The organism is Flavobacterium sp. DG2-3 (assembly GCF_030730925.1).
Taxonomy (GTDB): domain Bacteria; phylum Bacteroidota; class Bacteroidia; order Flavobacteriales; family Flavobacteriaceae; genus Flavobacterium.
The window spans coordinates 1-57,671 of sequence record NZ_JAVAMB010000008.1; the positions used below are offsets into that span (position 1 = coordinate 1).

Annotated in this window: 47 protein-coding genes; 15 read left to right on the forward strand and 32 right to left on the reverse strand. The window is 34.3% G+C overall.

All coding sequences use genetic code 11. The features are described 5' to 3' along the window. Nucleotides 1-130: 130 nt before the first annotated feature. Nucleotides 131-643 (reverse strand): GNAT family N-acetyltransferase, encoded by a 513-nt coding sequence (locus tag Q9Q97_RS12440; RefSeq protein WP_306157454.1) that lies wholly within the window; start codon nucleotides 641-643, stop codon nucleotides 131-133. A 21-nt stretch (nucleotides 644-664) separates the two neighbouring features. Continuing rightward, nucleotides 665-1,252, reverse strand: coding sequence for a hypothetical protein (locus Q9Q97_RS12445; protein WP_306157456.1), 588 nt, complete (start codon nucleotides 1,250-1,252; stop codon nucleotides 665-667). Between the two features lie 122 nt (nucleotides 1,253-1,374). Here Q9Q97_RS12445 and Q9Q97_RS12450 point away from each other — a divergent pair, with 122 nt between their 5' ends. After that, nucleotides 1,375-2,151 (forward strand): hypothetical protein, encoded by a 777-nt coding sequence (locus Q9Q97_RS12450; protein WP_306157458.1) that lies wholly within the window; start codon nucleotides 1,375-1,377, stop codon nucleotides 2,149-2,151. Nucleotides 2,152-2,507: 356 nt separating this feature from the next. Here Q9Q97_RS12450 and Q9Q97_RS12455 read toward each other — a convergent pair whose 3' ends face one another. The 5 genes from Q9Q97_RS12455 to thrA all read right to left on the reverse strand — a co-directional run bounded on the left by Q9Q97_RS12455 (nucleotide 2,508) and on the right by thrA (nucleotide 10,097). Beyond that, complete coding sequence (locus Q9Q97_RS12455) at nucleotides 2,508-3,491, reverse strand: YaaC family protein (RefSeq protein WP_306157460.1); 984 nt, start codon at nucleotides 3,489-3,491, stop codon at nucleotides 2,508-2,510. Between the two features lie 170 nt (nucleotides 3,492-3,661). Then, entirely contained in the window at nucleotides 3,662-4,663 is a 1,002-nt protein-coding gene (locus tag Q9Q97_RS12460) for a hypothetical protein (RefSeq protein ID WP_306157462.1), read from the reverse strand. Between the two features lie 257 nt (nucleotides 4,664-4,920). Continuing rightward, on the reverse strand, nucleotides 4,921-6,210 hold the full coding sequence (thrC, locus tag Q9Q97_RS12465) for a threonine synthase (RefSeq protein WP_306157464.1): 1,290 nt from the start codon (nucleotides 6,208-6,210) through the stop codon (nucleotides 4,921-4,923). A 343-nt stretch (nucleotides 6,211-6,553) separates the two neighbouring features. After that, nucleotides 6,554-7,477: a homoserine kinase gene (locus tag Q9Q97_RS12470; protein WP_306157466.1), complete on the reverse strand. Its 924-nt coding sequence runs from the start codon at nucleotides 7,475-7,477 to the stop codon at nucleotides 6,554-6,556. Nucleotides 7,478-7,649: 172 nt separating this feature from the next. After that, on the reverse strand, nucleotides 7,650-10,097 hold the full coding sequence (gene thrA, locus Q9Q97_RS12475) for a bifunctional aspartate kinase/homoserine dehydrogenase I (protein ID WP_306157468.1): 2,448 nt from the start codon (nucleotides 10,095-10,097) through the stop codon (nucleotides 7,650-7,652). 566 nt (nucleotides 10,098-10,663) lie between these two features. Between thrA and hutH the strand changes: the two genes are divergently transcribed. From hutH to Q9Q97_RS12500, 5 genes are all read left to right on the forward strand, one after another. Beyond that, nucleotides 10,664-12,178 (forward strand): histidine ammonia-lyase, encoded by a 1,515-nt coding sequence (gene hutH, locus Q9Q97_RS12480; RefSeq protein ID WP_306157470.1) that lies wholly within the window; start codon nucleotides 10,664-10,666, stop codon nucleotides 12,176-12,178. Between the two features lie 49 nt (nucleotides 12,179-12,227). Then, on the forward strand, nucleotides 12,228-12,872 hold the full coding sequence (locus Q9Q97_RS12485; protein ID WP_125719613.1) for a DUF47 domain-containing protein: 645 nt from the start codon (nucleotides 12,228-12,230) through the stop codon (nucleotides 12,870-12,872). 30 nt (nucleotides 12,873-12,902) lie between these two features. Further along, nucleotides 12,903-14,243 carry an inorganic phosphate transporter gene (locus Q9Q97_RS12490; protein ID WP_306157472.1) on the forward strand — a complete coding sequence of 447 codons (1,341 nt, stop codon included), beginning with the start codon at nucleotides 12,903-12,905 and terminating at the stop codon, nucleotides 14,241-14,243. A gap of 174 nt (nucleotides 14,244-14,417) precedes the next feature. After that, a complete protein-coding gene (locus tag Q9Q97_RS12495; protein ID WP_306157474.1) occupies nucleotides 14,418-15,413 on the forward strand; it encodes a WG repeat-containing protein in 996 nt (331 codons plus the stop codon). 8 nt (nucleotides 15,414-15,421) lie between these two features. Next, nucleotides 15,422-16,828 (forward strand): SMI1/KNR4 family protein, encoded by a 1,407-nt coding sequence (locus tag Q9Q97_RS12500; RefSeq protein ID WP_306157476.1) that lies wholly within the window; start codon nucleotides 15,422-15,424, stop codon nucleotides 16,826-16,828. Nucleotides 16,829-16,836: 8 nt separating this feature from the next. Here the strand turns inward: Q9Q97_RS12500 and Q9Q97_RS12505 are convergent, their stop codons facing one another. The 3 genes from Q9Q97_RS12505 to Q9Q97_RS12515 all read right to left on the reverse strand — a co-directional run bounded on the left by Q9Q97_RS12505 (nucleotide 16,837) and on the right by Q9Q97_RS12515 (nucleotide 21,512). Beyond that, entirely contained in the window at nucleotides 16,837-17,355 is a 519-nt protein-coding gene (locus Q9Q97_RS12505; protein WP_306157478.1) for a DUF421 domain-containing protein, read from the reverse strand. A gap of 101 nt (nucleotides 17,356-17,456) precedes the next feature. Then, entirely contained in the window at nucleotides 17,457-18,824 is a 1,368-nt protein-coding gene (gene rimK, locus Q9Q97_RS12510; protein WP_125719621.1) for a 30S ribosomal protein S6--L-glutamate ligase, read from the reverse strand. A 141-nt stretch (nucleotides 18,825-18,965) separates the two neighbouring features. Beyond that, nucleotides 18,966-21,512, reverse strand: a complete 2,547-nt coding sequence (locus tag Q9Q97_RS12515) for an ATP-dependent Clp protease ATP-binding subunit (protein WP_306157480.1) — start codon at nucleotides 21,510-21,512, stop codon at nucleotides 18,966-18,968. A gap of 258 nt (nucleotides 21,513-21,770) precedes the next feature. Between Q9Q97_RS12515 and gyrA the strand changes: the two genes are divergently transcribed. Together gyrA and Q9Q97_RS12525 are read left to right on the forward strand one after the other, a co-directional pair. Beyond that, nucleotides 21,771-24,416 (forward strand): DNA gyrase subunit A, encoded by a 2,646-nt coding sequence (gene gyrA, locus Q9Q97_RS12520; RefSeq protein ID WP_306157482.1) that lies wholly within the window; start codon nucleotides 21,771-21,773, stop codon nucleotides 24,414-24,416. Nucleotides 24,417-24,452: 36 nt separating this feature from the next. Beyond that, the gene (locus Q9Q97_RS12525) at nucleotides 24,453-25,721 is read left to right on the forward strand and encodes a tetratricopeptide repeat protein (RefSeq protein ID WP_306157484.1); all 1,269 of its coding nucleotides are present in this window, start codon (nucleotides 24,453-24,455) and stop codon (nucleotides 25,719-25,721) included. Nucleotides 25,722-25,784: 63 nt separating this feature from the next. On the opposite strand, the gene Q9Q97_RS12530 is transcribed toward Q9Q97_RS12525, so the two are convergent. The 7 genes from Q9Q97_RS12530 to Q9Q97_RS12560 form a co-directional block, all read right to left on the reverse strand. Continuing rightward, nucleotides 25,785-26,204, reverse strand: a complete 420-nt coding sequence (locus Q9Q97_RS12530) for an OsmC family protein (RefSeq protein WP_306157486.1) — start codon at nucleotides 26,202-26,204, stop codon at nucleotides 25,785-25,787. 260 nt (nucleotides 26,205-26,464) lie between these two features. Then, the gene (locus tag Q9Q97_RS12535) at nucleotides 26,465-28,444 is read right to left on the reverse strand and encodes a DUF349 domain-containing protein (protein WP_306157488.1); all 1,980 of its coding nucleotides are present in this window, start codon (nucleotides 28,442-28,444) and stop codon (nucleotides 26,465-26,467) included. Nucleotides 28,445-28,693: 249 nt separating this feature from the next. Beyond that, nucleotides 28,694-29,440 (reverse strand): lipid A phosphoethanolamine transferase, encoded by a 747-nt coding sequence (locus Q9Q97_RS12540; protein WP_306157490.1) that lies wholly within the window; start codon nucleotides 29,438-29,440, stop codon nucleotides 28,694-28,696. A 68-nt stretch (nucleotides 29,441-29,508) separates the two neighbouring features. Further along, nucleotides 29,509-30,261, reverse strand: a complete 753-nt coding sequence (locus Q9Q97_RS12545; RefSeq protein WP_306157492.1) for a shikimate dehydrogenase — start codon at nucleotides 30,259-30,261, stop codon at nucleotides 29,509-29,511. Between the two features lie 2 nt (nucleotides 30,262-30,263). Further along, a complete protein-coding gene (locus tag Q9Q97_RS12550; protein ID WP_306157494.1) occupies nucleotides 30,264-31,658 on the reverse strand; it encodes a tetratricopeptide repeat protein in 1,395 nt (464 codons plus the stop codon). A 273-nt stretch (nucleotides 31,659-31,931) separates the two neighbouring features. After that, the gene (locus Q9Q97_RS12555) at nucleotides 31,932-33,125 is read right to left on the reverse strand and encodes an aspartate aminotransferase family protein (protein ID WP_306157496.1); all 1,194 of its coding nucleotides are present in this window, start codon (nucleotides 33,123-33,125) and stop codon (nucleotides 31,932-31,934) included. Between the two features lie 187 nt (nucleotides 33,126-33,312). Beyond that, on the reverse strand, nucleotides 33,313-34,974 hold the full coding sequence (locus Q9Q97_RS12560) for an OstA-like protein (protein ID WP_306157498.1): 1,662 nt from the start codon (nucleotides 34,972-34,974) through the stop codon (nucleotides 33,313-33,315). Between the two features lie 284 nt (nucleotides 34,975-35,258). Between Q9Q97_RS12560 and Q9Q97_RS12565 the strand changes: the two genes are divergently transcribed. Beyond that, nucleotides 35,259-37,127: an alpha-amylase family protein gene (locus Q9Q97_RS12565; protein WP_306157500.1), complete on the forward strand. Its 1,869-nt coding sequence runs from the start codon at nucleotides 35,259-35,261 to the stop codon at nucleotides 37,125-37,127. A gap of 148 nt (nucleotides 37,128-37,275) precedes the next feature. Here Q9Q97_RS12565 and Q9Q97_RS12570 read toward each other — a convergent pair whose 3' ends face one another. From Q9Q97_RS12570 to rsfS, 8 genes are all read right to left on the reverse strand, one after another. Next, the gene (locus Q9Q97_RS12570; RefSeq protein ID WP_306157502.1) at nucleotides 37,276-38,334 is read right to left on the reverse strand and encodes a glycoside hydrolase family 130 protein; all 1,059 of its coding nucleotides are present in this window, start codon (nucleotides 38,332-38,334) and stop codon (nucleotides 37,276-37,278) included. Between the two features lie 77 nt (nucleotides 38,335-38,411). Then, nucleotides 38,412-39,191, reverse strand: coding sequence for a superoxide dismutase (locus Q9Q97_RS12575; protein ID WP_306157504.1), 780 nt, complete (start codon nucleotides 39,189-39,191; stop codon nucleotides 38,412-38,414). 7 nt (nucleotides 39,192-39,198) lie between these two features. Next, on the reverse strand, nucleotides 39,199-39,468 hold the full coding sequence (locus Q9Q97_RS12580) for an acyl-CoA-binding protein (protein WP_306157506.1): 270 nt from the start codon (nucleotides 39,466-39,468) through the stop codon (nucleotides 39,199-39,201). After that, nucleotides 39,469-40,122, reverse strand: a complete 654-nt coding sequence (locus Q9Q97_RS12585) for a phosphatidylserine decarboxylase family protein (RefSeq protein WP_306157507.1) — start codon at nucleotides 40,120-40,122, stop codon at nucleotides 39,469-39,471. Beyond that, nucleotides 40,112-41,002 carry a phosphatidate cytidylyltransferase gene (locus Q9Q97_RS12590; RefSeq protein ID WP_306157509.1) on the reverse strand — a complete coding sequence of 297 codons (891 nt, stop codon included), beginning with the start codon at nucleotides 41,000-41,002 and terminating at the stop codon, nucleotides 40,112-40,114. The genes Q9Q97_RS12585 and Q9Q97_RS12590 overlap by 11 nt, the downstream gene beginning before the upstream one ends. 1 nt (nucleotide 41,003) lies before the next feature. Continuing rightward, nucleotides 41,004-41,612 carry a lactate utilization protein B/C gene (locus Q9Q97_RS12595; protein ID WP_306157510.1) on the reverse strand — a complete coding sequence of 203 codons (609 nt, stop codon included), beginning with the start codon at nucleotides 41,610-41,612 and terminating at the stop codon, nucleotides 41,004-41,006. A gap of 118 nt (nucleotides 41,613-41,730) precedes the next feature. After that, nucleotides 41,731-43,656, reverse strand: a complete 1,926-nt coding sequence (gene ftsH / locus Q9Q97_RS12600) for an ATP-dependent zinc metalloprotease FtsH (RefSeq protein WP_306157512.1) — start codon at nucleotides 43,654-43,656, stop codon at nucleotides 41,731-41,733. Between the two features lie 15 nt (nucleotides 43,657-43,671). Next, on the reverse strand, nucleotides 43,672-44,043 hold the full coding sequence (gene rsfS, locus Q9Q97_RS12605; protein ID WP_017496527.1) for a ribosome silencing factor: 372 nt from the start codon (nucleotides 44,041-44,043) through the stop codon (nucleotides 43,672-43,674). Nucleotides 44,044-44,135: 92 nt separating this feature from the next. On the opposite strand from rsfS, the gene Q9Q97_RS12610 reads away from it, so the two are divergent. Next, nucleotides 44,136-44,864, forward strand: coding sequence for a biotin--[acetyl-CoA-carboxylase] ligase (locus tag Q9Q97_RS12610; protein WP_306157517.1), 729 nt, complete (start codon nucleotides 44,136-44,138; stop codon nucleotides 44,862-44,864). 290 nt (nucleotides 44,865-45,154) lie between these two features. Here Q9Q97_RS12610 and Q9Q97_RS12615 read toward each other — a convergent pair whose 3' ends face one another. Continuing rightward, nucleotides 45,155-45,547, reverse strand: coding sequence for an SRPBCC family protein (locus Q9Q97_RS12615; RefSeq protein ID WP_184164771.1), 393 nt, complete (start codon nucleotides 45,545-45,547; stop codon nucleotides 45,155-45,157). A 230-nt stretch (nucleotides 45,548-45,777) separates the two neighbouring features. Next, complete coding sequence (gene pyrE, locus Q9Q97_RS12620; RefSeq protein ID WP_306157519.1) at nucleotides 45,778-46,425, reverse strand: orotate phosphoribosyltransferase; 648 nt, start codon at nucleotides 46,423-46,425, stop codon at nucleotides 45,778-45,780. A gap of 7 nt (nucleotides 46,426-46,432) precedes the next feature. On the opposite strand from pyrE, the gene Q9Q97_RS12625 reads away from it, so the two are divergent. The 3 genes from Q9Q97_RS12625 to Q9Q97_RS12635 all read left to right on the forward strand — a co-directional run bounded on the left by Q9Q97_RS12625 (nucleotide 46,433) and on the right by Q9Q97_RS12635 (nucleotide 49,270). Further along, complete coding sequence (locus Q9Q97_RS12625; RefSeq protein ID WP_306157521.1) at nucleotides 46,433-47,083, forward strand: NUDIX hydrolase; 651 nt, start codon at nucleotides 46,433-46,435, stop codon at nucleotides 47,081-47,083. Nucleotides 47,084-47,452: 369 nt separating this feature from the next. Next, nucleotides 47,453-48,805 (forward strand): hypothetical protein, encoded by a 1,353-nt coding sequence (locus Q9Q97_RS12630; protein ID WP_306157523.1) that lies wholly within the window; start codon nucleotides 47,453-47,455, stop codon nucleotides 48,803-48,805. 69 nt (nucleotides 48,806-48,874) lie between these two features. Beyond that, entirely contained in the window at nucleotides 48,875-49,270 is a 396-nt protein-coding gene (locus Q9Q97_RS12635; protein WP_306157525.1) for a hypothetical protein, read from the forward strand. Nucleotides 49,271-49,516: 246 nt separating this feature from the next. Here the strand turns inward: Q9Q97_RS12635 and Q9Q97_RS12640 are convergent, their stop codons facing one another. Then, complete coding sequence (locus Q9Q97_RS12640) at nucleotides 49,517-51,244, reverse strand: M14 family metallopeptidase (protein ID WP_306157527.1); 1,728 nt, start codon at nucleotides 51,242-51,244, stop codon at nucleotides 49,517-49,519. Nucleotides 51,245-51,604: 360 nt separating this feature from the next. Between Q9Q97_RS12640 and Q9Q97_RS12645 the strand changes: the two genes are divergently transcribed. Further along, nucleotides 51,605-52,969, forward strand: a complete 1,365-nt coding sequence (locus Q9Q97_RS12645) for a DEAD/DEAH box helicase (RefSeq protein ID WP_306157529.1) — start codon at nucleotides 51,605-51,607, stop codon at nucleotides 52,967-52,969. Between the two features lie 376 nt (nucleotides 52,970-53,345). Then, nucleotides 53,346-53,789, forward strand: a complete 444-nt coding sequence (locus Q9Q97_RS12650) for a hypothetical protein (RefSeq protein ID WP_306157531.1) — start codon at nucleotides 53,346-53,348, stop codon at nucleotides 53,787-53,789. Nucleotides 53,790-54,075: 286 nt separating this feature from the next. Here Q9Q97_RS12650 and Q9Q97_RS12655 read toward each other — a convergent pair whose 3' ends face one another. The 4 genes from Q9Q97_RS12655 to Q9Q97_RS12670 all read right to left on the reverse strand — a co-directional run bounded on the left by Q9Q97_RS12655 (nucleotide 54,076) and on the right by Q9Q97_RS12670 (nucleotide 57,267). Then, nucleotides 54,076-54,654: an alkylphosphonate utilization protein gene (locus Q9Q97_RS12655; RefSeq protein ID WP_111283621.1), complete on the reverse strand. Its 579-nt coding sequence runs from the start codon at nucleotides 54,652-54,654 to the stop codon at nucleotides 54,076-54,078. Between the two features lie 122 nt (nucleotides 54,655-54,776). Continuing rightward, entirely contained in the window at nucleotides 54,777-55,235 is a 459-nt protein-coding gene (coaD, locus tag Q9Q97_RS12660) for a pantetheine-phosphate adenylyltransferase (protein ID WP_306157533.1), read from the reverse strand. A 185-nt stretch (nucleotides 55,236-55,420) separates the two neighbouring features. Further along, nucleotides 55,421-56,113 carry a DUF421 domain-containing protein gene (locus Q9Q97_RS12665; RefSeq protein ID WP_306157535.1) on the reverse strand — a complete coding sequence of 231 codons (693 nt, stop codon included), beginning with the start codon at nucleotides 56,111-56,113 and terminating at the stop codon, nucleotides 55,421-55,423. A 182-nt stretch (nucleotides 56,114-56,295) separates the two neighbouring features. After that, a complete protein-coding gene (locus Q9Q97_RS12670) occupies nucleotides 56,296-57,267 on the reverse strand; it encodes a D-alanine--D-alanine ligase (protein WP_306157537.1) in 972 nt (323 codons plus the stop codon). Between the last annotated feature and the right edge of the window lie 404 nt (nucleotides 57,268-57,671).

A 57,671-nucleotide genomic window follows, 5' to 3' on the forward strand; every position in this document is an offset into this window, starting at 1 on the left:
ATCTCTGCTATTATGTCTCATCGTAACAAAATTTATTAAAGTTAAATTTTGTTACCGAATTATCTAACCTTTACAGGGATGACAAACTATACGCATAGAAAATTATCTAATTGACAATTTTTCTAATTATCTAATTCAAGAAATTCTTCTCCAAATAAATAAATTCCAAAGGTTCTTCTGAAACCGTAACATGAATTCCACTTTCAGGAAAAGCTTCTCTTTCGCCCGTATCCACATAACCGCGACGTTTGTACCAATCGATAAGTTCTGTACGAACCGAAATCACCGTCATAATAATAGAAGACAAACCCAAAGATTGAGCATGATTTTCAGCTTCGACTAAAAGTTTTTTCCCGATTCCGCTGTTTTGAAGTTCTGGAGAAACCGTTAGCATCCCTAAATACAATTGATGCTCTTTCTCGACCAATAAAACCGAACCGATAATTTTATTGTTTTCAGTAAATTTCAGAATCGTATTTTTCGGATCAAGGAAAATTTCGGTCATTTCGGGTTCGTCAGTTCTTTTTCCTTCTAGTAAATGGGCTTCGGTTGTCCAGCCTTTTTTAGACGTTTCGCCTCTATACGCCGAGTTTATTAAAGTTACTAATGCGGGAATGTCTTCGAGTAATGCTTTTGTAATCATGTGTTATAATATGTTGTCCAATTAATATTTTGGAGTATTTTGTTTTACTTTTTCAAGTAATTGATTTTCTTTTTCAATCACTTTTTCAAAAGGAGATTTTTCTGGAAGATGCTCTCTTTGATATTGTTCTATAAGAGGAAGAGTTAAAATAATTTTTAAAGCCGTATGATAATTAGTTATTTCAGTTCTTTTCTCGTCAATTGTCGACATCAGACTTTCTAATTCAGCTTTTTGAGAGCCATATTGGTCTGAACTTTTATCTATTAAACTTTTAATTTTCTTTTTTAGTATACTGTCTCTAATACCTTCCATTTGACCTTTGGCAGAACCATAATAATTATAAGATTTATTATCATAATTGTGAAAAATAGAAGTAGTGTCTCTAGGATTTAACCCGTTCAATTCATCTTCTAAAGCTTTTAGTTTGGGAGATTTATCTACAAGTTCCTGATATAAATTATCTACTAAATTATCTCTGCTTTTAAATCTTCCTAAGCCAATGCCTTCTTCCTGCAATGATTTTGGTTCTTCATTAGTTTTTATATCAGAGGTTTTATCTTGACAAGATATTAAGAGAATTATGGATAAAAATAAATAGAGTTTTTTCATATTTTTATTATTGTTTGATGAAAAACGAAGCTACAAAAAAAGGATTCATTTCTAATTTATATTTTTAAGGAAATATCTGAAAAAAAATATTGAAATTTGTATTAAACCGAAAATCAAAAAGTATGAGCAGAATACATTTATTCGAGTTTGAAGACCAACAATGGCTTCCAGAATTCATTAGAAATTACATGACCGACTTTTTGCAGTTTCTTTCTAATAAAACTGCGATGTACAAAGGAATTGTTCCCGTAATTGAAAAAGCATTAAAAGAAAGCCAAACCAATCAGATTATCGATCTTGCTTCGGGCGGGGGCGGCGGACTGATTTGGCTGAACAATGAACTGCGAAAAAACAATCCCGATTTAAAAATTCTGCTGACAGATTATTACCCAAACATTCCTGCTTTTGAACACACGCAAAAACAAGCCGATAATTTTGATTTTATAATAACTTCTGTTGATGCCAAAAACGTTCCCGAAAACCTCAACGGACTCCGAACGCAATTTTTATCACTGCATCATTTTAAACCCAAAGATGCACAGCAGATTCTGCAAAATGCAATTGACAGCAACAGTTCGATTGCGATTTTTGAAGGGCAGGAGAGAAGCGTTCCGAGTATTGTAGCGATGATTCTTTCGCCAATTAGTGTTTTATTGACAACTCCTTTTATCAGACCGTTTAAAATAGGCAGAATCATTTTTACGTATCTCATTCCCATTGTACCGCTTTTAGTTTTGTGGGATGGCGTGGTTTCGTCTTTAAGAACTTATTCTGTTGAAGAAATGAACGAATTGATTTCTAAACTCAACAACAAAGAAAGTTTTAATTGGGAAGTTGGAAAAGTAAAATCTGGGCCTGCGAAGATTTTGTATTTGGTGGGGACGAAGAAAGTCGCATAAATAGAACGCGGATGAAACGGATTTGCTTTCGCAAACCGCTAATTTAAACTGATTTCTTTATTCTAATGCTGTGCGAAGTCTCCCGACTTCGTACCCGCAACGATATTCCATTCTAATTGTTTGTAGTTTTCTTTGTAGATAATTGGAACGGGTAAGAAGTCGGAGACCTCGCACAGCGATCGAAACACTTCGTAGAGCGGGGATCTTATTTAAATCTCTTTTTCTTTATGTTGAATTGCTAGCGCTAGCGGGAAAGAGTTTTTTATCATTAGACATAAATTTTTTAAGTACAAAACCATCTTTAATTTAGTCAAATGCCCAAATACTGGTAACGGCTGTTAGTGGCAGGTTTATTTTTAGGTGTCATACGGTGCATCAATAAAGTCTAAGATAATATTCGGATATTTCTCTTGTATAAAATCCATATAATTTATGGCAAAAGGTAAAATTTTATCATTTTCAATACCATTTGTGACATTCATCCAAGTTGTTGGATAATATCTTGAGATTGTTCCAAAAATAAATGTTGTTGCAAACATTTTTCCAATATCATTTAGAAAAATGTTGCCTGTAAAAGGTGGTTGAAGGTATGGATCTCCATTAATTTTAAATGAACTTTCCCATTTTTGAGAAATATTTGGCCAATTGTTACTTTCATAAGAAACGATTTTTTGATAGTCATCATCTTTTACACGTAAATTAGGGTATAGGTCACCAGGAAATATCTCTGTAATAAAAGTTATATCTCGAATGCCTATTTTAACTTTATTATTTTCACAGGATAATGATTCTATCATTGTTGATGGAATTGATAATCCAAGCCAAGATTCTATAGATTTTTTCAAATCTGGAAAAGAATATGATAATTCTTTAAGGCTAAGTTCAAAATCTTTTTCTTCAATATCAAATTCTGATTGCCAATTAATATAATTACTTTTTCCTCTAAAATATGATATGTTTTTAGTTGCTTCAATTAATTCTCGAAAAGTCCCCGAAGAAGTTTTTACTTTTATGTTTTCAAGTTTTTTAGTTTTTACAATTGTACTCCAGTTACATATTTTTAAACCGTGTGATGGTTTGATGGTGTTTTCACGAGCAGTTTTATTCAGAATTAGTATTAATCCTCTGCTTAAAGCGACAACTCCATAGTATTGTAATAGGGGTTTTACAGAAATATCGGAATTTAATGAAGATTCAAAATAGCTTCGTCCTTGTTTAAATGCAGATGAAATTTCTAATGCTTTTTCAGTAGTAATAGTATATTGGTATTTTTTCTTAATGTATTGTTTTACTAACTCCTTACTTTCAAATTCTCTTAAAAAATGCCAAGTATTATTCATAAAAGTATAGATTACATATTGTTAAGTATTTGTTTGTAAAAAGCTTGCCCTAAAGTTCTCACGCTACACTAGGTTTGGGATTAATGATACGAGATTTTTCCATTATGCACAGTTTTCTAAGTACAAAATCGTCTTTAAATTCAGCCTAAAGCCCCAATCTCGCCAAAGGGCTATTTTGTGGTGTGTTGATTGTTCCAACGATCCATCGCATTACAATATTCTTCCGTTTTGAACTGAATTAATTCTCCTAAATATGTTACAATTTGATCCCTTAAATCGAATGATGATTCTAAAGCAGTTTGGAACTTGGTATGGAAAATTACTTGTTGTTCTAGTTCTATATAGAATTCAATAATTTGTTTTGAAAGATTTTTTGAATCTACTGTAATATTTTTTTGTTTGAAAAAAGAAGATTGATTTAAATTGTAAGTAATATTGAGAACAACATTAAACAAACGGATAACAGGATGTGGATGACAGTATTCTTTAAAATATACGTTAATTAAGTCGTGGTAAAAGCTAGTGATATAATTTAATAAGCAAGAACACATTATAATTATCGTTTTTTCAACGTGTTCTTGAGTAAGATTCTCCTTAAAGCTATTCGCTATATATTGTTGTATGTGACTAGTAATTGCGATAGATGCGTAAGTGTCCGCATTGATTTCAAGAATGTGTTTTAATTCATTATAGATATTGCAATCCTCATTTCGTTCTTGTAGTGTTAGTTTTTCAGCTTTTTTGCTATACTGTATAAGGTGTGCAAGTTCGTGGTAATACGTAAATTGTGTTGCAAGTTGAAAGGCTAAGTCACTGACTGGTAAGTCAAAAAAAGATACAGTTTCGGGAAATCTTTCAAATAAATAGTCATCTAAATCAGGGTTATTTGAAAAGTTGTCCAAACAATATTTGATTAGTCCAGTATTAACAAAGATTCCGAATTTATTTTCAGACGTTTTCACTGCGGCAGCATTTGAAGAAAGTCCGCTTATAAAGGCAAATACGTTCGGCTTAATGTTTTCTCTTGTTGAATGTATATCTAAATTTTCTCGACAGAAAAGATAATAATTATGGAAAATGTCCTCCATAGGCGTGTCTCTGTAATCGAAAACCGCTGCAAGTTCCGTAGGCTTAATTGTTGTGGAATTTTGTATTTCTTGGTCGTAGCTCATAACATATCACATAACTCATTTATATGCGAAACAAACCTTCACATTTACACTTAAATTTGGGTAGATAAGCGAAGGTTTGATTCATTTTCTATGCTTTCAAATATACATATATATATCTTACAAGATTTTTAAACTTATTAGAGAATAATTGGTTTTAATTTTTTTGAAAGGGAAAAATCTAAAAAATATTAACTTATACTGATTAACTAAAAAACGACTGAAATAAATCCAGCCGTTTTGTTAATATATTTAATTGATTATCCCAAGAAACTTTTCAACTCCTCATAACTAGAAATCTTCACACTGACTTTTTCCTCATTAATTACACTCTCAATCTGCCTTGGAATCGGTAGTGTAATTCCTAGCGCCGGTTCAACCACATCTAAGAATTTAATTGGGTGAGCGGTTTCTAAAAAAATACCAAGGGCATTAGGATATTTTTCAAGCTCTTTTTTGAGACCTAAATAACCCACAGCGCCGTGAGGTTCTGCGATGTAACCGTCGGTTTTGTAAATTTTCTTCATGGCTTCAAGTGTTTGTTCGTCTGTGTAGCTGTAAGAAGAGAAATCTTTTTCGAAAGCTTTTAAATCATTATTGTATAATTCCTGAATTCTAATAAAGTTACTTGGGTTTCCAACATCCATGGCGTTAGAGATGGTTGCTTTAGAAGGTTTCGGGTCGTATTTTCCGTTTTCTAAGAATCTTGGCACCGTGTCGTTTACGTTTGTAGACGCTACAAAATGTTCAATTGGTAAACCTAATTTCTTTGCCATAATTCCGGCACAGATATTCCCAAAGTTTCCGCTTGGGCAAGAGAAAACCAATGGTTTGTTTTGACTCTTCAACGCTTTGTAAGCAAAGAAGAAATAAAACATCTGTGGCAACCAACGCGCAATATTAATAGAGTTTGCCGAAGTCAGGTTTTTGTGTGCTAAAGTTTCGTCCAGAAACGCTTTTTTTACCATATCCTGACAATCGTCAAAAACACCATCAACTTCCAGCGCTTTGATATTCTGCCCTAAAGTCGTCAATTGTTTTTCCTGAATATCGCTCACTTTTCCAGACGGATATAAAATGACAACATCAACACCGTCAACGCCTAAAAATCCGCTGGCAACGGCTCCGCCAGTATCGCCCGAAGTGGCTACTAAAACAGTGTTTTTAGCATCTTTTTTGTCTTTATTGAAATACCCCAAACAACGCGACATAAATCGCGCTCCAACGTCTTTAAACGCCATTGTCGGTCCGTGGAATAATTCTAACGAATAGATTCCGTCTTCGACTTTCACAACAGGGAAATCAAAAACCAAAGTTTCAGCAATGATTTCTTTTAATTTTGCTTCTGGTATTTCGTCGCCAACGAATTGTTTAATCGCTTCAAATGCGATTTCTTCGTGACTTAAACTTTCAATTTTATCAAAAAAGGAAGGATCAAGAGGTGTGATGCTTTCCGGGAAATATAATCCTTTGTCGCTTGCTAATCCTTGTATTACAGCTTCCTGAAAAGAAACTTTTGGGGCATTATGGTTTAAACTGTAGTATTTCATTTCTAATTTTAGATTTTCTGGAAACAAATTCCAATTTTTGAAATTCCAAATTCCAATAGTTCGTTGTTGTTTTGATTGTTATTTTCCGTTTGTCAGGCTGAGCGGAGTCGAAGCCCCGCACAGTAATTCCGCAATCTTTGTCATTTCGACCGAAGGGAGAAATCGCACTTGTGATACCTCACAGTAATTCGCCAATCTTTGTCGACTCTCTAGTGCGATTTCTCGTTCCTCGAAATGACAAACTGGATGGGACATGCGTTGCGCGGGCTTCGACTCCGCTCAGCCTGACAAACGTTGCTTTTAAATGAACTTATATTGCTTATATGGTTTTATCTTATTTATTTTAAAGAATTCTCACACCATCAGGATTAATCTTCGAAACGTGAATTTCATACGGTAAATTCATTTTTTCGTAGACTTCGCTCATAGCTTTGGCGATTTGGTCGGCGGTTTCTTTTCCTTTGCTTAAAGCGAAAATCGACGGGCCAGAACCTGAAATTCCAGAACCTAAAGCGCCGTTTTCGTACGCGGTTTGTTTGATTTGGTCAAATCCTGGAATCAAAACACTTCTTAAAGGCTCGACGATTTCATCGTGAAGCGAACGTCCGATTAAGTCGTAATCTTTAGTGTATAGACCTGCTACTAATCCGCCTACATTTCCCCATTGCGTGATGGCGCTTTTTAGGGAAACATTTTGCTTTAAAACCGAACGAGCGTCAGAAGTTTTCAATTCAATTTGCGGATGAACCACCGTTGCGAATAATTCTTCTGGGCTGTCGATTCTGATAATATCCAACGGAGCATAACTTCTAACCAAGGTAAATCCGCCTAAAAGGGCAGGAGCAACGTTGTCGGCATGCGCGTTTCCGCTGGCTAATTTCTCGCCTTGCATCGCAAACTGAACCAAATCTTTACGAGAATATGGTCTTCCCAATAATTCGTTGATTCCGAAAACCGCTCCGGCAGAACTTGCGGCACTGCTTCCGATTCCGCTTCCAGCTTTTATATTTTTATAGATTTCGATTTCGAAACCAAAATCCAATTCGTCTAAAGTTGCTAACATCGCTAAAGCTGCCACACCCGAAACGTTTTTCTCCGTTTCAAGCGGTAAATCGGCACCGACGATTTTAGTAATTCGAACGCCTTTCTGATCTGATTTTCGAACAATCATTTCATCACCCGCATTGTCTAAGCAAAGTCCCAAAACGTCAAATCCGCACGAAAGGTTTGCGATTGTGGCGGGACAGAATAATTTTATTTCTTTCATTTTTGGTTGTTTCAGGTTTCAGGTTTAAAGTTTCAAGTTGCCAAACTTTGTGAGCTTAACCGCAAAGTTCGCAAGGTTTTTTCGCAAAGGGCGCAATGAAAAAACAAGACTTTGCGAACCTTGCATAGTCCTTTGCGTGCTTTGCGGTTAAACTTTAATCCTGAAACAAAAATTATATGTTTCCTATTCTAATGACATCTGCAAAAATTCCTGAAGCAGTCACCGCAGCACCGGCACCGGCTCCTTTGATCAATAAAGGCTGATCTACGTAACGATCGGTGTAGAAAAGCACGATATTGTCTTTTCCTTCTAAGTTATAGAAAGGATGATCTTTTGGAATGAATTGCAAACCAACGCTTGCTTTTCCGTTTTCGAACTGCGCTACGTATTTCAATCTTGAATCTTTTGCTAAAGCTTCTTTGTAAATGTTTTCAAAATGCGACGCGTGTTTGATTAATGACGCAAAAAAGTCATCGTTGTTTGTTGTTGCCAAACATTCTGCAGGCAGGAACGATTCGTTTGCAATCGCATCAATATCCATTTCGTAACCGCTTTCGCGAATAAGGATTAGGATTTTACGAGCCACGTCGATTCCGCTAAGATCGATTTTCGGATCTGGTTCTGTGAAACCTTGAACTCCCGCTTCTTTTACCACATCGTGGAAAGAGTTATTCTCATCAAAATTGTTGAAAATAAAGTTCAAACTTCCCGATAAAACCGCTTGGATTTTATGCACTTTATCTCCAGATGCAATCAGGTTTTTTACGGTGTCTATAATCGGTAGTCCCGCACCAACATTCGTTTCAAATAAAAACGGAGCATTGTATTGACGAGATAAGTTTTTAAGTTTTTTATAATTGTCGTAAGCAGATGAACAGGCAATTTTATTACAAGTTACAACCGCAATACTTTCTTTTAAGAATTTCTCGTAAGCTTCAGAAACCGTTGCGTTTGCTGTAATATCTACAAAAATGCTGTTACGTAAATTTAGGTCTTTCGCTTTTTTGATGAATTCTTCAATACTTGCTGGTTCACCTTCGCTTAAAGCGGCATCCCAATTTTTAAGAGAAATTCCATCTTCATCAAAAATCATTTTTCTAGAGTTTGATAAAGCAATTACACGAACATTAATCTTTAAAACATCTTTTAAGAATTTTCTTTGATTGTGAATCTGCTCGATGAATTTCTCACCCACATTTCCAACTCCCATTACAAATAAATTCAGCTGCTTTGTGTTTTCTTCAAAGAAGTTTTCGTGAAGCGTATTCAATGCTTTTTTAACGTCTCTTTCGTTAATTACAGTCGAAATATTACGTTCAGAAGCACCTTGTGCAATCGCACGAATGTTTACGTTGTTTTTTCCTAAAGTGCTGAACATTCTTCCGCTTAAACCTTGGTGATTTTTCATGTTTTCGCCCACCAAAGCAATAATGCAAAGATCTTTTTCTACATAACAAGGATCGATTTTGTTCTGAGAAATTTCGATTTCAAAAGCTCTGTTGATGGCAGCTTCGGCATTATCGGCGTCAGAATTCAGAATTCCGATACAAATAGAGTGCTCAGAAGAAGCTTGAGTGATGAAAATAACGTTGATTTTTTCCTGAGACAATACTTCAAATAAACGTCTAGATGAACCTGCAACTCCAATCATTCCAGGGCCTTCAAGTGTTAGAAGCGAAATATGATCGATATGGCTGATTCCTTTTACAACAGTATCTTTTGATAAAACCACATCAGAAATTAAAGTTCCTTCAGCTTCTGGCTCAAAAGTGTTTTTGATTAAAATCGGAATATTTTTTCTTAAAACGGGCTGAATTGTCGGCGGATATAAAACTTTGGCTCCAAAATGCGACAGCTCCATTGCTTCCTGATACGAAATATTCGCAATTGGCTGTGCTTGTTTAACGATTTTTGGGTTCGCAGTAAACATTCCGTTTACATCTGTCCAGATTTCCAATTGTTCAGCGTCAATTGCTCCCGCGATAATGGCAGCAGTATAATCAGATCCGCCACGGCCTAAAGTCGAAGTGATTCCGTCAATTGTCTGTGCAATAAATCCTGGCAGAATATTGATTTTTGCTTTATTTTGAGCAAAATATTCTTTTATCAACTGATTTGAAACTTCAAAGTTTACCGCAGCTTTTCCGAAATTATTATCGGTTTTAATCAATTCGCGGCTGTCTTTATAAACAGCATCTTTTTCAGTTTGCTGGAATGCCTGCGCGATTATGAACGAAGAAAGCAATTCTCCAAAACTTAATATAGTATCAGCCGTTCTTGGAGACAATTCGCCTAAAAGGAAACAGCCGTCCAATAAAGTTTCTAAATGGTTGATGATTCTTTTTACATGACTTAAAAGACTGCTCTGCTCGCTTACGGGAATCAGTTCTTTTAAAGTATCAAGGTGTTTTTTCTCGATTTCGGCTACAACTTCTCTAAAGCTTTCGTCGTTTGCGGCTGCTTTTGCCGCTGCAGATTGCAGTAAATCGGTTACTTTACTTAGAGCAGAAACGACAACAACTAGCTGGTCTTGTTTTGCTTTTTGGTTAACAATTTCGAGAACGAGTTTTATATTTTGAGCATTGGCTACCGAAGTTCCGCCAAATTTTAATACTTTCATTTTGTGTGATATTTTTTCTTTTGCAACTATTTTTTATGTACCCATTACTTTTCTTCTTTTAAGAAAAAAGTATAGATGACCTAAGATTATATGTAAAAATGTATACCCCTAAGGGGTAGTAGTTGTTGTAGTAGAAATAATGGTAGCAGCAATTGCAACTCCTGTTTGAGCTGTAATAATTGTAGATTGATATTTTATGCTGTTACTTTTCATTTTTGATTTTTCAAAAGTACAGCTTTTTATAAGAGTTAAAAACTTAAAAAGCCTTTTTGCGAATATTTTAATAATTCAAATCTTCGTAATTCAATATTGAGCATTTGTTAAAATTGGGTATGTTAAATTGATGTTTTGATATATTTCGGAATGTGCTTTTTTAAGATTTCAATTGTTCAAAAGATTGATGTTTAATTAAAAAGAGCTAAAAAACAGGAGAAAATTGGAAGTTTTATTTCAAAAAGATATTTAAAGTACACAAACAGCTTTTATTAAAATCTTAATTATTGTGATAAATTTTTGCTTTTTAATATTGATTTGTTGAATTTTGGCGTTTAAAATTTCAAATCATCATGAGAGAGATCCATTATATAAGTTCAGAAACGATTACTTTAGAAACACTACAGGAGATTCTAAGTCAGAATAAAATATTAGAATTGTCTGAAGAGGCTAAAGTCAATGTTCAGAAATGCCGTGATTATTTAGATAAGAAAATGGCATCGCACACAGCGCCTATTTATGGAATCAATACCGGTTTTGGCTCTTTATATAGTGTGAAAATCTCTAATGAAAATTTATCTAAACTTCAAGAAAACCTAGTTAAATCGCACGCTTGCGGAACTGGAGAAGAAGTGCCTGCTGAGATTGTAAAAATGATGCTTTTGCTGAAAATCCAATCTTTAAGTTATGGACATTCTGGCATTCAGTTGCAAACACTGGAGCGTTTAGTTGATTTTTATAATAATGATATTCTGCCTATTATTTATACGCAAGGTTCACTTGGAGCTTCTGGAGATTTAGCGCCTTTGGCACATTTGTCTTTACCTTTAATTGGTGAAGGAATTGTTCTTTTTGAAGGAAAAAAAGTGGCTTCTGCTGAAGTTTTAAAACATTTTAACTGGGAACCAATTGTATTACAGTCAAAAGAAGGTTTGGCTTTATTAAATGGAACGCAGTTTATGAGCGCTTATGGAGCACACATTTTGATTAAAGCTTACAAATATTCATATCTAGCCGATTTAATCGGAACCATTTCTTTAGAAGGATTTGACGGAAGAATCGAACCTTTTAATGAATTGATACATTATATACGTCCGCACAAAGGACAAATTGTGACTGCACAGCGAATCACTGAATTTTTGGACGGAAGTGAAATTATCACTCAAGAGAAGAAACACGTACAAGATCCGTATTCTTTCCGTTGTATGCCGCAAGTGCATGGCGCTTCAAAAGACGCCATTGATTATGTTCGAAAAGTATTCAAAACAGAAATCAATTCGGTAACTGATAATCCAAATATTTTTATTGAAGCCGATCAGATTATTTCGGGAGGAAATTTCCACGGACAGCCTTTAGCTTTAGCCCTTGATTTTATGGCAATTGCTTTGGCAGAATTAGGAAGCATTTCTGAAAGAAGAACCTATCAGTTAATCTCAGGATTAAGAAATCTGCCAGCGTTTTTGGTTGATAATCCAGGATTGAATTCAGGATTTATGATTCCGCAATATACGGCGGCAAGTATCGCGAGCCAGAACAAGCAATTGGCAACTCCATCAAGTATTGACAGCATTGTTTCTAGTAACGGTCAAGAAGACCATGTGAGCATGGGAGCAAACGGTGCTACAAAAGCCTTACGAATTTTAGATAATTTAGAGCGTATTTTAGCAATCGAATTGTTAAATGCTTCACAGGCGATTGCCTACAGAGAGCCTCTAAAATCAAGCGATTTTATCGAAATGTTTTTGAATAGTTACAGAGAAGTTGTGCCTTTGGTAAAAGAAGACAGAATCTTACATAATGACATAGAAAACACGGTTTTATTCCTTGCGAGTTTTCAAATTGAAAACGATTTGTTAACAATGGCTTAACACTGAAACGTGTTATTGAAGGTAATTTTGCGCTATCAAAAATAAAACAATGTCAATAAACAGTATTTTCCAATTTTTAGTGCCGAAAGACAAAAAATTCTTTCCACTTTTTGAAGAAGCTTCAAGCAATTTAATTGAATTAGCTTCTAACTTACACGAAGCTGTAAATTTACCATTAAAAGAGAGAGAAGTTCTTTTTCAAAAAATTGACGAATTAGAGCAAAAAGGAGAAGACATTACACGTCAAACCAATTTAGAATTGAGTAGAAACTTCATTACTCCATTCGATAGAGAAGACATCCACACCTTAATTACTTCTATTGATAACGTTGCAGATTACCTTCACGGAGCTGCAAGCCGTATGAAACTGTATCAAGTTGATAAGATTACAAAATCTATCAGAAAGATGACAGAAATTAACCTTGAAGCTTGTCAGAACATTGACAGCGCTGTAAAAGAGTTAAGCAACTTAAAGAATATCAATGTTATTAAAGAAGCTTGTGCTAGAATCAACAAACTAGAAAACAAGTCTGATAACGTATATAACAAAGCAGTTTTTGAAATTTTTGAAAACGAAACAGATGCTAAAAATATTATTAAATATAAAGAGGTATTATCTGTTTTAGAATCAGCAACAGACAAATGTAAGAGTGTTGCGAACATACTAGAATCTATTTCTGTAAAACATTCTTAATTCAATTTTTCAATCTGAAGTTATAATTTTATGACGCTACTTATATTAATTATAGTATTAGCCTTAATTTTTGATTACATCAATGGTTTTCATGATGCGGCAAATGCTATAGCGACTGTTGTTGCTACAAAGGTTTTGACACCTTTTCAGGCCGTGGTCTGGGCAGCATTTTTTAACTTTCTGGCTTATTGGGTTTTCGGATTTGGTGTTGCAGATACTGTTGCTAAAACAGCGCATACCATGGAAATTAACCTAGTTGTAATTTTAGCTGGAGTTATTGCCGCAATCTGTTGGAATTTATTGACTTGGTGGTTAGGAATTCCTTCAAGTTCTTCGCATACACTTATTGGAGGTTTTGCTGGAGCGGCTGTAGCGCATGCTATCGCAGTTCATGGATTCTCTGGATATGTTGGAGAAGATGGCGCAACACACTACTGGTACGAAATTGTAAGCTGGTATAAAGCCGGAAAAGATGGCGGAATGCCTTCGGGAGTTCTTATTATTATTGCATTTATTGTTTTGGCACCATTAATTGGAGCATTGGCTTCTTATTTAATTTCGATCTGGCTTTTAAATGCTTCTCGAAAAACAATCGGGCCAAAAATCTTTACTGTAGCTTTAATGATCGCAACGATTGTTTTCGTATACTACCAAATGGTTTCTTATGAAGAAATTTTAGAGCACGGAAAACCTCGTTTTGAATCTCATTTTTGGAGTGTAATATTTGATTCTCATAATATTAAATGGTTTTTAGTAGCCTTTATTATTCTAACTGTTAGTGCATTTTGTTTAATATTCAGCAGTTTAAATCTTCATCAGGCTGATGCTGCTTTAAAGAAAATGCAATTGTTGTCTTCTGCGGCATTTAGTTTAGGTCACGGAGGAAATGACTCTCAAAAAGTAATGGGTATTATTGCTGCAGCTGTTGCGGTTTATATCAATACAAATCCTGGTGTACACATGGCTGAATGGCTAGATGTAGTTTTACCAAATGAAGATGCAGGGGTTAAAGGGGTTATGCCAAGCTGGATTCCATTAGCGTGTTACTCTGCAATTGCTGCTGGTACATTAAGCGGTGGATGGAAAATTGTGAAAACAATGGGATCTAAAATTACGAAAGTAAGTTCGTTTGAAGGCGTTGCAGCAGAAACTGCAGGTGCATTGACGCTTTACTTTACTGAGCACTTAAAAATTCCAGTAAGTACAACACACACGATTACAGGTTCTATTATTGGAGTTGGATTAACAAAACGTGTTTCTGCAGTTCGCTGGGGAGTTACAGTAAGTTTAATCTGGGCTTGGATCTTAACTATTCCAATTTCAGCAATATTAGCAGGTTTGGTTTACTTTGTTTTAAGCGTATTCATTTAATCTGTAAAAAGGAATTTGTAAAATAATATTCTATTTTATCATATATAAAACCGGTTTCAATTTGAAATCGGTTTTTTTTATTTTTAATTTGTTTTAAAATGAAAGAATAAAAACTTTTGAAGGTTTAAAGAAAAGAGATTTTGTCGATTTTTGTAAGCAGTTTAATATTTTAGTATGAAGAAAATAATCTTGCTGGTTTTGATGCTGGCTCTAACAACCAGTTTCGCACAATCAAATAATGCATCTTTTAAATATGGTTTTGTAGATCAAACTGGGAAAGAAATAGTTCCTTGCAAATATGACGGACTTGAAGCGTTTTTAAGCGGATTTGCGGTGGTGCAAATCAATGGTAAATTTGGTTTGGTAGACAAAACAGGCAAAGAAGTTGTTCGCTGTACGAATGATGCCATAATAAACAAGCAAAATTGGATTATAATCAATAATAAAAATGCCAAGCCGCAATATTTGGTAAAGTCTTCGGATGCGTTATTGTCGAAAAAATATGAAGAAGCAAAAACGTTGTCTCCAGAAATAACTGCCGTAAAATGGAAAAATAAATGGGGTTTTATAGATGTTATAGGCGAGGAGATTGCGCCAAAATACGATGAAATAAATGATTTCTCAGACCGTTTTGCTGTTGTCAAATTGAATGCTAAATATGGAATTGTAGATCAGATAGGAAAAGAGATTGTTCCTCCAATTTATGATCGTGTTCAGAACTTTAAAGAAGGTGTTGCAATAGTAGAATCTAACGGCAAATGCGGAGTCATTAATGAAGATGGAAAAATTGTAATTCCTGTTAAGTACGATATGAATTTTTATTTTGCGAATGGTGTTTCAATTGCAAAACTAGGAGATAAATACGGCGTTTTGGACAACGAAGGAAAAGAAATCGCGCCAGTAAAATACGAGTTCATGGTTATAAATGGTGACTTGATTCAGATAAAATTGGAAAATAAATACGGTCTGATTACTCAAGAAGGAAAAGAAATAATTCCTGCTAAATACGATTTGATCGAATCTTTTAAAGATGGAATTGCAGCAATTAAACTAAATGGAAAATACGGTTTTATTGATAAAGAAGGGAAAGAAATAGTTGCTCCAAATTATGATAAAGCAGATGATTTTGTTGATGGTATGGCAGCTGTTAGAACTCTTAGTAAAAAATAAGAATGACAATGAATCAAGAGATTTTAAATCAAATTGAAAGAATAAAAACGAAGCTCATTTCAGCAAAAAATGCAGATCAATATTTGAAAGTATTTGGTGCGGACAGTCATAAATATATAGTTGGAAAGACGCTTACAGTTGCCGAAATCTCACAATTTGAAAAGAATTTTGATATTGAACTTCCTGAAAGTTATAAAGCGTTTTTACAACATATAGGAAATGGAGGGGTAAGTTATGATTCATCTTGCGCTGGACCATTTTATGGTATTTATCCATTAGGTAAAAATATAAATGAATTGTTTGATGAAACTCTCGGACATCTTAAGGCTAAATGCATTCTATTTCCTAATATGTCAGATGAATATTGGGATAACTTAACAAAAGCTATTGATGAAGATGATATTTCTGACGATAACTATGAACTGGAATTAGGAAAGATATTTTCAGGTATTTTACCTCTTGGCTCGCAAGGTTGTTCGTATATACATGGACTTGTTTTAAATGGAGAATTTAAAGGGAAGGTTGTTAATATCGATATTGACAGGCAAAAACCTAAATTTACCTTTGAAGCAACTTTTTTAGATTGGTACGAACGATGGCTTGATGAAATAATTTCCGGTGATTTAATTATCGATACCCCAAGTTGGTTTGGATATGGAATGGGAGGTACGGCAAAAGATCTGTTGCAGTCTTATTTTTCTGCGCAGGAATTTAATGCTAAAAAAGATTGCTTAAATGCTATTCTGAAAAAAGCAAATCTCGATATTGAAATCTTAAATAAAATAGAAGAGCAGTATCAATTAAGCTCTGGCGAACTCAAAGAGATTTTTCTTCAAATCATGACCAAATTTGATTATGAAAGGGCGTATGATTATTTAGTGACATATACGAAAGAGAACTTGCTGGTAGTGCTTCAATTTGTCTTTTGGTATGCGAAGGATAAAAGTGCCGATTGGTTAGAAACGATTGAATTAAATATAGGAAAAATAAATAATGAAGAAACTTTTAGGTTTTGTACTTACTTATTAAAGGAAATAGATATGGATTTTGGATATTTGATTGTTCCTTTTGCTTCATATGAAAATGAGAATATTAGAGTTAGCGCTTTTTATACACTTGGGCAGTTGAAAAATAAGGCAGAATATCTAGATACTTTTGTATTAGGTTTGAATGATAAATCGAATACTGTTATTAATACAACTTTGCAAGCTTTACAAAATATTATAGATAAAAAGCTTTTAGTTCATTATAAAAATATTGCAGAACAATTTCCTGTAGAGCAAGATTATATATTAGTGAATTTAAATCATAGACTCAAAGATTACAATCTTTCTAATACTTCAATTTTGAATATAGATATTGAGAATTTTGAAAATAGTTCTCAAAAAGAGAAAAAGAAATGGTTTCGTTTTTAGAAATAATATCAAGACTTCTGAAGGTTTTTTCGGTTATGCTTGCGTTTGTAATGCGTCTGTTTTAGATTTTTTTGATCTTCAGAAATAATACTGATTGTTCCGTCAATTTCGAGCATGGCCAGTTTTATATTTTTGAAATATTCGATACCGTGTTCTCTCATAGCTTCTTTTAATTCTTCATCAGAAATATCTAGTCGGCTTAAGGTTTGAAAATCTAACTTTCCGTCGTGAACAAGAATTTGTGGTTTATCTAATAGCAAATCGCTAATCGTTTTATATCTGCGGATTAATTTTTTTATAATGTAATTGATGATAAATAGAACCAAAGCGGCAATTAAACCTCCTATTAAACTTGTATCTGGGCCAACCATTGCATTTTGAACGGAATTGCTAATAAGTAAAATCAAGATTACGTCGGCGGTATTTAATTGGGAAAGTTCCTTTTTGCCGAATATTCTCAAAGCGATGGTCATAAAGAAATAAACGGCAATACTTCTTAAAACAATATCTAGATAAGGAAAAGTCATATTTTTTATTTTAAAGTTAAATAAAAAAGCTTTGTCAAAGTTCTAAAACTTTGACAAAGCTGCTAAAATATTTATGCTGAATTAAGTTTAAATGAACTTAATTATAATTTAAAATTCTTTTCAATTGCTTTAATCATTTCTCCGGCGACATCTTTATTGGTTGCGCCTTCGATTCCTTCAAGACCTGGAGAAGAGTTTACCTCAAGCAATAATGGTCCTTTAGAAGAACGGATAATATCTACACCAGCCACTTTTAAGTCCATTGCTTTTGCAGCCTTAATGGCAATCTTTTTCTCTTCAGGAGTTATTTTGATTACAGAAGCTGTTCCTCCAAGGTGAATATTAGCTCTAAATTCGCCCGGCATTGCTTCACGCTGAATTGCGGCAACTACTTTTCCGTCGATTACAAAACAGCGAATGTCTTTTCCGTTTGCTTCTTTAATGAATTCTTGAACTAAGATGTTGGCATTTAAACTTTTAAAAGCATTGATAACACTTTCTGCAGCTTTTTTGGTCTCAGCCAAAACAACGCCTTTTCCTTGCGTTCCTTCTAACAATTTGACAATTAGAGGTGAACCGCCCACCATCTTGATTAAGTTGTCTGTATCAAGCGGAGAATTGGCAAATCCAGTTGTCGGAATGTCGATTCCGCTATTCAAAAGCAATTGTAGCGAATATAGTTTATCCCTAGATTGTGTAATAGCTGTTGCTGAATTCAAACAAAATACCTTCAAAGCTTCAAACTGACGCGTAAGTGCGCAGCCATAAAAAGTAATGCTTGGTCTAATACGCGGAATTATGGCGTCAAACTGATTTAGGATTTTACCGCCTCTATAGTGAATTTCTGGAGTTTTGGCATCCAGCTTCATATAACATTCTTTGATATTTAAAAAATGCATTTCGTGCCCGCGCATTTCGCCGGCTTCCATAATTCTTTTGTTGCTGTAAAGTTCAGGGTTACTGGCTAAAACACCAATTCGTAAACCAGAACTTGCTTTTTCAGAGTTCTGATATAATTCTTTTAAAGATTCTGCTGTAGGCTGTCCTAAAAGGTATTTTTGTTCTGGATCGACCAAAACCCTTCCGCTCATAGCTTCGCGTCCTAAAAGCATTCTGAAACCCATTGAGTCACGGTTCGTCAAAGTCATTTCGATCGGCCATTTAGCATCTCCAATCTTTAAACTGGTCTGAATAACGTAACGATGTTCTCTAAAACCGCTAGAACTTTTTACAATTCTTTTGTCGACTAGTGGTGCTTCGCAGTGAATAATAGTTTTAATATTATTCTGAATCGGATTAATGTCGAATTTAACCCAATTGGCATCATTTTTTATAAAAGGAGCTATGTTTAATGCGTGCATTGCCGAAGTTTTAGCGCCAGAATCCACGCGAGCCTTGATTGTCGGGATTCCTAGTTCTGGAAATGAGCACCATTCTTCGCTGCCTAAAATGACTTTGTTTTGAAGCATATTTTGTTTCTTTATTATAGTATTAAAATTCAAAAATAGCTATTTGCTTTTACTAAAGATAGTGATTTTTACAAAAAAAAATGCCCGTTATGTTATGAAAACGTAACGGGCAAGTTATTAGTGTTATAATTTTTGACTAATTTACTGATTTGTCGGTTCTTCAGCTTTGTGAATTTCAACTGATAATTCTTGTGAATCATCTTTTAAATCCATCATAATTTCATCACCAGAATGTATTTTCGAAGTAATGATTTCTTCAGCTAACAAATCTTCAACGTATTTCTGAATTGCTCTTTTTAGCGGTCTTGCTCCAAATTGTTTGTCAAAACCTTTTTCAGCGATAAAAGCTTTTGCTTTATCAGTTAAGCTTAATTTGTAGCCTAACTCTGCAATACGAGAATATAGTTTTTTCAATTCGATTTCGATAATCAAATCAATATCAGACTTTTCTAGCGCGTTGAACACGATTACGTCATCAATTCTGTTCAGGAATTCAGGAGCAAAAGTTTTCTTCAAAGCGTTTTCGATTATGCTTTTTGAGTTTTCATCAGCTTGAGCTGTTCTTGCGGCAGTTCCGAATCCAACACCTTGTCCAAAATCTTTCAACTGACGAGCACCAACGTTAGAAGTCATGATAATGATAGTGTTTTTGAAGTCAATTTTACGACCTAGACTATCTGTCAAATATCCGTCATCTAAAACTTGAAGCATCATGTTGAATACATCTGGGTGTGCTTTTTCGATCTCATCTAAAAGAACCACGCAATACGGTTTTCTACGAACTTTTTCAGTCAATTGACCTCCTTCTTCGTAACCTACATATCCTGGAGGCGCTCCAACTAAACGAGAGATCGCAAATTTCTCCATGTATTCGCTCATATCGATACGAACTAAAGCATCTTCAGAATCAAATAATTCTTTTGCTAAAACTTTAGCCAATTGCGTTTTACCAACACCAGTCTGACCTAAGAAAATAAACGAACCAATTGGTTTGTTTGGATCTTTAAGTCCGGCTCTGTTACGCTGAATAGAACGTGCAATTTTTAGAACCGCCTCATTTTGGCCAATTACTTTATTCTGAATTAATTCAGGTAAATGAGCCAATTTGTTGCTTTCTGTTTGCGCAATTCTGTTTACAGGAATTCCAGTCATCATAGAAACCACATCGGCTACGTTATCTTCTGTAACTTCAATACGGTTGTTTTTAGAATCTTCTTCCCATTGTTCTTGAGCTAAAGCTAAATCTTTTTCAATACGTTTTTCATCATCGCGAAGTTTGGCTGCTTCTTCATATTTTTGTTTTTTAACAACCATATTTTTCATTTCGCGAACTTCTTCCAGCTGACGTTCTAAATCCAAAATTTGTTTCGGAACATCAATGTTGGTAATATGCACGCGAGAACCAGCTTCGTCCATTGCATCGATCGCCTTGTCTGGTAAGAAACGCTCAGACATATATCTGTTGGTTAATTTAACACAGGCTTCAATAGCTTCTGGCGTATAGGTTACGTTATGGTGATCTTCGTATTTGTCTTTTACGTTGTTCAAAATCGCAATCGTTTCTTCAACAGAAGTTGGTTCTACAATTACTTTTTGGAAACGTCTTTCTAAAGCTCCATCTTTTTCAATATATTGTCTGTACTCGTCAAGAGTAGTAGCACCAATACATTGAATTTCTCCTCTTGCTAAAGCAGGTTTGAACATGTTTGAAGCATCAAGTGAACCTGTTGCTCCTCCAGCACCTACAATAGTATGGATCTCATCAATAAAAAGAATAATATCGTCGTTTTTCTCTAGCTCGTTCATCACGGCTTTCATTCTTTCTTCAAATTGTCCTCTGTATTTTGTTCCAGCAACTAAGCTAGCCAAGTCTAGAGTTACAACACGTTTGTTGAAAAGAATACGAGAAACTTTCTTCTGGATAATACGTAGAGCAAGTCCTTCTGCAATAGCAGATTTACCAACTCCAGGTTCTCCAATAAGAAGCGGATTGTTCTTTTTTCTACGGCTTAAAATTTGCGATACACGCTCAATTTCTTTTTCTCGTCCTACAACTGGGTCTAATTTCCCTTCTTCTGCCATTTCTGTTAAATCTCTCCCAAAATTATCTAAAACTGGAGTCTTAGATTTTTTGTTTGACTTATTGGCGGGATTATTAAAACTGCTTTCTTTAAGACTGTCATCTTGTCCTGAATCGTCATTATACGATTCGTTTCTTGGCAAGTTTTCTAAGAATTCTTCTTCGTTTGGAGTCATATTTAAATACTGTTCTTTAGCTACGTCATAATCTATTTTTAGTTTATTCAATAGCTTGGTTGTTGGATCATTTTCGTTTCGTAAGATACACAATAGCAGGTGCGCCGTGCTTATCGATGAACTTTGAAATACTTTTGCTTCAAGAAAAGTGGTCTTCAGGGCTCTTTCGGCCTGTCGGGTAAGATGAAGGTTTTTCTTTTCTGCATTTACTTCAACGCTCAAGTTGGCTGGGCTCAGTATTTCTACTTTTCTGCGTAAATGATCTAAATCGACAGCTAGGTTATTAAGTATATGAATAGCTTTTCCGTTACCATCTCTTAAAATACCTAGCATAAGATGTTCGGTACCAATAAAGTCGTGACCCAATCGAAGAGCCTCTTCCTTACTGTACGTAATAACATCTTTTACTCTTGGTGAAAAATTATCATCCATAATATATAATTGGTATTGTAAATTTAGTGAATTACAGTTTTAAAAACAAAAACCGTACCCATCAGAATGTCCTGTCAGCTAATAGACGAAAAAAAAGACAATAAAAGAGTTAAAAAACGCTTAATTTATTAACTAAAACCCAAAACAAAGTTGTTAATAAATCCTTGAAATTAGTATAAGTTATTAGCGGAAAAATCTTCAAAAAAACGTATCTTGGCACGCTTTGAAAACTAATATAATTATTTAATATAACAACTTATGTCTGAAGGAGAAAAGTTAATTCCTATTAACATAGAGGATGAAATGAAGTCAGCTTACATCGATTATTCGATGTCAGTAATTGTATCGAGAGCACTTCCTGATGTTAGAGATGGCTTGAAACCAGTGCATCGAAGAGTTCTTTACGGAATGTATGATTTAGGTGTAACATCAAGATCTGCCCACAAAAAGTCTGCGAGAATCGTAGGGGAGGTTCTGGGTAAGTACCACCCGCACGGTGATACCTCTGTTTATGATGCAATGGTGCGTATGGCGCAGGAATGGAGTATGCGTTATTTATTAGTTGACGGACAGGGTAACTTTGGTTCTGTCGATGGAGACAGTCCTGCAGCAATGCGTTATACTGAGGCCAGAATGCGTAAAATTTCTGAAGAGATTATGGCCGATATCGAAAAAGAAACAGTTGATTTTCAATTGAACTTTGACGATACAATATATGAGCCAAAAGTAATGCCAACAAGAGTTCCTACTTTATTAGTTAACGGAGCTACAGGTATTGCAGTTGGTATGGCGACTAATATGCCACCACACAATTTAACTGAAGTTATCAATGGTACTTTGGCGTATCTTGATAATAACGATATTGAAGTAGACGAATTAATGACTCATATCAAAGCTCCTGATTTTCCAACGGGAGGTATTATTTATGGATATGAAGGCGTTCGTGAAGCTTTTAAAACCGGTAGAGGACGTATTGTAATGCGTGCTAAAGTTGGTTTTGAAGAAGTTGACGGAAGAGAATGTATTATCGTTACAGAAATTCCATATCAGGTTAACAAAGCCGAAATGATCAAGCGTACTGCTGATTTGGTTAACGAGAAAAAAATTGAAGGTATTGCCAATATTCGCGATGAGTCGGATAGAACGGGTATGCGTATAGTTTATATTCTAAAACGTGACGCTACACCAAACGTAGTATTGAATACTTTATATAAATACACACAATTACAATCTTCTTTTAGTGTAAATAATATTGCACTAGTAAAAGGTCGTCCACAAATGTTGAATCTAAAAGATATGATTCACTATTTCATCGAGCACCGTCATGAAGTTGTAGTTCGTAGAACACAATTTGAATTACGTAAAGCAGAAGAAAGAGCGCATATCTTAGAAGGATTAATCATTGCTTCTGACAATATCGACGAAGTAATTGCGTTAATTAGAGGATCTAAAAATACAGACGAAGCTAGAGAAAAATTAATCGAAAGATTCAAGTTGTCAGATATTCAAGCTCGTGCTATTGTTGAGATGCGTCTTCGTCAGTTGACAGGTCTGGAGCAGGATAAGTTAAGAGCGGAGTATGATGAATTAATGAAGTTAATTGAGCATTTAAAAGCGTTATTAGCAGATATTAATTTAAGAACTGATTTGATTAAAGAAGAACTTGTTGAGATTCGCGATAAATATGGTGATGACCGTCGTTCTCAAATTGAGTATTCTGGAGGAGATGTAAGTATTGAAGACTTAATTGCCGATGAAAATGTAGTTATTACAATTTCGCACGCAGGTTATATCAAACGTACAAACCTAACAGAATATAAAACTCAAAATAGAGGTGGAGTTGGACAGAAGAGTGCAGGAACAAGAGACCAGGATTTCTTAGAGCACATGTTCGTTGCGACCAACCACCAATATATGATGTTCTTTACACAAAAAGGAAAATGTTTCTGGATGCGTGTTTATGAAATTCCAGAAGGAAGTAAAACAGCAAAAGGTAGAGCAATTCAGAACTTGGTAAATATTGAAAGTGATGATAAAGTAAAAGCTTTCATTTGTACGCAAGATCTAAAAGACAAAGATTATATCAATACGCATAATCTTGTAATGGTAACCAAACAAGGTCAGGTGAAGAAAACTTCTTTAGAGAAATATTCTAAACCAAGAGCAAATGGAGTAGCAGCGATTACAATTAAAGAAGGTGATGAATTACTTGGTGCTCAGTTGACAAACGGAGAAAGCCAAATTATCTTAGCCGTTAAGTCTGGTAAATTGGTTCGTTTTGAAGAGACTAAAACACGTCCGATGGGAAGAACAGCTTCTGGAGTTCGTGGAATTACTTTAAAAGACGAAACAGACGAAGTAATCGGAATGGTTACGGTTGATAAAAATGATATTACAGAATCTCAGATTTTAGTTGTAACTGAAAACGGATACGGAAAACGTACTAAATTGGTTGATGAAGATGGAGAAGATGTATACAGAATTACAAACCGTGGAGGTAAAGGTGTTAAAACGCTTAATATCACAGAGAAAACAGGTAAATTGATCTCAATCAATGCTGTGACTGATGCAGATGATTTAATGATTATTAATAAGTCTGGATTAACGATCAGAATGGCAATTGAAGATTTACGTGTTATGGGACGTGCTACTCAAGGTGTTAGATTGATTAACTTAAAAGGTAAAGATTCTATTGCTGCTGTTACTACAGTAATGAAAGATGACGTAGAAGAGGTACAATTAGATGAAGACGGTAATGTAATCGAATCTGGAATTGAGAGAATTAAACCAGATTTGGAAGTTCTTGAAGACGATGGAGCTGCAGAAGACGACGATGACTCTGATGACGAGGAAGTAGAGGATGAAGACGATGCGGAAGCAGAAGACGAAGAATCTGAAGAATAAGTAGAAAACAAAAATTAAATACAAATAAATATCATTATGAAAAGTAAATATGTAATACTTGCATCAGCATTACTGATCTCTGTAGCTACGTTTGCTCAAAAGGATCAAATTAAAAGCGCTGAAAAGGCATTAAAGAGTGGTGATGCTCAAGGAGCGATTACAATACTAAAAGATGCTGAAAACTTAGTTGTTAACGCTAAAGATACAGAACAGGCTCAGTTTTATTTTGTTCAAGGAAATGCTTTTCTTGACCTTGCAAACAAAAAGGTTGAAGAAAGTAAAAACTTATTGGCAGCTGCAAATAGCTACAAAAAATTAATTGATGTAGAAACAGCTTCTGGAAAACAAAAATATTCATCTCAAGCAGCAGCTTCAATCACAAACATCAAAGGATTATTGATTAATTCTGCGATTGCTGATACACAAGCAAACAAGCATGCAGAAGGTGCAAAAAAATTATACGAAGCGTATGGTTTAGATAAAAAAGATACCATCAACTTGTATTACGCAGCATCTACAGCTGTAAATTCACAAGATTATGATCTTGCTCTGCCAATGTACGAAGAGTTGAAAAAATTAAACTATTCTGGAAAAGGAACTTTGTACTTAGCTGCAAACAAAGCGAACGGAAACGAAGATAATTTTGCTAACGCTAAAGAAAGAGATTTAGCTGTAAAATTAGGAACTCACGAAAAACCTAAAACAGAAGCTATTCCTTCTAAAAGAGGTGAAATCTACAAAAACTTAGCATTAATTTTAGTTCAAAAAGGACGTACAGAAGATGCTAAAAAAGCAATCGCTGATGCTAGAAAAGCAAATCCAGATGATTCTTCTTTAATCTTAACTGAAGCTAACTTATACTTAGAGACTAAAGACTTCGAAAAATACAAGCAATTAGTGGGTGAGGCTTTACAAAAAGATCCAAACAATGCTGATTTAGTATTCAATTTAGGAGTAATTAGCGCTGGAGCGAAGAATAATGCTGACGCAGAGAAATATTACTTAAAAGCAATTGAAATCAATCCTAATTATACTAATGCTTACTTAAATCTTGCAGCATTAAAATTAGAGGCTGAAAAACCAATCATTGACGAAATGAACAAATTGGGTACTTCTGCTAAAGACATGAAACGTTACGATGTTTTAAAAGCTCAGAGAGAAGCTGTTTTCAAAGGAGTTATTCCTTACCTTAAAAAAGCGAATGAGTTAGATCCTAAAAACGAAGATGTTTCTAAAACATTAATTGGGGTTTACAGTGCTCTTGAAATGACTGCTGAAGCTAAAGCTTTGAAAGCAAAAATGTAATAGTTTTTGTTTCGAAATATAAAAAAAAACCATCAGTCGCGGCTGATGGTTTTTTTTATGGTTCTAACTGATTAATTCAGCAGATAGTGTAATTGTGGTATTCAATAGTTTTGAAATCGGACAGATTTCTTTTGCTTTGGCAGCTGTAGCAGCAAATTCTTCTGCAGAGATGGATGGAACTTTACCTTTTAAATCTAAATGAATTAAAGTGATGGTTCCGTCTTCAAAAGTGACTGTCGCTTCTGTAGTTAAATCATCTGCGGTAAAACCTCCTTCATTCAGTAAAAAGCTTAATTGCATCGTAAAACAGCCCGAATGTGCCGCAGCAACCAATTCTTCTGGATTTGTACCAACGCCATCGGCAAATCTCGTTTTGAAAGACAATTGAGCATTGTCTAAAGTTGTGCTTTGTGTACTAATTTTTCCTGTTCCTTCCATACCGGTTCCTTTCCAGTTGGCGTGTGCTTTTCTTGTAAATTTCATTTTTTAGTTATTAAAATTAATAATTTGGTTTGTTATCAGGTTGATTATCAAATAACAGTGTTCAATCAAATATACCTAAAATTTTGCATTCCAGCTTTATCAATTTGTTAGCATTAAAATTAAAAATTGCAAAAAAATAAAATTCCAAATTCCAATTGCGGTTACTCAATTGGAATTTGGAATTTAAAAAGTTGGAATTTAAAAAGAAATTGGAATTTGGAATTTATCCCGAAGCTCCGGAATTGGAATTTTCTATATATTTATTCCTGTCCCAAGTTTCTTAATTGTTTCAGTTTGTCTTTCCAAACATCAAGGCTTTCTTTGTGAATAGCGATGTTTTTGCGTACTTCTGTAACAATCGAATTCTCTTTTTTAGCGTTTTTAGTATTGGTAAAGAACTGAATGTTATTTTCTAATTGGAAAATTTCATTTTGAACTTCTTCAATCTTACGCATAATAAAGATTTTCTCGTTGTCCAGTTTACGTGTATCGTTGCTGTCAGACAAAGAATCAATACGGTTAGCAAAACGCATCATTTCAGATTCTTTTTTGCTTAAGCTTAATTTCTCGAAAAGGGCATCCAATATTTTATTGAATTTTCCTTCGATATGTCTTCTCGAGAAAGGAACTTTTCCAAATCCTTTCCAAGTTTCGATATGTGCTTTTATGGCATCTAAGTCTGTTTTGTGATCTCCAGTTAGTTGGAAAGCTCTTAATACATCTAGATATGCTTTTTTGTTGTCAAAAGCGGCAACTTCTTCACCGTTTTCTTCCGATTTATGCTCTTTTAGCTTATCGAAATAATGGTTGCAGGCATCCTTAAATTCTTTCCAGATTTTGTCTGAATATTTTTTAGGAACGTGTCCTATTTGTTTCCATTCTTCCTGGATCTGTTTCATTATAGGAGTTGTAGCTGCGAAATCAGTGCTTTCCTGTAATTCTTTTGCTTTTGCAACAAGAGCCAGTTTTTTATTTAGATTATCGTTTTGATCTTTTTTGATATCCTTATAGAAAGAATTTTTGAAAGCGTTAAAATTTCTAACCGCAGTTTTAAATGCTGCCCAAGTTTCTTCATTTACTTCAGAAGGCACTTTTCCAGCTGCAAAAAACTCATTTCTTAAGTCTTCCACTTTCTGAATCTGAACCAACCATTGCGAATGAGAATTTACTTTTTCGCTTCCAAGCACTTCGATTTTTGCAATAATCTCTTTTTTAACTTCAAGATTCTTTTGCTCGTTTGCTCTTTGGCTTTCAAATAAAAGTTCTCTTTTATCGTGTATTTTCTTCGTTAGTTCGCTAAATTGATTCCAGATGGTGTCACGGTGTTCCTTAGAAACAGGTCCGATCTCTTCTTTCCAGATTCTGTGTAAATCCTGTAATTCGCGGAAAGATTTGTTTACATCGGCATCATTTACCAATTCCTCCACGCGAGCAATGATTTTTTGCTTTAATTCTAAATTATGTTTAAAATCTAAATCTCTTGCTTCACGATCTAAATGTAGATAATCATAGAAATTTTCTACATGAAAATGGTAATTATTCCAAACGTGATTGTATTTATCTTTCGGAATTGCTCCGGCATTTTTCCATCTTTCTCTTAATTCATTAAAGTGTTTAAGAGTGTCTTTAATATTTTCCTGCGGATTAATTAATTCCTTTAATTCTTCAACAATAGCCAAACGATTTTCTAAATTGCTTTTTAGATTTGTCTGTAAATGTTTAAAATGAGCATTTCTTTTGTCTCTAAAAACATTATAGTATTCGTCAAATTTTGATTTTAAAGGAAGATGATATTCAAATTCTTCATTAGGATCTGGATTAGAAGCTAAAAATTCTTCTTTTTTCTCTTCTATCAGGTGATGATATTGCAACAAGAAAGCTTTTTTGATTTCTTCAATATGATCTTTTACAGACATTACTTTATCTGTATTAACCAATTTTTTAAGTTCATCAACAAGAGCATCTAGCGAAAATGTGTTGTAATCCTGCATAGGAATGTCATGACGTTCCTTCAAAGTTTCGTCTTCACTTTCAGCAGCATTTGAATTGGTAATCACATCTAATGCTTCTTGATGAGCATTTTCTTGTTCTTCTAATTCATTTTCAGTTTCTGATACTTGGTCTTCTGTCAAAGTTTCAGAATCTGAGATTTCAATTGCTTCATTTGTTACAGAATCATTTATTTCGATTCCAGATTTTCCGTCTGCGTCAAGCAGGTTATCATTCTTTTCTTCTAACATCTTTAAAATGTATAAGGTTTTTATTTTAAACAGTGCGAAAGATAGTAAAGGTGTTTCTAAATACAAAATAAATCCTTTGTTTATGCTCTTTTTACGATCAAATTCTTATTATTTAGAGCCTTTTGAAAATAGGTCGCACAATTTTTAAACGATTTATTATTATAAATTTAAATTTTAGAATCGCCGTTTTTTTAGATAATGTGTTTTAATATCGCAAAAGATATAGTGTTTAAATGGTTTTAATGAAATTCAGAATAAAACTAAAAGCCCCGCTTCAATACCGAAATTGTACGTTTTCTGGCCTCCAAAAGCAGCACTTGGATGAATGTACACTAAATTGTTTGGTGTAATTTTTCGCCCAAATTCAAGAAAAGCATTATTCTGAAAACCTTGCAAAACATCATTATACCGAAATGCCGCATCTGCCGCAACCCAGTTTTTTCCAAAAAAATATAAAACGACATTTTCAAAAACCGTAACACTTATATCGCTTCGACTATCAGCTCCGGCAAAACTCCCTTGATATTCTAAGGTCGATAGCCATAAAAACTTTTTCTTGTAAAAATACTTTCCGTATATCACCGCTGGCATAGCGACCCATTTGCCAGATCCAAAATTCGGATCGGCGGCGGTATTAGCATAAACTCTCGTGCGTAGCGCAATTCCGTTATTGTTCTTCATGTACGGAATATAACTTACTCCCATACCCACGTCGCCTATAGCTGTTTTATTAATCGAATTGGTACTGGCGGAAATCAGCGGAAGATCAAAACGTAAATTCCAAGCTTTGTTGCCTATAGGAAGTAAAACACGAACTTGGGTGGTGTTAAAAGAACCGTTGTCGGTATCTAAATATTCATCAAAAAAAATGATTGTTTTGAGAAAATAATGGTAGCGTGGTTCTGAGAATGGACCACTTTTAGCGATAGTATCCTGCGCCGTGAGTTGGCAGGTAATCAAAAAAAATAAAATGCTAAGTATTTGTATTTTTGTCATAACTACCTATTAATAAGTGGTTTAAAAATACAAAAAATACGTTAACATTTTATTTTTTGCTATTTATTTTATTTGTTCCAGATTTTCCACGCTTTTTCAGCCTGAAAAATAAGCATGTCGTGCCCGTTTTTAATTACAGCTCCCTGTTCTTTTGCTTTTCGTAAGAAAGTAGTTTCTGCAGGATTATAAATTAGATCGTATGCAATATGTTTGTCAGTAAAAAACTCATAAGGCAAGTTTGGACAAGCTTCAATATTCGGACTTGTTCCAACTGGCGTGCAATTGATTATAATTTGAAAATTATCAAAAGTAGTGGCATTAATCAAATCGTAATCGATTATGTTTTCTTTGGCTTCTCTAGAAACAAAAGTGTACGGAATACCCAATTCATCCAAAGCAAAAGCAACGCCTTTAGAAGCTCCGCCTGTACCTAATATAAGAGCCTTTTTATGATGCGGTTCTAATAATGGTTCTAGAGATTTTTTAAATCCATAATAATCGGTATTGTATCCCTTCAACTTACCATTTTTAGTAAATTTAATAGTATTGACAGCGCCAATTAGAGTGGCTTTTTTTGATAGTTTATCTAGAAAAGGAATAACTTGTTCTTTGTACGGAATGGTAACATTTAACCCTTTTAAATCGGGATTGTTTTTAACTAATTCTGTGAAGTAATTAATTTCAGAAATGTCAAAATTCTCATAGCTGTTGCCAGCAAAAACTTCATTATTAAATTTTTCTGTAAAATAACCTTTTGAAAAAGAGTAGCTTATGTTGCGTCCTAATAATCCAAAACGTCTTCTTAATAAAATATCAACCATTCTTATTTACGATGTTTTTCTATATAATTTTTTACTGTTTTTTTTGCCCAAACTACTGGAAACAAATCCTCAATTAAGATATAATTGTCAAAGTTTAGACGTAAACCATTGCTTAAGTGAAATTTAGCTTTTGTATTGTCTTGAATCATAAAATACAATCCAGCCAAACGATATTCGATTTCATTTTCCTCTGGGAAATATTCTGTCGCTTGCAATAAAGTTTGAATAGCCGTTTCAAATTCTCCTAAAAACTGAAGAATATCAACCCAGAATAACCAAGTGTCTAATGCGTAATCGCCAAATTCAACCGCTTTTCTAAAACCAAATTCGGCTTCTTCAAAGAAATTCATTTGTTTGTTGATCGTAGCATATCTTTTCCAGTACAAACGATTCTGATTGTCAATAGCCAAAGCTTTATTTACAAAAAATAATGCTTTCTGATAGTTTTTCTGGCGAAGGTGAAAATCGGTAATTGCGATCCAGCCTTTGTCTAAAAGGGGATCTTCATGTACTGTTTGGTTATAGTATTGAATTGCTTTCGCTAAATTTCCAAGTTTTTCATAACATTTACCAATTCGAAGAAGCGCATACGAAGTCGCATCGTCTAATTCGATGGTTCTGTTATAACTTTCAATTGCTTCGTTGTATTTTTTCAAACGCTCATAAGCTTTCGCCTTTTCCATGAAAGCGCCCAAAAATTCATCATCAATCAGCGTTGCGTAATCAAACGCGCGAATTGCATTTTCATATTCTTTTACGCCATAATGAAGACGTCCAAGCTGATGCCACGCAATTTCGCTGTAAGGATTTCTGTTGATGTATTCGTTTAAATAAACAATAGCCTCCTGATTTTGATCCAAAAACTCAAAGCAATACACTACGTTATAAAGTGCAGATTGGTCTTCTAAATCTTCTTCAAGACATTTAATGAAATTTTCTTTTGCCAATTCTAGATTATCCATAAAAAGATATTCCATGCCAATCAAATTGTATACATCAGCATAATCATCAGTATACTGAAGTGCAATTTTTAACAGTTCAACTGCTTTTTCGTGCTGGTCTCTTTTAGAACAGATATTGGCTTTTTGGATGTAGATTTCCTCATTGTTGGGTTCAATTGCATACAACTCATTCAAAAGCTTTTCAGCGATGTCGAGTTTATCGTCATAAACTAGCATTTCTACTTGTACTAATTTTAAGCCTGTAGATTTTGGATGCTGGTCTAATGCAAGTTTTAAGGCCTTTTTTGCTAAATTAGCCTTACCTATGTCTAAATAATGCAGAATTATTTCTTCGAATTCTTCAGAATCAAAAAAGAGTACTTTGTTGGTTTTTAACATCGACTCAAATTTGGATAGGGATAGGTTATAATCTTCTTCTTCGTTGCTTAATTGCATACTTCGTATATTTGAAATTAGCCTGTTATAAATTTAGGCAACCATATAATTGTTGTAAGGATAAGAAATTAATTGTTTTGAACAATTTAATTAACAATATATGGCGTTTTTTATTCTATTTTGGGAAGAAATATTCCTTATTACTAAGGGATTAACTTCGGTTTTGTCATTTTTTTAATGATGTCGAAAAACTTTATCGAAATACAGATAGACCGTTAATTTCTGTCGCTGCTTATTGAAATAGCTTTCGAAAATATTTTAAAAAGAACTTTTTTAGCTGTTCTTCTTTTTCATTATTTCATCCATAACGTCTAAAATAATCGCGCAACCTTCTCTAATTTCGTCTTCAGAAATAGTTAAAGGAGGTGTAATTCGTATCGCGCATCCTTCAAATAAAAGCCAAAATAAAATAAGTCCCCTGTCTTGACAGGTTAAAATGACTTCGTTTGTAATATCTGCCGATTCTGTCATCGCGGCAAGCATTAATCCTTTTCCTCTAACTTCTGTAATCAAAGGATGTACCAAAAGCGATCTGAAGAGTTTTTCTTTCTCAAGCGTTTCTGCCATTAAATTTGTTTCAGTTAATTCTTGCAAAGTAGCCAAACAAGCTGACGCAATGACAGGGTGACCTCCAAAAGTCGTAATGTGTCCTAATTTTGGGTTTTCCGTTAAAAGATCCATTTTTTCGGCAGCTGCAGTAAAAGCTCCAACTGGCATTCCGCCGCCCATTCCTTTACCCATAACTACAATGTCTGGAACAACGTCATAATTTTGAAATCCGAAAAGTTTCCCTGTTCTTCCAAAACCAGGCTGAATTTCATCAACAATCATTAAGGCTCCAACCTCATCGCAACGTTTGCGGACTTTCTCCAAAAAGTTGTTTTCTGGCTGAATAAACCCAGCTCCGCCTTGAATAGTTTCTAAAAGAATCGCTGCGGTTCTAGTCGTTATTTTCTGTAAATCTTCTTCGCTATTGAACGTGATAAAATCAACATCTGGAAGCAAAGGCCTAAAAGCTTGTTTGCGTTCCTCAAATCCCATAACACTCATAGAACCCATCGTATTTCCGTGATAAGCATTGTGACACGAGATAAGCTGACTGCGGCCTGTAACTCGTTTTGCAAGCTTTAACGAACCTTCGATAGCTTCTGTTCCTGAATTGACCAGATAAGTTTTGTTTAAAGATTCTGGAAGGAGAGAGGCCATTAATTTGCAATATTGAACAGCTGGGCTTTGAGAATATTCTCCGTAAACCATTACGTGCGAATATTTGTCCAACTGATCTTTTATCGCCTGATTTACCCTCGGATGCTGATGTCCTAAAGTGCAAGCTGAAACCCCGGCAACAAAATCTAAATATTTTTTATCGTTGGTATCGTATATGTAAGAGCCAATGGCGTGCGAAACTTCCATTCCGAGTGGGTAAGGAGAAGTTTGCGCTTGGTATTTTATAAAATCTGGATTCATTTTTTTCTTAAAGGTTCAAAGTGGCAAAGGTACTAAGGTTCTAAGGCTTCCTTACTTTATGCTTAGGTTAACTTTTTTTTTTTAAGTTGCTAAGGTGCTGAGATGCTAAGATTCTAAGGTTTTAGTGAGCAGTATTTGCTTATTTAAGTTTAGAGCTGAACACTAAAAAAAAGCTGTACACTGACCACTATTTCTTACTCTTAGCAGCTGGATTTTTCTTGTCGTAATTCAACGTTTCCTTCCTGACTTTCAGCGGAACGTTTTTACCTTTTTCTTCCTGTTCTTTTCCTTCTTTAATCAGTTTTTCATTTAGTTCGTTATCTTCGTCGGTAAAAATATCATCTTTCGACTTTATTCGTTCAGCACCTCTCCAGTTCATTCCTCGCAGTTTACGGGCATTTTCTGGAAGTTCGTCTTCAGGAAAAATATCTCCATCAACTTTATTGAAGAAAGTAATGGTTTCTATAGCATTATTTTCCAAGATCATATTGATTTTACTGCTGACATTTTTATTGATTCCGATCAATTCATTGGTGTCATTTCTCATATAATAAATGACCTCAGTATTTTTAATTACATCAACATCATGGAGTTTTCCGTCCCGAAATTTTCCAAACAAATTGAGTCCCTTGACCTGATTATATCCCGTTCCGAGTGTGTCCTTGGACAGGACAAAAGTATTGTTGAGGACTTTTAAAGAGTCAATTTTTCTTGTCTTATTGTCGCCAATTAAATGCATTACGTCGCCAGTAATTTGGTTTTCACCATTCCACAAAATCGGATTTCCGATCAATTTTGTCAAAGCAGATTTAGAATCCGAATGTATAGAATCACACTTACCACTCATATCCGTTTTATAAAAACGAACATTGTTAAAAGCGCGCAGAATTCGTTCGCCTTCTTTTCCTGTTACCATTAATTTTTTTCCGTGAATGTAAACCGAATCATTTTCGACCAAATTGATAGCTACCGCTCTTTTGGTCACAAACATCGAATCTTTCAGTTTATAAAGCTCTGCATAATGGCCTTTTACAATTCCTTTATTGATCGAATCGGTAATTTTTACATTTCGCGTAGCCGATGCAAATTCAATATTTCGATTGTAATATAAACTGTCGCCTTCTATAAGTCGGTCATCATATTTGATGTAGGATCTTCGGAGAAAATGGGCTAAATTTTTCTTCGTATCATAAAAACCTTTTTCGGTATAGATATAATTGGCTTTACTGGTAATTGTTGAAGGGCCAAGAAGATACGTATGCCCAGAATTACTGTAATAATCCAAATGGTTGGATTTAATTACATATTTTGGATTCGTAATCGTAACTTCAGTCAAAAACTGGAATTTCTTTTCTTTCACATAATACCTTCCAGATTTACTTACCAAAGTATTGTCTTTGTTTACAATTGTTCCTTTAGTATTGTAAAACGCTTCTTGGATATTTCGATCAAAATTAATGGTATCGGTACGCAAAGTGGCATCTGGAGAAGTTAAAACTGCATCTCCTTTAGCGAAAGCTTTTTTTTCATTACCACTATATTCGGCGTATTTACTATTTAGGAATAAAGTATCTCCTTGCACTAATTGTACATTTCCGAATGCTTTTAGGTAATTTTCTTTTTGAAAAAAATAGGCTTTGTTGCAAGTTAAGACCACACCATCGTGATTTACTTTTACATTTCCTGTAAGCAAAAGCGCATCTGGCACGTTAACCTGATCCACATCAGAAAAGTCAGCATTCTCGATGACGATAGTTTTAGGAGTTTGAGCCGGTTTTTTGGCCTGCGCCGCAATAAATTGTACGCTAAGAAACAGACAGCAAAATATGAAAAAGAGTGATTTCTTCAACTGATTAAATTTTTGTCAAATTTATAAAAAAGGTTAGAACCTATGGCTGATATTAGGATTAATTTATAATAACTCGCCAACACTTTGATTAACCAGTTCGCTATTATTTATTTTTTCAACAAAACATTGAACTCACACGTTGTAGTTGCTATATTTTGGATTTAAAACACAGCATTTTGAAAAGAGAATGATCTGCATTTTAAAAAATGAATTACATTTAGAAATTAGTTTAATGTCTTTTGCGGATAAAATTTAAAATCTAAAGAAGAATAGCCCAAAAATATATGATAAGTAAAAAAATAATTGCAGCCGGAATTACCTTAACGGTCCTATTTTCGGCCTGTAAAACAAAAGATTTAAAAATGAGTACAGCAAAAGAATCTGCTGCAACGGAGAAAAAAGTTGTAGTTTATCAAGTTTTTACGCGCCTTTTTGGAAATAAAAATACAGCTAACAAACCGTGGGGAACTATCGAAGAAAACGGCGTTGGAAAATTTAATGATTTTACAGATAAAGCTTTACACGAAATAAAAGATTTAGGTGTCAATTATGTTTGGTACACTGGTGTACCACATCATGCTTTGGTACGCGATTATACGGCTTACGGAATTTCTAATGATGATCCAGAAGTGGTAAAAGGTCGTGCAGGTTCTCCGTATGCCGTAAAAGATTATTATAATGTAAATCCTGATTTGGCAGTAGATCCTGCAAACCGATTAGAAGAATTTGAAGCTCTAATAAAACGTACTCACGCTGCAGGTTTAAAAGTGATTACTGATATTGTACCAAATCATATCGCTAGAAAATACGAAGGAAAATCAAATCCTGTAGGCGTAAAAGATTTTGGTGCAGATGATGATGTTACTGTCGAATACAAACGAGATAATAACTTCTATTATATTCCGAATCAACATTTTGAAATTCCTGATGGAGACATTCCTTTAAATGGAGAAAAAAATCCATTGATTGATGGAAAGTTTGATGAAAATCCTGCAAAATGGACAGGAAATGGTTCTCGAAAATTCAAACCAGACCAAAATGATTGGTACGAAACGGTAAAAGTAAATTATGGAGTGCGCCCAGACGGAACCAAAGATTTTCCTGAACTTCCGGCTGGTTTTGATCAGAAATCGTATCAAGAGCATTTTGCTTTTTGGCAAGATAAAGACGTGCCAGATTCTTGGAAAAAGTTTAAAGACATTGCTTTGTATTGGATTTCAAAAGGTGTTGACGGATTCCGTTATGATATGGCCGAAATGGTTCCGTATGAATTCTGGAGTTATATGAACTCTTCGATTAAAATGAAAAATCCAAATGCATTTTTATTGGCAGAAGTGTATAATCCAAATGAATACCGCAATTACATTCGTTTAGGAAAAATGGATTATTTGTATGATAAAGTAGAAACTTATGATAAGTTGAAAGATATCATTCGTGGAAAATCTTCGCCTGACGAATTAACAAAAATTCAAAACGGAATGGCCGATATTGAGCATCATATGCTTCATTTTTTGGACAATCACGACGAACAGCGTTTGGCAAGTCCAGAATTTGCAGGAACGCCAGAAAGAGGAAAACCATTAATGGTCGTTTCGGCAACCATAAGTACTTCGCCAACAATGATTTATTTTGGGCAGGAAGTAGGAGAGGCCGGAAATGAAGACGCGGGTTTTGGAAAACGCTCGAGAACGTCAATTTTTGATTATATCGGAGTTCCAAACCACCAACGCTGGATGAATGATGGTAAATTTGATGGAGGACAGCTTTCTGATTCAGAAAAACAGCTTCGTGATTTCTATAAGCGTTTATTGAATTTCACAATTAAAAGCGATGCTTTAATGGGAGAATTTCAAGAAATTCAGTCTATAAACCGTCAAAATCAAGCGTATGATCCATTGCTATATTCTTTTGTTCGCTGGTCAGATCATCAGAAATTGATTGTTGTTGCTAATTTTTCTTCTGAAAAAGAAAGCGAATTTGAATTGAAAATTCCTTCTGAGGTAATTTCAAAATGGAATCTAAAAGACGGTTCTTATGTTTTAGTAGATAAACTGTATCTGCAAAATAAAACTTATTTGAATGTAAAGAATGGAGAAGGAGTGGCTCAAGTAAAAATAAAGCCTTCTGAATCTTTGATTTTCGAAGTAAACTAGATTTTTTAACACATAGAAACATAGTTTAGCAAAATTATAAAAGGCGTTTCACTAGTTTAAATCCACATAGTTTATCTATGTGTAGAAACTAGTTTCTTTTGTATTCTTTTTTTGCTCAAAAGCTATGTTTCTATGTGTTTAATATTTTTTAAACCTTTTTAAGCAGTGAAATAATTTCTTTAATTGAAAATGTAGCGCCACATACAAATTCATCTGAAGCACCATAATAAACAGTTAAAGTGTCTCCGTCAGGCTCAAGGATATGCCCATTAGTGAAAACTACATTTCCAAAAAAGCCGCTTAATTCATATCCTGTTTGAGGTATCATAATTGGCTCAATTGTTCTAGAAATTACTTTCGTAGGATTATCAAGTTCCATTAAAAATGCTCCCAGACAATACTGATGAGCATCATTTGCTCCATGATAAATTTCAAGCCAGCCTAATTCTGTTTTTATTGGTGCAGCTCCGGCACCAACTCTTTTACTGTCCCAGCTATCTTTTCTGGTTTTGATAATGCATTTGTGATTTCCCCAATGAATACCATCTGGAGACGAAGCAATCCAAATATAATTACCGCCAAGGTCAACACTGCTCGGGCGATGTAATGCGTAAAACAAACCGTTTATTTTTTCTTCAAAAATGGCACAGTCTTTATTATGAGGTGGTAATATCATTCCGTGTTTTTGAAAATTCTTCCAATCGGTTGTGGTTCGTAAACCAACGCCAACACCATTGTCCGAAACAGAAGTAAAAGTTAGATAATACTTACCCTCAATTAAAGAAACGCGACAATCTTCAATTCCAAAAGTTTCCAATATTCCTTCACCAACCAAATGCGGGTAATTTTCAGGTTCATAAAACTGTTTTCCGTCTTCGCTGCATAATAATCGAATATGAGATAAAGTCGTTAAGTAATCAAGCCCTTGATAATTTATAACACGTGCATCTGTAGCAATAAGTTCAGGATGATTTTTTAAAATTTCGATAATCTGAATTGCTCCAGTTTCTGTTAATACAGGGAAAGAAATAATGTCTTCAATTTGTTTCGGTCTTTCGGCAACTCTCACAGCCAGCCAGATTTTGTTTTGAAATTGAAACACGCCAGGATTTAATAAACAGGTAATTTCTAAACCTTCTCGGCTTGGCGGCAAATCGGAAGGCGCTAAAAGTGGATTTTCTATAAAACGTGTTGCTATATCTTTCATATCTCATTGTTGTTGTTTATGAGATAATTAAGGTATAAAAAAAAGCTGATACAGAATTCTATATCAGCTTTTTTGTTTTATAATTTTTTAACCTTTTTGAGAGCTTCAACGTAATATTCGTTTACTTTTTCCCAATTGATATGATTGTAAAAAGCATCAATATAACTGCCTTTTCGGTTTTGATAATCTAAATAATAAGCATGTTCCCAAAGATCAATTCCCATAATTGGAGTTCCCGGAATCAAAGCATTTTTCATTAACGGATTGTCTTGATCATTTGTCGTAGTAATTTGCAATTTACCATATCGGTCTACAACCAGCCAAACCCATCCAGAACCAAACTGTTTCTCTGACTGCGCTTTAAACTGATTGGTTAAGTTATTGAAAGAACCAAATTCTTTAGCAATAGAACCTGCTAGCGTATCTTTTGGAGTCTGTTCTTTTGGTGTTAGAATATTAAAATAAAGCGTATGATTGTAATAGCCGCCAGCATTCTGACGAAGCTTAGCATTATTTAAATCCATCTTTTTTAAAATATCCTCAATTGGCATATTTTCATATTCAGTCGAAACAATCTCTTTGTTAAAATTGTTGGTGTACGACAAATAATGTTTAGAATAATGTGTTTCTAAAGTTAAAGTTCTAATGTCTGGTGCAAGCGCATCATAATTGAATGGCAATTTTGTCATTTCAAAAGAGCCAGGATCTGCTTTGACATCATTTGGCGAACCGATAGTGATTTTTTCTTCTTTTGTTGGAAGAGGAACCTCAACTACTTCAACCAGCTTGTCTTCTTTACAGGAAAATAATAGTAAAAATGAAGCTAAAGTGCTAAAAAGAACAACGTTTTTCTTCATAATGTTTTTATTTTGATGTTAATGAATTGATGATTTCGATATAATGTTCTTTGGCTTCGTCAACAGACATATGGCTAATTTGCATCCAAGCATTGGTTTTAAAAGCGTCTCTTAAATCAAAATTTTCAGATTGATTGTAAACAGCTGTTCCAAAAGTTGCCTGTTTGTAAAAAGCGTAAAGTCTTAACTGCACATCTTGAGGCAGAGAAGCCTGAGTCATTGTCATTGCAATTTCTACAGCTTTAGCAAAGCGAATATCTAAATCTTTTTCAGCCATTTATGCTTTTGTAGCAATAATTGTTTTTCCACCAATCGCTTTCTGGTTTAACTCCACATTGATTGGCGTACCTAAAGGTAAAAATAAATCTACTCTTGATCCAAATTTAATGAAACCAGCATCTGTTCCTTGAACAACCTGCATTCCTTCTTTAGCGTAATTTACAATTCTACGAGCCAATGCTCCTGCAATTTGTCTGTATAAAATAGCACCGAAAGTTTCGTTTTCGATTACAACTGTAGTTCTTTCGTTTTCCTCGCTTGCTTTTGGATGCCAAGCAACCAAGAATTTACCAGGATGGTATTTGCTAAATTTGATGATACCATCCATTGCGTAACGCGTAACGTGCACATTGATTGGCGACATAAAAATAGAAACCTGTAAACGTTTATCTTTAAAATATTCTCCTTCATATACTTCTTCAATAACCACCACTTTTCCATCAACAGGAGCAAGGATATGATCGCTGTTTCTAACTGCAATTCTCTTCGGATTTCTGAAGAATTGTAAAATAATAATTAAAATTACAACCGCTGCGAATTGAACAAGCATTCTCAGCCAGGCAATATCAATGAATTTATCAGCAATTAAAAGTACAGCTACTGTAAATACAGTACCTAGTAAAATGGACGGGCCTCCTTCTTTATGAAACATAATATAAAATTTGATAAAATAAAAATATAATTGGTGCTACAAATATAACACTATCTAATCGATCTAGAATACCTCCGTGGCCTGGCATGATCGAACCGCTGTCTTTTATGCCGGCAATTCGCTTAAATTTAGATTCTATTAAATCTCCAATAGTTCCAAAAATGCTTACGATTATGGCAATTGTAGTCCAAATTATGATAGACATATTGCTGAACTCAGGTTTTGGCTGAATGTATAGCTTAGAAATCAGGAAACCGGCAAAAGCTGCAAAAACAGCACCGCCAATAAATCCTTCAATTGTTTTTTTAGGAGAAACACGCTCAAATAATTTGTGTTTTCCCATTGATTTTCCAACCAAATAAGCAAAAGTATCATTGGTCCATATTAATATAAATAGACCTAAGATAATCTTCGGATTGTAGTCGTTTGTTCCAAAAGAAATTTTTACAATAAATACAAAAGGAAGTGTAATATATCCGAGCAGATATAAATATTTGGAAGAAGTGCTTACTTTTTGAACAGAATCATAAAATAAGAAAATGATGCACTTTATAGATACAACAAGTGTAACCGCAAGAAGGACTAAATCCAACTGTTTGATGTTGGTTTCTAAACTAAGACTAGAGTTAAAATTGTCGTTTAGAAATTTAGTCGTTTGTTTGTTGTAATGGCTTACAAGAATAATCGAAGAATAAACTAAAGTTCCAAATAGAATAGAAAACACTTTGTTTAAGTTTACGATATTAGAAAACTCGTATATCGTAATAATTAGGAAAACGCCAAAAAGGGTAATGAAGCTTTCTGTAGAAAACAATATCGAAGTTAATAATAAAGCGATATAAACAGCACCAGAAATGGTTCTCTTCAGTGTTTCGTTCATCTTAAAGATCTTCTAAAAGCAATAAATAAAGGTTTTTTGCAACACTTCCGTATTGTGTAAAATCCTCGTCTTTGGCTTTTTCGAAATATTTTATTGTAGTGATATTAGTAGGAATGTCTCTTTCGTATTTGCGTTTAATAGCGCTTAATCCGTCACTTTTCATAGGAAGGATTTGACTTGTAGTGGCTATTATAACAATATTTGCCGGTAATTCGTTAGGTTTATTTTGTCTGATTTGTTTTGATGAAAATAAAATCGAACCTTCATCAGCTATAAGGTTTTCGCAGCTTGCTAATAGAAATCTAGGATTTGAAGGGGCAATGTAGAATAATTTGTTTTCTTCTAATAAACTAAAAAGAGCTGGTTCATAACACAAAACCTCATTTTCAAACCAATCATTTTCTTCTAAAATGTTTTCAAATTGCTCTGCCAATTCTTGTCCGTTTTCACAGTATAGGAATTTCCCTCCATTTTTCTTAAAATTGAAAATGAATTGTTCATCTAAAGACAAATGACTATTCGGAGCAGAAGATGTTCCTGCATATTCGCTTTCGTGCTCTTCGTCAGAAGCGGATTCACTGGAACCAAATATTTTTTTGAAAAAATTCATTTTTTTTATATGAAATACTTTACATGTTAATTGAAAACGTTCAAAGATAAAAAAATCTTAATTCAAAAGGGTGTTTTGAATTAAGATTTTGAAAAATTATTACGTATTTCGTAATTACTTATGAAACTACTTCTTCCAAATTTTTGTCAAAAGTACGTTTTCCGAAAATGTTTTCTAAATCATCTTTAAAGATTACTTCTTTTTCAATCAGAATATCAGCAAGTTGATTTAATTTATCTTTATTTTCTTCTAAGATTTGAATAGCTCTCTGATATTGGCCTTCAATTAATTCTGAAATTTCAGCATCGATAATTTTTGCTGTTTCGTCAGAATAGGGTTTAGAGAAATTATATTCGCTTTGTCCGCTTGAATCGTAATACGTAACGTTACCGATTTTATCGTTTAATCCGTAAATAGTTACCATAGCACGAGCTTGGCGTGTTACTTTTTCTAAGTCGCTTAATGCACCAGTGGAAATTCTGTCAAAAGTTACTTTTTCAGCAGCTCTACCTCCCATAGTAGCACACATTTCGTCTAACATTTGGTCTGTTCTCACGATTTGTCTTTCTTCTGGAAGATACCAAGCAGCACCTAAACTTTGTCCACGAGGAACAATAGTAACTTTAATAAGTGGTGCAGCGTGCTCCAACATCCAGCTTACAGTAGCGTGACCAGCTTCGTGAATAGCGATTGCTCTTTTTTCTTCTGGAGTAATGATTTTATTTTTCTTTTCAAGACCACCAATAATTCTATCAACAGCGTCAAGGAAATCTTGTCTGTCTACAGCCGCTTTGTTGTTACGGGCCGCGATTAAGGCAGCCTCGTTACAAACGTTAGCAATATCAGCACCAGAAAATCCTGGAGTTTGTTTTGCTAAGAAATCTAAATCAAGACCTTCAACTTTTTTGATAGGAGCTAAGTGTACTTTGAAGATTTCAGCTCTCTCGCGAATGTCTGGTAAGTCAACAAAAATTTGTCTGTCAAAACGTCCAGCACGCATTAAAGCTTTATCTAAAACATCGGCTCTGTTGGTTGCTGCCAAAACAATTACGTTAGAGTTTGTCCCAAAACCGTCCATTTCTGTCAGTAATTGGTTCAAAGTGTTTTCTCTCTCATCGTTTCCGCCAGACATATTGCTTTTTCCTCTCGCTCTACCAACAGCATCGATCTCGTCAATGAAAATGATAGCAGGAGATTTTTCTTTTGCTTGTTTAAATAAGTCACGTACACGAGATGCACCAACTCCCACAAACATTTCAACGAAATCTGAACCTGATAAAGAGAAGAAAGGTACTTGAGCTTCACCAGCAACAGCTTTTGCCAATAAAGTTTTACCAGTTCCCGGAGGTCCTACTAATAAAGCTCCTTTTGGAATTTTACCTCCAAGATTCGTGTATTTTTCTGGGTTTTTAAGGAATTCAACAATTTCCTGAATTTCTTCTTTAGCACCTTCTAAACCAGCAACATCTTTAAACGTAGTTTTGATATCTGTTTTTTCGTCAAAAAGTTTCGCTTTAGATTTTCCGATATTGAAAATCTGTCCGCCACCTCCAGCGCCTCCGCCAGACATTTTACGCATAATGAAAATCCATACACCAACAATAATGATGATAGGAAGTAAGCTGATTAAAATATCGCTCCAGTTATTTTTTTGAAGAAAGTTAAAGTCTTTTAATTTTCCTTCTGTAACTGCTTTTTCTAGTTTAGTTTGAAAGATTTGATCATTACCAATTTCCAAAGTGTAATGCGGACCTTTGTTTGGTTGTTTGAAAATATCTTCAGCTACTTTTTTGTTTGCTGGGTCTTTTAGAGCCGCAGCATTTAAATATACCTCAGCTTCTGCTTTGTTGTAAACAATAACTTTTTCAATCTGGCCTTTTTCCAAAAGCGTGTTGAATTTAGAAGATGTTAATTGGGCAGGTTCGCTTAGGCTTGATCCTCCTGTTGCAAAACTTATGAATAAAAAAACTAAAAGTATTGCGGTGTATATTAACCAAGGACTTATTTTAAATTTATTCGGATTTGGATTATTATCTTTAGCCATTTAATGAAAGTTTCTTTAGTATTTGTTCTCGATTGTAGTTATTTTGGCATCACCCCAAAGGCTTTCGATGTTGTAATATTCGCGAATATGTTTCTGGAAAACGTGTACCACAATGTGTACATAATCCATTAAAACCCATTCTGCATTATCGGTTCCTTCTACGTGCCAAGGTTTGTCTTTTAAGTCTTTTGATACAGTTTTTTGAATTGAGTTTACGATGGCGTTTACTTGGGTGTTTGAGCTACCGTTACAGATCACGAAATAATCGCATACTGCTGTATCTATTTCTCTTAAGTCAAGAATATCGATATCATTTCCTTTTACTTCCTCAATCCCTTTGATTATGTTCGCCAGTAGAACATCATTATTAACAGTCTTTTTCGCCATGAATTATTTTATATGAATTTGTAAAGTTACCAAATTTTGTGATTATTTTTGAACCTTAACAAAATATTAAATTAAGATATTTAAATTATTTAATGAAACTAATCAAACTCGATGCCATAGATTCTACAAATGACTTCTTAAAATCGTTGGCAAGTCAAGATGAACTGGAGAATTTTACAGTCGTAACAGCTGAAAATCAGACAAAAGGGAAGGGGCAAGTAGGAGGCGTATGGAAGTCTGAAGCGGGTAAGAACTTAACTATGAGTGTGTTGGTGAAAGATTTTCTCTTTAGCAACGAAGAAGTTTTCAACTTGAGTGTTGCGGTTTCTCTTGCAGTTTCAGAAAGCTTAAAATCTTTAAATATTCCTGATATCTGCATAAAATGGCCAAACGACATTCTGTCATACAATAAGAAATTAGTTGGCATATTAATCGAAAATACCATAAAAAGCGATGGCAGAATCGTGTCAGTTGCTGGAATCGGAATCAATGTCAATCAAACCGATTTTGGTGAATTGCCCAATGCTTCTTCTTTGGCAGTAATTGCGGGTAAAACTTTCGATAAAGAAGAACTTACTATTTTAATTGTCGAAAAACTAAAAGAAAAGATCGCGTTATGGAAAACCGAATCGCAGATTTTTTGGGACGATTACTTTAATTCGTTATTCAAAAAAGGCATTCCCACAGCCTTTAGAGATAATGACAACAATGATTTTATGGGAATCATTCAAGGGGTTTCTAAAGTTGGCAAATTGCAAGTTTTGTTAGAAGACGACTCTGTTGCTGAATTTGAAATAAAAGAAGTGAAGATGCTTTATTAAAGGTTCTAAGGTTCTGAGTTGCTAAGCTTCTAAGTTTTTTTGCCGCGAAGTCACTAAGTCCCTAAGTTTTCTTTTTTAATTTAAAAATAAATAGAATCTAACTTAATCTGCTCAGATCAATTAAATCTGCGTGAAACAAAAAAAACTTTGCGACTCTGCGCCTTTGCGAGAAATTTTCGGCTCCAATTTTAAAAAAAAACTTCGTGCCTTAGTGTCTTCGTGGCAAAACCCAAAAAAAATGCCCAGCAAAAGCCAGGCATTTATAATTCAAAATTAATAATTCATCATTATTAAAGTTTGTTCATATTGTTTGCTAAAGTTTCAATAAACTTACTGATTGGACCTTTAACCATCATCGCCATCATAGCGTTAAATTCGCCTTCAAAAAACAATTGAACAGCACTTTCAGAATCTGAAACACTGTCAATGTTTGAAGTTAGCGTAAACGGAAGTTTATCACTCGCAGCACCCAAAACAATTTTGTTTGGCGCAACTTTATCTTTCATTTTTAATTTGATTTCCGGCATCCCTTTCAATCCAAAAATAAAAGCGTCTTCGCCAGTCACTTCAAATTTAGCGATATTGTCTGGCATTAATTTTTCGAAATTCTTTACGTCAGTCAGTTGGTCAAACAAATCCTGAGCCGATTTCTGAACTGTAACTTTTGGACTTTCTAAGTTCATATTGTTTTGTTTTTTATTTTTTTTTCTTAACCGCAAAGCGCGCAAAGTTTTTTTTAAATATACGAGATTTTATAAAAACGCAAAGGTCGCAAAGCTGGAAGTTTAATAAAATTCCAATTTAAATCCCAAATTCCAAAAATCTCTTCGCATAGAAGAGAAATCTAAAATCTAAAATCTAAAATCTAAAATCTAAAATCTAAAATCAGAAATCTAAAATCAGAAATCTAAAATTATTCCCCTTGCCCCCAAGTAGACGGACTCTCGTTCCATTCTAAAAGAGTAGACTGTTGGTCTTCTGTGATATATTGTTTTTGAACCGCTAAATCTAACAAGTTTTCGTAATTGCTTAAAGTGAATAAATCAATATTAGCTTCTTTGAAATTTTCTTCAGTAACACCAAAGCCGTATGTAAAAATCGCTGCCATACCTTTAATATTAGCACCTTCGCTTCTTAAAGCTTCCACAGCCATCAAACTGCTTTTTCCAGTACTGATCAAATCTTCAACAACCACAACATTTTGACCTTTTTGTAAAAAACCTTCTACTTGGTTTTGTCTACCGTGTTTTTTTGGTTCTGGACGCACGTATACGAACGGAAGGCCTAAACTTTCGGCAACCAAAATACCAACACCAATGGCTCCAGTAGCAACACCAGCAATCACATCAGGTTTTCCAAATTGTTTCTCAATGTTTTTAGCAAATTCATCACGAACATAGTTTCTAATGCTCGGAAATGAAAGAATTAACCTATTATCGCAATAAATAGGAGATTTCCAACCAGAAGCCCATGTAAAAGGATTTTCGGGATTCAATTTAATTGCATTTATTTGCAAAAGCAATTCGGCTGTTTTTTCGGCAGTATCTTTATTAAAAATCATAGTACAAATGTATAAAGTTTTTGTAAACGACAAACCACTTTTTTTGACAAATGAAATCTCTAAGGAAACAGATTTCCAATTGTTCTTGTTGGAGAGTATTGATGTAGAACAGCTTATAATTAAAATTTTTCAAAATAAAATTCAAAAAGCCATTCTATATCATCCCGACGAAAGTGTCATGATGAAAACCCTTAAAGCCAAAATTCCCGTAAACAAAGCGGGCGGAGGCTTGGTATATAATAAGAAAGGCGAGGTTTTATTTATCTTCAGAAACGGAAAATGGGATCTTCCAAAAGGCGGAATCGAGAAAGGTGAAGAAATAGAAGACACCGCCATGCGTGAAGTAGAAGAGGAGACAGGAGTTGGACAACTTAGAATTGTCAAAAAACTCGAAAAAACCTATCACATTTTTAAACGTAACGGAAAATATAAACTTAAAATAACCCATTGGTTCGAAATGTTCTCCGATTTTGAAGGAATTCCACACGGACAAGCCGAAGAAGGCATCGAAAAAGTAGAATGGCTGAATCCTGAACAAATAAAAGAAGCACTTAAAAACTCCTACGAAAACATTAAATTATTGTTTGAGGAGAAAACTCCAACAGAAAAAATCGAACCGCCTGTTGCTTATCGATCGGCTCCAAATTCGAATAATTAAGCTATTTCTAAAGGTTAAATTGGAATTTGGAATTTAAAAATTGAAATTTTAGTAATTTGGGCGTGCCACCATCCCGATAAGAGGGCAAATATAGCATGCGCATATACGCCCTCTTATCGGGATGCTGTCGGGCTTTCGCTGCTACTTCGGTAGCTTTAGCTCTATCCCTCACGCAGAGCTACACTTTGTCTTTAAATTTTGTTTCAGGTTTAAGCTTCAAGTTTTTTTTGCTAGCGCTAACGGGGGGGTATAAAATAATTACGTTTATTATTGATGTTATTACGGAAGCCCATAATTTTTATGTTTATAAGTTTTTTCTTTGTTTTTGATTTATTAATGTATTTTCGTAGGAAAATAAATAGCATTGATATGATTAGATTAACAAAACTGGTTAAAAGCGTATTGCTCTTAGCTTTAGTGCTTCTTATGACGAATTGCGCACCAAATGAAGCAGAAGAGAGCTCAAATGTTCAAGCTGTGGATGAAGCAAAAAATTGGTACAATATTCATAAAGAAGAATTTGATTCGCCTATTTTAGAATATGTAAGTGATTTAAAATGGGAGAATGCAATAATCTCGAATGGTACTGATGGAGTAGTAATCGAAGTACCATTTACGCTAACTGACAATTTGCAAACTTCAAATGGCAAAGGAAATCTGTACAATGACCATCATCGTTTTGTATTTATAAAAGAAGGGCAGCAAAAGTTCAAAACCTATTATGTTCAAATATTTACTGATAATAAGAATTCTAGTATTTTAGATAAAAGTTACAATTATTACGCCGTGAAAGAAAATTATAATGGTAAGGTCTTTGTTCAAGATTTAATAAGTAATAAAACGAATGTTCTTGAATTTAAAAATGGTGAGCAATCTACACTATCATCGACATCTAAATGGCGTGAAGAAGCTGTTAGCTGTACTTTTTTGGGCTACTGGGAGCCTGACGGAAGTTTTAGTCCTATAAAAGTGATGTATTGCGATGGAGGCGGTTATGATGATGGAGAACCCTATCCTACGTATGGTGGAGGTGGAGGTGGAGGTACCTCAAGTCCATCTCCAAAACCAGTTGCACCACAAATTATTAATAATCTTACAGGAAAAGCAAAGTGTCTAAATAGTTTATTGAGTAGCAGCGGAAACAATTTTGTACAAAATATATTTAATCAATTTGCTGGAAAATCAGAATTTAATATTCAAATTGTTTCACTTCCGAATGTTTATTCATCAACCAATCAAGAAGTAAATGGAACTACAGGGTTTGATAAGGTGAATAGTCTTATAACTATAGAAATAAGTACAAATAGATTGGATGGACTTGCAGCTTTAGAATCCGCTAGGATTATCCTGCACGAATACATACACGCAGATATTTATCGAAAGTTAAATACGACAAATTCTAATGATATTGATGCAAGTAATTTTAAACAAGTTTTTGAAACTTACGAAAATCAGCATAATGCAATGGCGCAGGTCTATCTTAGTAGTATGAAAGATGCTTTAAAATCATTTCATAAAACAGTTTTAAGTGCTGATTATAACAAATATACTAATTATTATGGAGAAGAGCCAAGCGATGCCTTCTATGAGGCCATGGCTTGGGGAGGTTTAAAGGATAGTAGTGTAAAGGCTTGGACGGATTTGCCTGAAGACAAAAAAGCTTCGATTAATTCGTTGGCAAGTAGAGTGCCTATTTTAGGTAAATCTGTTCCTTGTCCATAAAGTGTAAAATAATAGTACTTTTGTATATTAGACAACAAAATTCAATTACATATTTTTTAAAATCGAGTTATGAAAAAATATATATATTTATATGCGGCATTCTTATTGGGATTCAGTTTATATGCTCAAGAAAAATCGAATGGCACATTTTTTTTTAAATTAGATGATTCATACATTGTCGAATCCAAAACGAGTCCAAATAAGTTTTTATTAAAAGATAAAAATGAAGATGAAGTATTTTATTTTAAAGGAGTAGAAATTTTAAATGACTTAAACCCGAAAGAAGTGCTTTGTCTTAAAGATTTTGTAAGAACTTCAAAATACTATAATAAAAACAAAAAGAACAAATTGAATAACTCTGAACTGGTAAACTTTTTTAGTAACTCTACGGTTTACCTAGTTAAAAGGAAAAATGATAAAACAGAGTTTATTAAAGTGAATCCGATTGTTGAAATTTATGATTAGATTGTTTGTTTAAAATTTCAAACCTCGAAATTATTTTTCGAGGTTTTTTATTTTAGACTATGCCTAGCCCTTAAATAGCGATACACAAAAAAACATCGTTATGGCAAATCTAGCTCAACTTTGTCAAAGTTTAAAACTTTGACAAAGTTCTATACGCACAGCTTTGCGACCTCAGCGTTTTCTTCAACTCAATCAAAAGAATAAAAACTTTGCTCCCGATAGCTATCGGGATTGCGTTAAAAAAAATCAAAGCACTCGATAAACAGGATACTGCATATGCGCTTTTTCATAATGAACAGAATTCTTATAAATCCAATTTAACTGCGCTTCAGGATTTTTAGCAAATTCGCGGTCGTTTTGTTTTTTGGCTTCCAATTCTGCTTTTAAAGCTGGATTTTCTTTTAAGATTTTTGCGGCTGAATCTTCAAAAACATAATCAGAATAATGTTCTTTTTGCTGTAAAATGGCATCGAAGAAATTCCAGTTGAAGAATGAATCAACGCCTTCTGGTTCAAAAGCTTCTAAAAGATATTTTACACCTTTTTGGTTTGTTGGAACGTAGTAATCTCCTTTAGCGAAATTCATTTTTACTATTTTAGAAGTTACGGTTGTATTTCGATGCAAATAATGTCCTTCGTAAGCTAACGGAACGGTTTTAAAATCAACAATTCTGTAGCTTTCAACCTCAGCAATAGTATCATTCTTAAATTGGCGGAAAGTAATATTATTGTTCTTTAAAAGTTCAATAATATTCCAATAACCACGCGGAATAATATAAGCAGACGGAATAACAACGTCTTTTACCGATTTAAATTCTTTGATATACGGAACGTCTTTTTTATACGGTTTGCTTCTGTCATAATACAAGCGATCGCCCGTTGTCGCATCACTTTTTTTGTAACCCGCTTCGTAACCTAAAAACGTAAATTTGGTTGCTTTTGTGCTGTCCATTTCCCATTTTAAAGTGTATGATTTTTTAGGCTGATATTGCTCTAAATTCTTTACTCTTAAATCTTTTATCTTCAGATAATTAGCATCGGTAAAATCCAAAGTCGATTTCATGTATTCGTAGGTTACTTTTACACGTTCAGCATATTTTTTCAGCATGTGCGTTTCGACCACAAAACCAATCGTATTAAACAAAGAAGTATAACCCGTAGTATATCGCGGACTGTCGACAAACTGTCCAAAACCTTTATCTGGTGTATCTTTGAACGAATCCACATAAGGCGTCGTTTCTATTTTTTTGTTTTGAAGATCTTTCACCAAAGCGGGCATCATAACATCATTCATATAATCTCCCAAAAGCGTTCCCAGTTTATTGTGCTGTGTCATGATGTAAGTTAGTTTGTATTGATAATCAGAACCGTTGCTTACGTGATTATCGATAAAAACATCGGCGTTTATTTTCTGGAAAATCTCTACAAAACTTTTGGTATTTCGCGTATCTGATTTCATTAAATCACGATTTAAATCATAGTTTCTCGCATTTCCTCTAAAACCGTAAACTTCTGGTCCGTCCTGATTGGCACGCGTTGTTGAATTTCGGTTTAAAGCGCCACCAATATTGTAAACTGGAATGCAAACCAAAACGGTGTTTTTAGGTGCTTTCATTTTTCCAGTTGCCAAATCTCTGTAGAATTGCATAGAAGCGTCGATTCCGTCAGGTTCTCCAGCGTGGATTCCGTTATTGACAAACAAAACGGCTTTGGTTTTCTGTATTTTATCAAAATCAAATTCCTTGTCAGGATTAAAAGTGACCATGTGTAAGGGTTCACCAGAATCTGTCAATCCCATTTCTTTTACCTGAATCGTTGGGAAATCATTTGCTAGCATTTTAAAATAACGAATGGTTTCGTAGTAATCTGCGGCTTGATTTCCGTTTCCTTTCTCAAAAAATGTATCGTATTTTTTATTGTTTTGAGCGAAAAGAGTGATTGTGAAAAGTGAAATGAAAATGGTGAGTTGTTTCATGGTTTTGGTTTTTTATGCGAACCAAATATAGGATTTTTGTTTCAAGTTTCAGGTTTCAAGTTGGATGTTAAATACTCTGTATTTAGTTTTTGTTTCACGCTCCCGTAGCTATAGGAATTAGAGATTTAAGCAGATAAATTTTGATTTTTTAAATCTACGTCAAATGCAATCTTTGTTTTTCGTCTCCCGCAGATTTTGCAGATTTCGCGGATTTTTTTATTTAATATTTAGATTTGATCTGCTTGATCTGCAAAATCTGCGAGAGCTAAATATTCGCGCCATCTGCTTAAATCTTTTTAAATCTGCGTGAAACAAAAAATCAAACTGTACACTGCCAACTATTTTCTCTACTTTTGCAAAATGAATAAAAAACACCATTCCAACGATATACTTTCCAATTTAGGAATTAAGAACCTGAATGAGATGCAGGAAATGGCACACGATGCTATTTTAAACGAAAACAATGTTTTGTTACTTTCTCCAACTGGATCTGGAAAAACGTTAGCTTTCTTGCTTCCGATTTTAGAAATGTTACAGCCAGAAATTCTTTCAGTTCAATGTTTAATTCTGGTTCCATCTCGCGAATTGGGACTTCAGATCGAGCAGGTTTGGAAGAAAATGGGAACGCAGTACAAAGTCAATATTTGTTACGGCGGACACTCGATCGATACTGAAATCAAAAATTTGAGCAATCCGCCAGCGGTTTTAATTGGAACGCCTGGAAGAATTGCAGACCATATTGACAGAGAAACTTTTAGAACCGATAAAATTCAAACTTTGATTTTAGATGAGTTTGATAAATCGCTGCAATTAGGTTTTCACGAACAGATGTCTTTCATCATTGGAAGATTGCCGAAAGTAAACAAACGCGTTTTGGTTTCTGCGACTTCAGATATCGAAATTCCGAAATATACAAGAGTTGTAAATCCGATTACTTTAGATTTTATTCCAGAAGAGGAAGAAAAAGCCAATCTTTCTATGAAAATGGTGATTTCGCCTTCAAAAGATAAATTGCAGAGTTTGTTTAATTTAATCTGTTCTTTAAATTCAGAATCGGCGATTATTTTCTGTAATCATCGCGATGCTGCAGAACGTATAAGCGATACTTTAAACGAAAAAGGAATTTATTCGGTGTATTATCACGGCGGAATGGATCAGGAAGAACGTGAAAGAGCTTTGATTCAGTTTAGAAACGGAAGTGTTACGTATTTAGTCACAACCGATTTGGCGGCGCGTGGTTTGGATATTCCAGAAATGAAACACGTTATTCATTATCATCTTCCTTTAAAAGAAGATGAATTCACGCACCGAAATGGTCGTACGGCGCGTATGCAGGCAACGGGTACGGCGTATATTATCATTCACGAAAGTGAAAAAGAACTAGATTACATTGATTATGAAATGGATGTTTTGGATGTTGATGGAAAAGTTTCGCTGCCAAAACCACCTCAATTCCAAACGATTTATATCAGTGGTGGAAAGAAAACAAAGCTGAATAAATTTGATATTGTGGGTTTCTTTTCTCAAAAAGGAAAACTAGAAAAAGACGATTTAGGCCTAATCGAAGTAAAAGATTTTGTTTCGTTTGCAGCTGTAAAATATAATAAAGTAAAAGATCTTCTGAAAAACATTAAAGATGAAAAAATGAAAGGTAAGAAGTTTAAAATTGAAGTTGCCCGAAATGTTATTAAAAAAGAGGAAGAGGAGAAGAAGGGGGAATATTAGATAATTAGACAATTTGAGAATTAGAGAATTAGGTTTTTGCTATATACTCTCATAAATTTTTTATGCTTGAATAATTTTTGAGAAGCTTATCCAGTGTTTGTCATCCTGAGGAACGAAGGATTTCCGCAAGTAGCTCTGCAAAGATTGGAGATGTACTTTGTGAAGCTTTTGCCTTCGTAAAGATTGGTTAAAAGATGAATTGGAATTTGGGATTTTTTTATTGGAATTTAAAAGTCAATTATTTGTATTTCAGTTGATTGTGTTTTTGTAACTACAATTTACAATTTTATGTTAAAAAAATAATCAATTGATAGGTGTTTTTTCAATATTTCTATGTTTTTTTGTGATCGTAAAATTTGTAAACCCCAAATACCACATGAAAAAGATTATTACTCTTACCGCATTGTTTTTTAGTTTTGTTTCGTTTGCACAGGTTAAAGTACTAGAAACGGTTCCTGTTGAGAAACTAGGAAAAGTAAACAACAATTACATTCAGAAAATTGGTGACGAATACACAGTGTATTACACTATTATTCAAAGTGATGACGATTCTACTTTGAGAAAATTTTCATTCAAAAACATTGATAATGCTTACAACTCTTTGTACAACATTATCATGGGCGGATTTACAGCGTCTCCGTTGTACGATATCAAATTGGAGTTACCTAACAACTACATTTGGTTACACTACACAGGAAATGTTGTTCCAGACAAAGCTACAGTTCAATTTATGGTTTCTGGTAAAGAAAGAGATGCTGCAACAAACAACGTTTCTGAGCCATTCGTAAAAGACCAAATCAGTAAATTATTCCAAAAATAATTTTCTTTAAGGTTCAAAGATACAAAGTAAGAAAGGGGCAAAGTTTTTAAGCTTGTCTCTATCTATAATATAAAAAAGCTGTTCTAATCGAACAGCTTTTTTTGTTTCTTGTTTTTTAACTGCAAAGCACGCAAAGTTTATTTTTTAGATGCTTTACAAAAGCAAAGTTCGCAAAGCTTTATGTAAAAAACTTTGCGAACTTTGCGTATATCTTTGCGAACTTTGCGGTTAAGTTATTAAGCATTAAAAGAAACTTAGAAGCTTAGCAACTTAGAACCTCAGAAGCTTATATTTTCTTCACATACTGCGTAATAATCACAATCTGCTGTCCATCAACTTTTCCTTCTATATATTCAGCATTTTCGTGATCTAAACGAATGTTTCTAACCGCAGTTCCTTGTTTAGCAACCATACTAGAACCTTTTACTTTAAGATCTTTAATTAGAACAACTGAATCTCCGTGTTGTAGTACTACACCGTTACTGTCACGGTGAACCAGTTTATTTTCGTCATCTTCGCCTTCTCCAGTTGCTTTTGCCCATTCTAACGTATCTTCGTCTAGGTACATCATGTCTAGCAATTCCTGTGGCCATCCAGCTGCGCGTAAACGGCTTAACATTCTCCAGGCAACAACTTGTACAGGAATATTTTCGTTCCACATACTGTCATTCAGGCATCTCCAGTGATTTAAATCAACATTGTCTGGATTTTCAATTTGGTCAATACACGTGTTACAGGCTAATATAGCTTCATCAATTCCGCCTTTTTTAGTTGGCAGGACTTGATAAACTTTTAAATTCTCTTCAGCACCACAAAGCTCACATTTAGATCCGCTTCGTTTGCTTAATTCTCTTTCGATGCTCATTATTTATTGTTTATTTTGAAAATGCGAATTTACTTATAATTTGGTTCGCGGGCAAATATTATTATTTAGTATAAACGGATTAAAATCCGTCCCCACAATATGTTTCAAGCCTCTGGCTTTTTTTACTTTTTCACTCTAACCGCATTCGGAACCAGCATCTCATATTCGCCGCCATGACGCAATACATCGCGTACAATGCTCGAACTTATAAATGAAGTACTTGCAGCTGTCAACAAGAAAACAGTTTCTATTTTAGACAATTTTCTATTGGTGTGTGCAATGGCTTTTTCGAATTCGAAATCGGCTGGGTTGCGCAAGCCTCTTAGAATAAAATTTGCTTTTTCTTTTTTGGCTAAATCTATTGTTAATCCTTCATACGTGATAACCGAAATTTTTGGCTCGTCTTTGAAAGTTTCTTCAATAAAGCGCTTTCTTTCTTCTAGAGAAAACATGTATTTTTTTTCGGCATTGACACCAATTGCAATAATAATTTCGTCAAATAAAGGAATTCCTCTTTTGATAATATCTTCGTGTCCAAGTGTAATGGGGTCAAATGATCCTGGAAATATGGCTTTACGCATTTGTTTAAGGTTCTAAGGTTCTGAGTCGCTAAGATACTAAGTTTTTTTTCTTTTGACGGTTAATGCTACAAAGGAACGAAGGCACAAAGTTTTTTATTTAAGGATCTGAGATTCTGAGTTGCTAAGCAACTAGTTTTTTCTTTTAAGATTGGAATTTGGAATTTAAAAAAATTGGAATTTAAAACTTAAGTGATTCTCCTTGTATTTATCGATTCTACCCATTCTTCTTTTTGGCAGACTTGGCAGGTTGCCGTACCTTTTTTTTGTTCAGTTGTGTTGCCACAGAACGAGCAGGAGTAGATGCCGTCTTTTGGAATAATCTTGCTTTTTGCTTCAAACAATAAAGGTAAAATAGGAAGACCATAACCAACTTCTTCGTCTTTATAATAAAAAACACTTATTTCGCCACTGGTTTCAATAAAAGCGTGTTTTACTTGTCCCAGATGTTCAATCGATTTGATGCGGAGTTCGGCGAAAAACTCGTCTTGTGCCAGTGCTTCTTTTCTGAAAGAGGTCAATGAAAATTTCCCGTCATTAATCAGACATTCGGTTTTTCCTTCTATGAATTCTTCAAATTTTTTGCTTTTTCCTGTAAGCCAAGTTACTATGCGATATAAAACAATTATCACAGTAAAAACGATAATGGCAGGAACAATTCCAACATCTTCATAAAACATTGGGTCACCAGCTGCAGAGCCAAGTGCTATAATAATTACAGTCTCAAAAATCGATAATTGCTTTACACCTCGTTTTCCAGCTAATTTTAGGGTTAGCAGCAAAATAATGAACATTACGGTAGAACGAAATATCACCTCCAAAAGGAATATTTCAGGAAGTTCATTAAATAATAATCGGTTCCATTCGAAGATTTGTTTCATTTTTTAAGTTGCTAAGATTCTAAGTAACTAAGGTACTAAGTTTTGGTATTCGAAATTTATCGTAATTTCTATGTTGTGCAACGATATTATATGTAAATTATGAAAACCTTATTGGCAGATTGAATGGAATTTAAAAAGGCGCTAAAATCTTAGAATCTTAGCGCCTTAGTATCTTAGTAGCTTTAAGAAAGAGCTAACTCAATTGCATTTGTGAATAATTCTTCTAATGAAATTCCGGCTGCTTTTGCTTGTTGCGGAATCAGACTTTCTGTTGTTAAGCCTGGAATCGTGTTCATTTCGAGCATGTGTGGCTCGTCGTTTACGATAATGAATTCGCTTCTTGAGAAGCCTTTCATTTTTAAAACTTCGTAAGCGCGTTTTGCAGTTTCGCCTACTTTTTTAGTCATTTCATCTGAAATCCTCGCAGGAGTAATTTCTTGCGATTTTCCTTCGTATTTCGCTTCGTAATCGAAGAAATCATTGTCTGAAACGATTTCTGTTATTGGTAAAACGATAACTTCTCCTTTGTAGTTGATTACGCCGACAGAAACTTCTGTTCCGTCAAGGAAACTTTCGATAATGATTTCGTTGTCTTCTTTGTAAGCGACTTCAATTGCAATTGGAAGCTCAGCCTCTGTTTTTACTTTTGAAATTCCGAAACTTGAACCCGCTTTGTTTGGTTTTACGAAACAAGGCAATCCCACTTTTTCGATGATTTCTGCTGTGTTTATTTTATCTCCTTTATTCAAATAATAAGAAATCGCAGTTTTGATTCCGTATGGTTTTAAAACCGATAATAAATCTCTTTTGTTGAAAGTTAAAGCTGACTGGTAATAATCGCAAGAAGATTGTGGCATGCCGATTAATTCGAAATAAGCTTGCATTAATCCGTCTTCTCCCGGAGTTCCGTGAATGGCGTTGAAAACACAATCAAATGTGATTTTCTGACCGTTTACAGTAACAGAAAAATCATTCCTGTCGATTGGGAATTCAGTGTCGTTTTCGTCTACATAAACCCATTTTTCTTTAAAAATGTGAATACGGAATCCGTTGTATTTTGTTTTGTCAAGATATTGGTAAACGACATTTCCGCTGATTAATGAGATTTTGTATTCGCTGGAATAGCCGCCCATGATAATGGCAATATTTTTCATTTTTATATTTTTAGTTTTATTGTTTTATTGTTTTTTGGCCACGACTCGAGCGATAGCGAACTGGCGAAGCAATTCACGAATTACGCTAATTTTTTTGTCAAAGATTGCACTGATTAAAGGATTTTTTTCAATCTTGTCATTTCGACGAAGGAGAAATCTCCGCAAGTAGCTCCACAAAGAAAATTACCAATCTTTGTCGAGTTTCTCACGAAGATTTCTCCTTCGTCGAAATGACAAATATTGCGTTGATTCTTTGATTTTACCCATGAAGGCAAATTGTACTTTTTTAAAATAAAGAACGTTCTTATGAAACCGAGTGCCCTAGCCCTGATGGGAACGGCATCTCCCGATTTAGAAAAACAAGGCTTTTTAGCCGTAGTTTTTGTTAATCGGGAATACAGTGG

What these genes read in the sequence shown, in the direction of transcription:
- Q9Q97_RS12440 (WP_306157454.1), bottom strand. Translation starts at nt 643, where the DNA reads ATGATTACAAAAGCATTACTCGAAGACATTCCCGCATTAGTAACTTTA.
- Q9Q97_RS12445 (WP_306157456.1), bottom strand. Translation starts at nt 1,252, where the DNA reads ATGAAAAAACTCTATTTATTTTTATCCATAATTCTCTTAATATCTTGT.
- Q9Q97_RS12450 (WP_306157458.1), top strand. Translation starts at nt 1,375, where the DNA reads ATGAGCAGAATACATTTATTCGAGTTTGAAGACCAACAATGGCTTCCA.
- Q9Q97_RS12455 (WP_306157460.1), bottom strand. Translation starts at nt 3,491, where the DNA reads ATGAATAATACTTGGCATTTTTTAAGAGAATTTGAAAGTAAGGAGTTA.
- Q9Q97_RS12460 (WP_306157462.1), bottom strand. Translation starts at nt 4,663, where the DNA reads ATGAGCTACGACCAAGAAATACAAAATTCCACAACAATTAAGCCTACG.
- thrC (WP_306157464.1), bottom strand. Translation starts at nt 6,210, where the DNA reads ATGAAATACTACAGTTTAAACCATAATGCCCCAAAAGTTTCTTTTCAG.
- Q9Q97_RS12470 (WP_306157466.1), bottom strand. Translation starts at nt 7,477, where the DNA reads ATGAAAGAAATAAAATTATTCTGTCCCGCCACAATCGCAAACCTTTCG.
- thrA (WP_306157468.1), bottom strand. Translation starts at nt 10,097, where the DNA reads ATGAAAGTATTAAAATTTGGCGGAACTTCGGTAGCCAATGCTCAAAAT.
- hutH (WP_306157470.1), top strand. Translation starts at nt 10,664, where the DNA reads ATGAGAGAGATCCATTATATAAGTTCAGAAACGATTACTTTAGAAACA.
- Q9Q97_RS12485 (WP_125719613.1), top strand. Translation starts at nt 12,228, where the DNA reads ATGTCAATAAACAGTATTTTCCAATTTTTAGTGCCGAAAGACAAAAAA.
- Q9Q97_RS12490 (WP_306157472.1), top strand. Translation starts at nt 12,903, where the DNA reads ATGACGCTACTTATATTAATTATAGTATTAGCCTTAATTTTTGATTAC.
- Q9Q97_RS12495 (WP_306157474.1), top strand. Translation starts at nt 14,418, where the DNA reads ATGAAGAAAATAATCTTGCTGGTTTTGATGCTGGCTCTAACAACCAGT.
- Q9Q97_RS12500 (WP_306157476.1), top strand. Translation starts at nt 15,422, where the DNA reads ATGAATCAAGAGATTTTAAATCAAATTGAAAGAATAAAAACGAAGCTC.
- Q9Q97_RS12505 (WP_306157478.1), bottom strand. Translation starts at nt 17,355, where the DNA reads ATGACTTTTCCTTATCTAGATATTGTTTTAAGAAGTATTGCCGTTTAT.
- rimK (WP_125719621.1), bottom strand. Translation starts at nt 18,824, where the DNA reads ATGCTTCAAAACAAAGTCATTTTAGGCAGCGAAGAATGGTGCTCATTT.
- Q9Q97_RS12515 (WP_306157480.1), bottom strand. Translation starts at nt 21,512, where the DNA reads ATGGATGATAATTTTTCACCAAGAGTAAAAGATGTTATTACGTACAGT.
- gyrA (WP_306157482.1), top strand. Translation starts at nt 21,771, where the DNA reads ATGTCTGAAGGAGAAAAGTTAATTCCTATTAACATAGAGGATGAAATG.
- Q9Q97_RS12525 (WP_306157484.1), top strand. Translation starts at nt 24,453, where the DNA reads ATGAAAAGTAAATATGTAATACTTGCATCAGCATTACTGATCTCTGTA.
- Q9Q97_RS12530 (WP_306157486.1), bottom strand. Translation starts at nt 26,204, where the DNA reads ATGAAATTTACAAGAAAAGCACACGCCAACTGGAAAGGAACCGGTATG.
- Q9Q97_RS12535 (WP_306157488.1), bottom strand. Translation starts at nt 28,444, where the DNA reads ATGTTAGAAGAAAAGAATGATAACCTGCTTGACGCAGACGGAAAATCT.
- Q9Q97_RS12540 (WP_306157490.1), bottom strand. Translation starts at nt 29,440, where the DNA reads ATGACAAAAATACAAATACTTAGCATTTTATTTTTTTTGATTACCTGC.
- Q9Q97_RS12545 (WP_306157492.1), bottom strand. Translation starts at nt 30,261, where the DNA reads ATGGTTGATATTTTATTAAGAAGACGTTTTGGATTATTAGGACGCAAC.
- Q9Q97_RS12550 (WP_306157494.1), bottom strand. Translation starts at nt 31,658, where the DNA reads ATGCAATTAAGCAACGAAGAAGAAGATTATAACCTATCCCTATCCAAA.
- Q9Q97_RS12555 (WP_306157496.1), bottom strand. Translation starts at nt 33,125, where the DNA reads ATGAATCCAGATTTTATAAAATACCAAGCGCAAACTTCTCCTTACCCA.
- Q9Q97_RS12565 (WP_306157500.1), top strand. Translation starts at nt 35,259, where the DNA reads ATGATAAGTAAAAAAATAATTGCAGCCGGAATTACCTTAACGGTCCTA.
- Q9Q97_RS12570 (WP_306157502.1), bottom strand. Translation starts at nt 38,334, where the DNA reads ATGAAAGATATAGCAACACGTTTTATAGAAAATCCACTTTTAGCGCCT.
- Q9Q97_RS12575 (WP_306157504.1), bottom strand. Translation starts at nt 39,191, where the DNA reads ATGAAGAAAAACGTTGTTCTTTTTAGCACTTTAGCTTCATTTTTACTA.
- Q9Q97_RS12580 (WP_306157506.1), bottom strand. Translation starts at nt 39,468, where the DNA reads ATGGCTGAAAAAGATTTAGATATTCGCTTTGCTAAAGCTGTAGAAATT.
- Q9Q97_RS12585 (WP_306157507.1), bottom strand. Translation starts at nt 40,122, where the DNA reads ATGTTTCATAAAGAAGGAGGCCCGTCCATTTTACTAGGTACTGTATTT.
- Q9Q97_RS12590 (WP_306157509.1), bottom strand. Translation starts at nt 41,002, where the DNA reads ATGAACGAAACACTGAAGAGAACCATTTCTGGTGCTGTTTATATCGCT.
- Q9Q97_RS12595 (WP_306157510.1), bottom strand. Translation starts at nt 41,612, where the DNA reads ATGAATTTTTTCAAAAAAATATTTGGTTCCAGTGAATCCGCTTCTGAC.
- ftsH (WP_306157512.1), bottom strand. Translation starts at nt 43,656, where the DNA reads ATGGCTAAAGATAATAATCCAAATCCGAATAAATTTAAAATAAGTCCT.
- rsfS (WP_017496527.1), bottom strand. Translation starts at nt 44,043, where the DNA reads ATGGCGAAAAAGACTGTTAATAATGATGTTCTACTGGCGAACATAATC.
- Q9Q97_RS12610 (WP_306157517.1), top strand. Translation starts at nt 44,136, where the DNA reads ATGAAACTAATCAAACTCGATGCCATAGATTCTACAAATGACTTCTTA.
- Q9Q97_RS12615 (WP_184164771.1), bottom strand. Translation starts at nt 45,547, where the DNA reads ATGAACTTAGAAAGTCCAAAAGTTACAGTTCAGAAATCGGCTCAGGAT.
- pyrE (WP_306157519.1), bottom strand. Translation starts at nt 46,425, where the DNA reads ATGATTTTTAATAAAGATACTGCCGAAAAAACAGCCGAATTGCTTTTG.
- Q9Q97_RS12625 (WP_306157521.1), top strand. Translation starts at nt 46,433, where the DNA reads ATGTATAAAGTTTTTGTAAACGACAAACCACTTTTTTTGACAAATGAA.
- Q9Q97_RS12630 (WP_306157523.1), top strand. Translation starts at nt 47,453, where the DNA reads ATGATTAGATTAACAAAACTGGTTAAAAGCGTATTGCTCTTAGCTTTA.
- Q9Q97_RS12635 (WP_306157525.1), top strand. Translation starts at nt 48,875, where the DNA reads ATGAAAAAATATATATATTTATATGCGGCATTCTTATTGGGATTCAGT.
- Q9Q97_RS12640 (WP_306157527.1), bottom strand. Translation starts at nt 51,244, where the DNA reads ATGAAACAACTCACCATTTTCATTTCACTTTTCACAATCACTCTTTTC.
- Q9Q97_RS12645 (WP_306157529.1), top strand. Translation starts at nt 51,605, where the DNA reads ATGAATAAAAAACACCATTCCAACGATATACTTTCCAATTTAGGAATT.
- Q9Q97_RS12650 (WP_306157531.1), top strand. Translation starts at nt 53,346, where the DNA reads ATGAAAAAGATTATTACTCTTACCGCATTGTTTTTTAGTTTTGTTTCG.
- Q9Q97_RS12655 (WP_111283621.1), bottom strand. Translation starts at nt 54,654, where the DNA reads ATGAGCATCGAAAGAGAATTAAGCAAACGAAGCGGATCTAAATGTGAG.
- coaD (WP_306157533.1), bottom strand. Translation starts at nt 55,235, where the DNA reads ATGCGTAAAGCCATATTTCCAGGATCATTTGACCCCATTACACTTGGA.
- Q9Q97_RS12665 (WP_306157535.1), bottom strand. Translation starts at nt 56,113, where the DNA reads ATGAAACAAATCTTCGAATGGAACCGATTATTATTTAATGAACTTCCT.
- Q9Q97_RS12670 (WP_306157537.1), bottom strand. Translation starts at nt 57,267, where the DNA reads ATGAAAAATATTGCCATTATCATGGGCGGCTATTCCAGCGAATACAAA.